General features: G+C 58.1%; 47 protein-coding genes, 2 tRNA genes and 3 pseudogenes (1 of these 52 cut by a window edge). 23 read left to right on the top strand and 29 right to left on the bottom strand.

Annotation, left to right across the window (positions count from 1 at the left end):
• Window positions 1–372 carry the 3' portion of a YkgJ family cysteine cluster protein gene (locus tag ACEPAJ_RS05195; protein ID WP_274087687.1) on the top strand. It extends 27 nt beyond the left edge of the window, so only the last 372 of its 399 coding nucleotides appear in the window; its start codon lies off the left edge, out of view; it ends in the stop codon at window positions 370–372.
• A gap of 198 nt (window positions 373–570) precedes the next feature.
• On the opposite strand, the gene cptA is transcribed toward ACEPAJ_RS05195, so the two are convergent.
• The 3 genes from cptA to thiI all read right to left on the bottom strand — a co-directional run bounded on the left by cptA (window position 571) and on the right by thiI (window position 5914).
• Complete coding sequence (gene cptA, locus ACEPAJ_RS05190) at window positions 571–2325, bottom strand: phosphoethanolamine transferase CptA (protein ID WP_425913925.1); 1755 nt, start codon at window positions 2323–2325, stop codon at window positions 571–573.
• 158 nt (window positions 2326–2483) lie between these two features.
• Window positions 2484–4304, bottom strand: coding sequence for a translational GTPase TypA (typA, locus tag ACEPAJ_RS05185; protein WP_425913924.1), 1821 nt, complete (start codon window positions 4302–4304; stop codon window positions 2484–2486).
• A 155-nt stretch (window positions 4305–4459) separates the two neighbouring features.
• Window positions 4460–5914, bottom strand: coding sequence for a tRNA uracil 4-sulfurtransferase ThiI (thiI, locus tag ACEPAJ_RS05180; RefSeq protein WP_425913923.1), 1455 nt, complete (start codon window positions 5912–5914; stop codon window positions 4460–4462).
• A 329-nt stretch (window positions 5915–6243) separates the two neighbouring features.
• Here thiI and glnA point away from each other — a divergent pair, with 329 nt between their 5' ends.
• The 5 genes and pseudogenes from glnA to ntrC all read left to right on the top strand — a co-directional run bounded on the left by glnA (window position 6244) and on the right by ntrC (window position 11748).
• Window positions 6244–7653: a type I glutamate--ammonia ligase gene (gene glnA, locus ACEPAJ_RS05175; RefSeq protein WP_322949915.1), complete on the top strand. Its 1410-nt coding sequence runs from the start codon at window positions 6244–6246 to the stop codon at window positions 7651–7653.
• A gap of 185 nt (window positions 7654–7838) precedes the next feature.
• Window positions 7839–8401 (top strand): annotated as a pseudogene (locus ACEPAJ_RS05170) (DUF4124 domain-containing protein).
• A gap of 3 nt (window positions 8402–8404) precedes the next feature.
• Window positions 8405–9025: a DUF4124 domain-containing protein gene (locus ACEPAJ_RS05165; protein ID WP_322949919.1), complete on the top strand. Its 621-nt coding sequence runs from the start codon at window positions 8405–8407 to the stop codon at window positions 9023–9025.
• Window positions 9026–9232: 207 nt separating this feature from the next.
• Window positions 9233–10318: a nitrogen regulation protein NR(II) gene (gene glnL / locus ACEPAJ_RS05160; RefSeq protein ID WP_411912072.1), complete on the top strand. Its 1086-nt coding sequence runs from the start codon at window positions 9233–9235 to the stop codon at window positions 10316–10318.
• Window positions 10315–11748, top strand: a complete 1434-nt coding sequence (ntrC, locus tag ACEPAJ_RS05155; protein WP_425913920.1) for a nitrogen regulation protein NR(I) — start codon at window positions 10315–10317, stop codon at window positions 11746–11748. The genes glnL and ntrC overlap by 4 nt, the downstream gene beginning before the upstream one ends.
• Before the next feature lie 290 nt (window positions 11749–12038).
• Here the strand turns inward: ntrC and ACEPAJ_RS05150 are convergent, their stop codons facing one another.
• Window positions 12039–12470, bottom strand: a complete 432-nt coding sequence (locus ACEPAJ_RS05150) for a hypothetical protein (protein WP_425913919.1) — start codon at window positions 12468–12470, stop codon at window positions 12039–12041.
• Between ACEPAJ_RS05150 and trmL the strand changes: the two genes are divergently transcribed.
• Entirely contained in the window at window positions 12469–12957 is a 489-nt protein-coding gene (gene trmL, locus ACEPAJ_RS05145; protein ID WP_425913918.1) for a tRNA (uridine(34)/cytosine(34)/5-carboxymethylaminomethyluridine(34)-2'-O)-methyltransferase TrmL, read from the top strand. The genes ACEPAJ_RS05150 and trmL overlap by 2 nt on opposite strands.
• 65 nt (window positions 12958–13022) lie before the next feature.
• On the opposite strand, the gene secB is transcribed toward trmL, so the two are convergent.
• The 4 genes from secB to ltrA all read right to left on the bottom strand — a co-directional run bounded on the left by secB (window position 13023) and on the right by ltrA (window position 16111).
• Window positions 13023–13508, bottom strand: coding sequence for a protein-export chaperone SecB (gene secB / locus ACEPAJ_RS05140; RefSeq protein ID WP_274087630.1), 486 nt, complete (start codon window positions 13506–13508; stop codon window positions 13023–13025).
• Between the two features lie 41 nt (window positions 13509–13549).
• Entirely contained in the window at window positions 13550–13804 is a 255-nt protein-coding gene (gene grxC, locus ACEPAJ_RS05135; RefSeq protein WP_425913916.1) for a glutaredoxin 3, read from the bottom strand.
• Between the two features lies 1 nt (window position 13805).
• Window positions 13806–14219 carry a rhodanese-like domain-containing protein gene (locus ACEPAJ_RS05130; protein WP_090244262.1) on the bottom strand — a complete coding sequence of 138 codons (414 nt, stop codon included), beginning with the start codon at window positions 14217–14219 and terminating at the stop codon, window positions 13806–13808.
• A gap of 158 nt (window positions 14220–14377) precedes the next feature.
• Entirely contained in the window at window positions 14378–16111 is a 1734-nt protein-coding gene (gene ltrA, locus ACEPAJ_RS05125; RefSeq protein WP_425913914.1) for a group II intron reverse transcriptase/maturase, read from the bottom strand.
• A 1180-nt stretch (window positions 16112–17291) separates the two neighbouring features.
• Between ltrA and gpmI the strand changes: the two genes are divergently transcribed.
• The 3 genes from gpmI (at window position 17292) to ACEPAJ_RS05110 (ending at window position 21536) form a co-directional block, all read left to right on the top strand.
• Window positions 17292–18827 (top strand): 2,3-bisphosphoglycerate-independent phosphoglycerate mutase, encoded by a 1536-nt coding sequence (gpmI, locus tag ACEPAJ_RS05120; RefSeq protein ID WP_425913913.1) that lies wholly within the window; start codon window positions 17292–17294, stop codon window positions 18825–18827.
• 125 nt (window positions 18828–18952) lie between these two features.
• Window positions 18953–20194 (top strand): murein hydrolase activator EnvC family protein, encoded by a 1242-nt coding sequence (locus ACEPAJ_RS05115; protein WP_425913912.1) that lies wholly within the window; start codon window positions 18953–18955, stop codon window positions 20192–20194.
• 40 nt (window positions 20195–20234) lie between these two features.
• Window positions 20235–21536 carry a S41 family peptidase gene (locus ACEPAJ_RS05110; protein WP_425913911.1) on the top strand — a complete coding sequence of 434 codons (1302 nt, stop codon included), beginning with the start codon at window positions 20235–20237 and terminating at the stop codon, window positions 21534–21536.
• Between the two features lie 72 nt (window positions 21537–21608).
• Here ACEPAJ_RS05110 and ACEPAJ_RS05105 read toward each other — a convergent pair whose 3' ends face one another.
• The 10 genes from ACEPAJ_RS05105 to ACEPAJ_RS05060 all read right to left on the bottom strand — a co-directional run bounded on the left by ACEPAJ_RS05105 (window position 21609) and on the right by ACEPAJ_RS05060 (window position 29592).
• Window positions 21609–22364 (bottom strand): substrate-binding periplasmic protein, encoded by a 756-nt coding sequence (locus tag ACEPAJ_RS05105; RefSeq protein WP_425913909.1) that lies wholly within the window; start codon window positions 22362–22364, stop codon window positions 21609–21611.
• Between the two features lie 137 nt (window positions 22365–22501).
• Window positions 22502–23257 (bottom strand): substrate-binding periplasmic protein, encoded by a 756-nt coding sequence (locus ACEPAJ_RS05100; RefSeq protein WP_425913907.1) that lies wholly within the window; start codon window positions 23255–23257, stop codon window positions 22502–22504.
• Window positions 23258–23799: 542 nt separating this feature from the next.
• The gene (locus tag ACEPAJ_RS05095; protein WP_425913905.1) at window positions 23800–24597 is read right to left on the bottom strand and encodes a stealth family protein; all 798 of its coding nucleotides are present in this window, start codon (window positions 24595–24597) and stop codon (window positions 23800–23802) included.
• Between the two features lie 42 nt (window positions 24598–24639).
• Window positions 24640–25410 (bottom strand): imidazole glycerol phosphate synthase subunit HisF, encoded by a 771-nt coding sequence (gene hisF, locus ACEPAJ_RS05090; protein WP_425913903.1) that lies wholly within the window; start codon window positions 25408–25410, stop codon window positions 24640–24642.
• 113 nt (window positions 25411–25523) lie between these two features.
• On the bottom strand, window positions 25524–26261 hold the full coding sequence (hisA, locus tag ACEPAJ_RS05085) for a 1-(5-phosphoribosyl)-5-[(5-phosphoribosylamino)methylideneamino]imidazole-4-carboxamide isomerase (protein ID WP_425913902.1): 738 nt from the start codon (window positions 26259–26261) through the stop codon (window positions 25524–25526).
• Window positions 26262–26297: 36 nt separating this feature from the next.
• Window positions 26298–26558 carry a DUF2164 domain-containing protein gene (locus ACEPAJ_RS05080; protein ID WP_425913900.1) on the bottom strand — a complete coding sequence of 87 codons (261 nt, stop codon included), beginning with the start codon at window positions 26556–26558 and terminating at the stop codon, window positions 26298–26300.
• Entirely contained in the window at window positions 26559–27197 is a 639-nt protein-coding gene (gene hisH / locus ACEPAJ_RS05075; RefSeq protein ID WP_425913898.1) for an imidazole glycerol phosphate synthase subunit HisH, read from the bottom strand.
• A complete protein-coding gene (hisB, locus tag ACEPAJ_RS05070) occupies window positions 27197–27790 on the bottom strand; it encodes an imidazoleglycerol-phosphate dehydratase HisB (protein ID WP_425913896.1) in 594 nt (197 codons plus the stop codon). The genes hisH and hisB overlap by 1 nt, the downstream gene beginning before the upstream one ends.
• A gap of 141 nt (window positions 27791–27931) precedes the next feature.
• Window positions 27932–28702, bottom strand: coding sequence for an MFS transporter small subunit (locus ACEPAJ_RS05065; RefSeq protein WP_425913895.1), 771 nt, complete (start codon window positions 28700–28702; stop codon window positions 27932–27934).
• Entirely contained in the window at window positions 28630–29592 is a 963-nt protein-coding gene (locus tag ACEPAJ_RS05060; RefSeq protein ID WP_425913894.1) for an MFS transporter, read from the bottom strand. Before ACEPAJ_RS05060 ends, ACEPAJ_RS05065 begins: the two co-directional genes overlap by 73 nt.
• 404 nt (window positions 29593–29996) lie before the next feature.
• On the opposite strand from ACEPAJ_RS05060, the gene ACEPAJ_RS05055 reads away from it, so the two are divergent.
• From ACEPAJ_RS05055 to ACEPAJ_RS05010, 10 genes are all read left to right on the top strand, one after another.
• A complete protein-coding gene (locus tag ACEPAJ_RS05055) occupies window positions 29997–32222 on the top strand; it encodes an AsmA family protein (protein WP_425913892.1) in 2226 nt (741 codons plus the stop codon).
• Window positions 32219–33292, top strand: coding sequence for an A/G-specific adenine glycosylase (gene mutY, locus ACEPAJ_RS05050; RefSeq protein WP_425913890.1), 1074 nt, complete (start codon window positions 32219–32221; stop codon window positions 33290–33292). Before ACEPAJ_RS05055 ends, mutY begins: the two co-directional genes overlap by 4 nt.
• On the top strand, window positions 33289–33561 hold the full coding sequence (locus ACEPAJ_RS05045) for an oxidative damage protection protein (RefSeq protein ID WP_274087647.1): 273 nt from the start codon (window positions 33289–33291) through the stop codon (window positions 33559–33561). Before mutY ends, ACEPAJ_RS05045 begins: the two co-directional genes overlap by 4 nt.
• A gap of 281 nt (window positions 33562–33842) precedes the next feature.
• Window positions 33843–33918: transfer RNA gene (locus tag ACEPAJ_RS05040), tRNA-Phe, on the top strand.
• Window positions 33919–34165: 247 nt separating this feature from the next.
• Window positions 34166–34939 carry an ABC transporter ATP-binding protein gene (locus ACEPAJ_RS05035; protein ID WP_425913889.1) on the top strand — a complete coding sequence of 258 codons (774 nt, stop codon included), beginning with the start codon at window positions 34166–34168 and terminating at the stop codon, window positions 34937–34939.
• Between the two features lie 19 nt (window positions 34940–34958).
• Complete coding sequence (locus ACEPAJ_RS05030) at window positions 34959–35711, top strand: ABC transporter substrate-binding protein (protein ID WP_425913887.1); 753 nt, start codon at window positions 34959–34961, stop codon at window positions 35709–35711.
• A gap of 54 nt (window positions 35712–35765) precedes the next feature.
• Window positions 35766–36461 carry an ABC transporter permease gene (locus tag ACEPAJ_RS05025; RefSeq protein WP_425913885.1) on the top strand — a complete coding sequence of 232 codons (696 nt, stop codon included), beginning with the start codon at window positions 35766–35768 and terminating at the stop codon, window positions 36459–36461.
• Window positions 36458–37228: an ABC transporter permease gene (locus ACEPAJ_RS05020; protein ID WP_425913883.1), complete on the top strand. Its 771-nt coding sequence runs from the start codon at window positions 36458–36460 to the stop codon at window positions 37226–37228. Before ACEPAJ_RS05025 ends, ACEPAJ_RS05020 begins: the two co-directional genes overlap by 4 nt.
• A gap of 41 nt (window positions 37229–37269) precedes the next feature.
• A complete protein-coding gene (locus ACEPAJ_RS05015; protein WP_425913881.1) occupies window positions 37270–38544 on the top strand; it encodes a methyltransferase in 1275 nt (424 codons plus the stop codon).
• 247 nt (window positions 38545–38791) lie between these two features.
• Window positions 38792–38867 (top strand) — tRNA-Thr (locus ACEPAJ_RS05010).
• A gap of 794 nt (window positions 38868–39661) precedes the next feature.
• On the opposite strand, the gene ACEPAJ_RS05005 is transcribed toward ACEPAJ_RS05010, so the two are convergent.
• Window positions 39662–39922 carry a helix-turn-helix domain-containing protein gene (locus ACEPAJ_RS05005; RefSeq protein WP_296216704.1) on the bottom strand — a complete coding sequence of 87 codons (261 nt, stop codon included), beginning with the start codon at window positions 39920–39922 and terminating at the stop codon, window positions 39662–39664.
• Window positions 39923–39998: 76 nt separating this feature from the next.
• Between ACEPAJ_RS05005 and ACEPAJ_RS05000 the strand changes: the two genes are divergently transcribed.
• The 3 genes from ACEPAJ_RS05000 to istB all read left to right on the top strand — a co-directional run bounded on the left by ACEPAJ_RS05000 (window position 39999) and on the right by istB (window position 42646).
• Complete coding sequence (locus tag ACEPAJ_RS05000) at window positions 39999–40247, top strand: hypothetical protein (RefSeq protein ID WP_425913879.1); 249 nt, start codon at window positions 39999–40001, stop codon at window positions 40245–40247.
• A 103-nt stretch (window positions 40248–40350) separates the two neighbouring features.
• Window positions 40351–41850 (top strand): IS21 family transposase, encoded by a 1500-nt coding sequence (gene istA, locus ACEPAJ_RS04995; protein ID WP_139134708.1) that lies wholly within the window; start codon window positions 40351–40353, stop codon window positions 41848–41850.
• Complete coding sequence (istB, locus tag ACEPAJ_RS04990) at window positions 41843–42646, top strand: IS21-like element ISPst3 family helper ATPase IstB (protein WP_425913877.1); 804 nt, start codon at window positions 41843–41845, stop codon at window positions 42644–42646. The genes istA and istB overlap by 8 nt, the downstream gene beginning before the upstream one ends.
• 393 nt (window positions 42647–43039) lie before the next feature.
• Here istB and ACEPAJ_RS04985 read toward each other — a convergent pair whose 3' ends face one another.
• The 10 genes and pseudogenes from ACEPAJ_RS04985 to ACEPAJ_RS04940 form a co-directional block, all read right to left on the bottom strand.
• Window positions 43040–44677, bottom strand: a complete 1638-nt coding sequence (locus ACEPAJ_RS04985) for a diguanylate cyclase (RefSeq protein ID WP_143508172.1) — start codon at window positions 44675–44677, stop codon at window positions 43040–43042.
• A gap of 13 nt (window positions 44678–44690) precedes the next feature.
• Window positions 44691–45077, bottom strand: coding sequence for a response regulator (locus ACEPAJ_RS04980; RefSeq protein WP_047302726.1), 387 nt, complete (start codon window positions 45075–45077; stop codon window positions 44691–44693).
• Window positions 45070–45390, bottom strand: coding sequence for a response regulator (locus tag ACEPAJ_RS04975; protein WP_425917946.1), 321 nt, complete (start codon window positions 45388–45390; stop codon window positions 45070–45072). The genes ACEPAJ_RS04980 and ACEPAJ_RS04975 overlap by 8 nt, the downstream gene beginning before the upstream one ends.
• Window positions 45387–47672 carry a CHASE domain-containing protein gene (locus tag ACEPAJ_RS04970; protein WP_425913875.1) on the bottom strand — a complete coding sequence of 762 codons (2286 nt, stop codon included), beginning with the start codon at window positions 47670–47672 and terminating at the stop codon, window positions 45387–45389. Before ACEPAJ_RS04970 ends, ACEPAJ_RS04975 begins: the two co-directional genes overlap by 4 nt.
• 263 nt (window positions 47673–47935) lie before the next feature.
• Window positions 47936–49894 (bottom strand): ATP-binding protein, encoded by a 1959-nt coding sequence (locus ACEPAJ_RS04965; RefSeq protein WP_425913873.1) that lies wholly within the window; start codon window positions 49892–49894, stop codon window positions 47936–47938.
• Window positions 49891–50634: pseudogene (locus tag ACEPAJ_RS04960) on the bottom strand (sensor histidine kinase); the annotation flags it as partial. The gene ACEPAJ_RS04965 and the pseudogene ACEPAJ_RS04960, both read right to left, overlap by 4 nt.
• A 66-nt stretch (window positions 50635–50700) precedes the next feature.
• Window positions 50701–51033: pseudogene (locus tag ACEPAJ_RS04955) on the bottom strand (PAS domain-containing protein); the annotation flags it as partial.
• Window positions 51034–51320: 287 nt separating this feature from the next.
• Window positions 51321–51809: a CHASE domain-containing protein gene (locus ACEPAJ_RS04950; protein WP_425913872.1), complete on the bottom strand. Its 489-nt coding sequence runs from the start codon at window positions 51807–51809 to the stop codon at window positions 51321–51323.
• Window positions 51806–56296, bottom strand: coding sequence for a PAS domain S-box protein (locus ACEPAJ_RS04945; protein WP_425913871.1), 4491 nt, complete (start codon window positions 56294–56296; stop codon window positions 51806–51808). Before ACEPAJ_RS04945 ends, ACEPAJ_RS04950 begins: the two co-directional genes overlap by 4 nt.
• A 17-nt stretch (window positions 56297–56313) precedes the next feature.
• The gene (locus ACEPAJ_RS04940; protein WP_425913870.1) at window positions 56314–57441 is read right to left on the bottom strand and encodes a response regulator; all 1128 of its coding nucleotides are present in this window, start codon (window positions 57439–57441) and stop codon (window positions 56314–56316) included.
• Window positions 57442–57671 lie beyond the last annotated feature (230 nt).

The following is a 57671-nucleotide window of genomic DNA, read 5'->3' as shown; positions in this document are numbered from 1 at the left end:
GCCGAACTCGACCGCCTGGACACCTGGGCCAAATACACTGCTGACATGTGCCACAGCTGCATGTCCAGCTGCTGCACGCTGCCGGTCGAGGTGCGCCTCAACGACCTGATCCGCATTGGCGTGGTCGACGAGTTTGAGCGCAGCGAGCCGCTGAAAAATATCGCCAAGCGCCTGCAAAAAGACGGCCTGGTCGAACGTTTCCACCAGAAGTCGGGCATCTTCACCCTGGTGCGCATGAGCAACAACGACTGCTACTACCTCGATCGTAAAACCCGCCTGTGCACCATCTACGAAAAGCGCCCGGACACCTGCCGCAACCACCCGAAGATCGGCCCGCGCCCAGGTTATTGCGCGTACAAGCCAAAGAGCTAAGTAACGGGGTTGAGCGGATGCGCGGCGCAATCGCTCGCCTGGAAAAACGTGTGCGCTAGCGCCCTGAACGCCTTAAGCACGCAGCCCGTCTGCGACTAAAAAACGCATCTGCACCATCATCAACAGTCCCTGCGGCCACTAAAAAGCCCCCATCAACATCTGCTGACGGGGGCTTTTTAGTGATCAATGTCTAGTGAATTACAGCTCAGCCGCGCGCGCCTCATCACGTTGGGCTAAGCGCCCTGCACTGGTCTTGGGCTTGATCAGGCTGAAATCGATCAGACTCTTAGGCTGCGCGGGGTTGCCGATCAGTAGCGGCATTGCTTGGAAGTCACTGCTCACCACGCTCTTGTGCGCGTCGTACTCATCAAAGCTCAGGCCGGTCAAGTCGGCCCAGGTGTGGATAAAGTGCGATGAGCTGTACGGCCGCGACAGCGTGGCGGTGAAGTCACGGGGTTGCTGCGCCTGCCACTGGGGCGAATTCCACAAGATAAACGGCACGGTGTACATCGGGCTGGTCGGCGCGGCCTCGTTACGGCCCAGCACGTCGGGCTTGGGTGCATCGAATACCGCTTCGCCGTGATCAGAGAGGTAGAGCAACATGCCATTGGCCTGCGCGCCTGCTAAATCCTTGATCAAGCTGGCCACCACATGGTCGTTATACAGCACCGCGTTGTCGTAGCTGTTATAGGTCGGCAGCTGATCATCCGTAACATTGGCCGGGACACCAGCACGGTCCGTAAAGCGTTCGAACTCAGGCGGATAGCGGTACTGGTAGCTCATGTGCGTGCCCAACAGGTGCACCACAATAAATTTGCGCGGCGCGCCATCGGCCAGCACCCTGGCAAAAGGCGCCAGCACGTCACCGTCATACTGGCGGGCGTTCTGTTCACGGTTATTGTTCAGGTAAAACTGCTCATCTGCCTGCTCAGAAAAGGTCGTGAGCATGGTGTTGCGCTTGGTCATGGTCTGCTGGTTGGTGATCCAGTAGGTCTTGTAGCCTGCCTGCTTCATCAAGTTGATCACCGATGGCGTGGTCAGGTAGCGCTCGGGGTGCTCCTGATCGGCAAAGGTCAGCACCTGCTGCAAGGCTTCGATGGTGTAAGGACGCGGGGTCACCACGTTATCGAACACCTGCAACTGATCGCGCAGTGCATCCAGTTCCGGCGTGGTCGCACGCGGGTAACCATACAGGCTCATGCGCTGACGGTTGGTCGACTCACCAATCACCAAAACCAACGTGGCGGGCTGACCCGCATGGACATCCTGCAAGTTAGCCAAGGGCGGGATGCTGGCGTTCTCAGCCAACAGCACCTGCATATTGGCCAGTTGCTCACTGTAATTCTTGTAGCCCACCGCCAACTGCCAAGGCGTGGCCGCTTCAATGCGCTGAGCAAAGTTATCAAAGCCTGCCTGCCAGCTGTCGTGTTTAGTGAACTGGCGCAGCGCCGGATAGCCCACCGAGACGAACACCGCCAAGGCAGCCGCAAACAATGCGCCAGGACGCGACAGGTAAACCGGACGCACCTTGCGCCACAGCAGCCAACCGCCCAGGCCATAGGCCGCGAAGGCTGGCAGCATCCACCAGGCGAAATACTGAATCAGGTACTCGCGGCTCTCATTCATGTTCGATTCGAACATGATAAAAATCACGCTCTGCGAGAACTCCTGACCGTAGACCAAGAAGTAGCCAAAACTGCCCAACGAGCACAGCCACAGCAGCGAGCCAATCACCGCCGCCAACTGTCGGGCGCGGGCCGGCCACAGCAACAAGGGCACCAGCCACAACGCGCTGACCAAAAATGCCTGACGAAAGCCGGAAAACCCCGCCGTACCGGTCAGCTGAATCAATAACTGGGTAACGCCGGAGAAATACCAGAAGAATAAAAAAGCCCAGCCTAACCCAGCCCAATCCACGCGCTGGCGCGGCGACGCTTGCAATGTTGCAGACATGGCGACCTCATGACATCTAAATAACTGAGGCCTTTATGCCAGATATCCTGTGAAAATTCCGTAAACCACCCCGGCTCAGTGAGCAACTTTTTGCCCACCCAAGAAAAAGCCCCCGCCGGCTCTCGCCGGCGGGGGCTTTTCAGTTAGCTAGAACTGGATCAGTTCTTGGCTTTCTTGGCAGCGCGGGTACGCTCGCCTTCGTCGAGGATCTTCTTACGCAGACGGATCGACTTCGGCGTCACTTCACACAGCTCGTCGTCCTGGATGAATTCCAGAGCCTGTTCCAGGGTGAAGCGAACAGGTGGAACCAGAGCGATGGTTTCGTCTTTACCCGAAGCACGCATGTTGTCGAGCTTCTTGCCCTTGGTAGGGTTAACGCCCATGTCGGTATCACGGCTGTTCAGACCGACGATCTGACCGTTGTAGATTTCCTGACCGTGCTCAACAAACAGCTTGCCGCGTGCTTGCAGGGTTTCCAGGGAGTAGGTCAGTGCCTTGCCGGTTTCAACCGAAACCAGTACGCCGTTCTGACGACCGGACATCTGGCCCGACTTCATGGTGTCGTAGCGATCGAAGATCGAGGTCAGGATGCCAGCACCGTTGGTCAGGGTCAGGAACTGGTTACGGAAACCGATCAGACCACGCGCAGGGATGTTGTATTCCAGACGTACACGGCCTTTGCCATCCGGCACCATGTTGGTCAGGTCGCCTTTACGCAGACCCATCTCTTCCATGACCTTGCCCTGGGACTCTTCCGGGGTGTCGATGGTGACGTTTTCGAACGGTTCCTGCTTCACGCCGTCGACCGTACGGATGATCACTTCCGGACGACCCACACCCATTTCGAAGCCTTCGCGACGCATGGTTTCGATCAGTACCGAGAGGTGCAGTTCACCACGGCCGGAGACCTTGAACTTGTCAGCGCTGTCGCCTTCTTCAACACGCAGGGCCACGTTGTACAGCAGCTCTTTGTCCAGACGCTCTTTGATGTTACGGCTGGTGACGAACTTGCCTTCTTTACCACAGAACGGCGAATCGTTGACCTGGAAGGTCATGGATACGGTCGGCTCGTCGACGGTCAGCGGCTTCATCGCCTCAACATGGTTGATGTCGCACAGGGTGTCGGAGATGAACAGCGAGTCCATACCGCTGACGCAAACGATATCGCCCGCGCCGGCTTCTTCAACGTCTACACGGTGCAGGCCATGGTGACCCATCAGCTTGAGGATACGGCCGTTACGCTTCTTGCCGTCAACGTCGATCGCCACAACTGGGGTGTTCGGCTTGACCTTGCCACGCGCAATACGGCCAACGCCGATGATGCCGAGGAAGCTGTTGTAGTCCAGTGCGGAGATTTGCATCTGGAACGGACCATCAACGTCAACGGCCGGGGCCGGTACGTTGTCGACGATGGACTGGTACAGCGGGGTCATGTCTTCAGCCATCTCGGTGTGGTCAAGACCAGCAATACCGTTCAGGGCCGAGGCGTAGACGACTTTGAAGTCCAGCTGCTCTTCGGTCGCGCCAAGGTTGTCGAACAGGTCGAAGATCTGGTCCAGAACCCAGTCAGGACGCGCGCCCGGACGGTCAATCTTGTTGATCACTACGATCGGGCGCAGGCCGGCTTCGAAGGCCTTTTTGGTCACGAAGCGGGTTTGCGGCATTGGGCCGTCTTGGGCGTCAACCACCAGCAGCACGGAGTCAACCATCGACATCACGCGCTCTACTTCACCACCGAAGTCGGCGTGACCGGGGGTGTCGACGATGTTGATGTGGTAGCCGCCCCAGTTGATCGCGGTGTTCTTGGCAAGAATGGTAATGCCGCGCTCTTTTTCCTGGTCGTTGCTGTCCATCACGCGCTCGTCGTTGAGCTCGCCGCGCTCCAGGGTGCCGGATTGACGCAGTAGGGCATCAACCAGGGTCGTCTTACCATGGTCAACGTGGGCAATGATGGCGATGTTGCGTAGTTTCTCGATCACGTGTGTATCTCAATCAGAGGATTCGGTGTGCCGCCTAGTGTAGGGGCGAGTATTAACTAAATGCGATTTCTGCTCGGCGGCGTAAAAGCCTGCTTCACGCCGCCGGTATGTCGGGAGGGCGATGGCGAATGCTACCGCCATTCAACCCGGGCGTCTTATGTCGGACGATAAACGCGCACATTGGCATGCCCCTCGCTCAACAGGTGGTGGGCATGCAAACGACTCATGACGCCCTTATCGCAATACAACAGGTATTGCCGCGCGTCATCCAGCTCTTTAAAGCGGCTGTTCAACGCATAGAAGGGCAGCGCTTGCACCTCTATACCCGGCAGTTCGAGTGGCTGCTCTTCGGTGTTATCCGGATGACGGATATCGATGATGACCTGGCCGGCCAGCGCTTCGCTGACCTCCTCAACCTTAACGTCCTTGCCCAGCTCGTCGATCACTTTGTCGATCGGCAGCAAGGTCGCGCGCTCCAGAGCGCGGTCGAGGACCGCCATGTCGAACTGGCCTTCTTCATGCTCGACACGCGGCTTCTTCGCCCGGGTGGTCGGGTTGACCGAAATCACCCCGCAGTATTCCGGCATGTGCTTGGCAAACTCGGCGGTGCCGATCTGCGTGGCGGTGTCGATGATGTCTTGTTTATGGCTGGCCAGCAGCGGACGCAGCACCAGCATATCGGTGGCCGAGTCGATTACCGCAAGGTTGGTCAAGGTCTGGCTGGAGACCTGGGAGATCGCCTCACCGGTCACCAGCGCCTCAATCTGCAGGCGCTCAGCCATGCGTGTAGCAGCGCGCAGCATCATGCGCTTGAGGATCACGCCCATGTGGCTGTTATCGACCTTGCCGAGAATCTCGCCGAGCACTTCCTCGAACGGCACGCTGATAAACAGCACGCGCTGCGAGCTGCCGTATTTTTGCCAGAGGTAGTGCGCCACTTCCATCACACCCAGCTCGTGAGCACGGCCGCCGAGGTTGAAGAAGCAGAAATGCGTGACCAGACCGCGGCGCATCATCTGGTAGGCGGCAACGGTGGAGTCGAAACCACCGCTCATCAACACCAGGCTCTGTTCCAACGAGCCCAGTGGATAACCGCCCAACCCTTGGTGCTGGTGATGAATCACGAACAGGCGCTGGTCGCGGATCTCCATGCGCACCACAACGTCAGGGTCTTTCAGCGAAATACCGGCCGCGCCGCACTGCTGACGCAGTTGGCTGCCGACATAGCGCTCGATATCCATGGAGCTGAACGCATGTTTGCCGGCGCGCTTGCAGCGTACGGCGAAGATTTTTCCAGGCAATTGATCGGCGAAGTGCTGTTTGCACTTTGCCAGCACGTCATCGAGGTCACCCAGTGGGTATTCGTCGACCTGCAAAAAATGCGTGATGCCCGGCGTGCAACTCAGGCGCTCGATCATCGCCTGCAGGGTCTTCGGCTCACTGATCAGGGTTTCGACTTCCAGGTTGTCCCATACACCGCTGACCTGCAGCTGTGGATCGAACTCACGCAAAACCGAACGAATGTTCTTCGCCAGCTGCCGGATAAAGTGCTTACGCACTGGCCGACTTTTAATGGTGATTTCTGGGAAGACTTTAACGATCAGTTTCATGAAAACTATGAGTGCCGAGGCCGCGAAAAAACAGGGGCGCGGATTATAGCGGAAATTGCTCACGCTTTGATCAAAAATCCTCACACCACCCATCAGCGCACTATTTGTGTGCATTACGCAAATACAGCGAACCATAAAGGTGCGCATATTACCTAAACAGCACCTAGCAACCGCCGCGAGCCCTGACTTTCAGGGCGCCCACCCAATTCCGTGCACTGGCATGCAATTTGCTCCCTTGTGAGGCAAGGTACGCCGACGGACTATGCCGGCGCGCCGTACCATATTATTGAGGGGCTCAGCATTCGAGCCTTAGCCACCTGGAGGACAGCATGTCGAAGTCGATTCAACTTATTAAAGAACACGACGTGAAGTGGGTTGACCTGCGCTTCACTGACATTCGCGGCAAGCAGCACCACATCAGCATGCCAGCACGCGACGCACTGGACGAAGACTTCTTCGAAGTCGGCAAGATGTTCGACGGCTCCTCCATCGAAGGCTGGAAAGGCATCGAAGCCTCCGACATGATTCTGCTGCCGGATGACAGCTCTGCGGTACTGGACCCATTCACCGAAGAGCCCACTCTGATTCTGGTGTGCGATGTGATTGAGCCGTCTACCATGCAGGGCTACGAGCGCGACCCACGCGCCATTGCCAAGCGTGCCGAAGAGTTCCTGAAGACCACCGGCATCGGCGACACCGTATTTGTTGGTCCAGAGCCTGAGTTCTTCATCTTCGACTCCGTTAAGTTCAAGTCGGACATGTCTGGCTCGATGTTCAAGATTTTCTCCGAACAGGCCTCGTGGAACAGCGACGCTGATACCGAAGGCCGCCAGGGCAACAATGGCCACCGCATCGGCGTGAAAGGCGGCTACCTGCCGACTCCACCAGCCGACTCGGATCACGAAATCCGTACCGCCATGTGCAACGCTCTGGAAGAAATGGGCCAGATCGTTGAAGTGCACCACCATGAAGTAGCCCCTGGCCAGAACGAAATCGGGGTGAAATTCAACACTTTGGTTGCCAAAGCTGACGAAGTGCAGACCCTCAAGTACTGCGTACACAACGTCGCCGAAGCTTACGGCCGCACTGCCACCTTTATGCCGAAGCCGCTGTATGGCGACAACGGTTCAGGCATGCACGTACACATGTCCATCGCCAAAGATGGCAAGAACACCTTCGCCGGTGAAGGCTATGCGGGCCTGTCCGACACTGCCCTGTACTTCGTTGGCGGCATCATCAAGCATGGCAAGGCGCTGAACGCGCTGACCAACCCGTCCACCAACTCCTACAAGCGCCTGGTGCCAGGCTTCGAAGCGCCAGTGATGCTGGCTTACTCGGCACGCAATCGCTCGGCATCGATCCGTATTCCTTACGTCGCCAGCCCGCGCGGCCGTCGTATCGAAGCACGCTTCCCAGACCCGGCAGCCAACCCGTATCTGGCATTCGCTGCTCTGCTGATGGCAGGTATCGACGGTATCCAGAATAAGATTCACCCTGGCGATGCTGCCGACAAGAACCTCTACGACCTGCCACCGGAAGAGTCCAAGCTGATTCCGCAAGTGTGCGGCAGCCTGAAAGAAGCACTGGAAGCACTGGAAGCCGACCACGACTTCCTGCTCAAGGGAAACGTCTTCACCAAGGACTTCTTGGAATCCTTCACCGAGCTGAAATCGGAAGAAGAAGTTAAGGTTCGCACCTTCGTACACCCGCTGGAATATGACCTGTACTACAGCGTCTAACACCGCACGCAACACAAGAGGCCACCTTCGGGTGGCCTTTTTGCATCTGTATTCTGCCCACTGCCAAGCACCCAGCGCCTTTAAGCCCGATGTTTTCTGCGCCGGTATACGCCACACCATCTGCGCGCTTGCCAGGGCGCCTAAGCAGTGCAACGCTTAGGGCACATTAACTGGGAGAGTCCGGCATGCGCCCTCTACTCATCTGCCTACTGCTGAGCCTGGCATTGCCGGCCAGTGCACAGATCTACAAATACACCGACGCCAATGGCAACACGGTATTCACCGACCAGCCGCCAGAAGGCCAAGCGACAGAAAGTATCGCGCTACCCGCCACCAATAGCGTATCGATGCCAGTGCCCAGCGCTCCAGCTGCACCGCCAACCGACAACACCCTTGAAAAGGCGGCGCCTTACAGCACCTTGCAGCTGACGGGCCTACCCACGGATGAGGCCATGCGCGCCAACAATGGCACCTTCAGCGTCGGGTGACGATAGAGCCGCGCCTGGCCAATAATCACCGTCTGCGCCTGCTGCTCGATGGCAAGCCCTATGGCCAGCCGAGCAACGTGCCGCGCCTGCAAGTCAGTAATGCCGACCGCGGCGAGCACAGCCTGGCCGTGGAAGTGCTAAGCGGCGAGCAGTCGATCCAGCAAAGCGCCACCACCACCTTTACCGTGCAACGGGTCAACACCAGCAGCCCGGCCCTGCGACCGCCAGCACCTACGCCAAAACCCAAACCGGCGCCCTAACCTATGCGCAACCTGTTGTTCTGCGGCCTGATGCTGCTGGCCCTGCCCTCCCTGGCGCAGGTCTATACCTATGTAGACGCCGAAGGGAATCGCGTTTTCACTGACAAACCCAAGTCGGGCAATGCCGAGCGCGTCGAGCTGGCGCCGAGCAACTCAATGCCGGCGATCCAGACACCCACCGCCACCCAGGTTGTAAGCACCCCACCAGAACCGGCGCAGCGTTACAGCCTGCTGCGTATTCTGGTACCGCAGCCCGACGCCACCATCCGCGACAGCGCCGGCAACCTGATTGTCAGCATCAACAGCGAGCCCGGCCTGTTTACGCAGCACAGCTATCGCCTGCTACTGGACGGCAAACCCGTGGGCGAAGTGGGCAGCAGCCCAGTGTTCCCGCTGGAGAATATCGACCGCGGCACTCATCAACTGGCGGTGGAAGTTATTGACCAGGCAGGTCGCATCATCGAGCGCACGCCCACTCAACCCTTCCATATGCAGCGCATTTCCCTGGCGCAGAAGCGTAAGGCCAATCCCTGCAAAAAAGCGGATTACGGCGTACGCCCGGAATGCCCGCTGAAGGACAAGCCACCGGAAAAGAAAGACATCCCTTTCGTTCCGTTCATCTAACAGACCAGGGCGCACCAAACCAGTGCGCATATTGCCCGGCATTTCTATACTCTCCCTGTTTTGGGTCGCGTCATACGGCCCCGCTGCGCTGAAAAGCAGCTAATTTCCGGCATCCCACGGCCAAACACGCTTCTTTTCGGGGCTTTGGTTTGCTTCTTGCATTTTCCAGCTGCATTGCTGGAACCCAAGGGTCTGCTGACATCCACTATGATCATCAACGACGCACTGCATCGCCTGCTACTGGACAACCTGACCACTGCCACGCTGCTGCTCAACGACGACCTGCGCCTTGAGTACATGAACCCGGCAGCGGAGATGCTCCTCGCCGTCAGCGGCCAGCGCAGCCATGGCCAGTTCATCAGTGAGCTGTTTACCGAGTCCAGCGAAGCGCTGAGTGCGCTGCGCCAGTCCGTACAGAACGCTCATCCGTTCAACAAACGCGAAGCCGTGCTGACCTCGGTTAACGGCCAGACGCTGACCGTCGACTACGCCGTGACCCCGGTCCTCAGCTGTGGGGAAACCCTGCTGCTGCTTGAAGTGCACCCGCGCGACCGCCTGCTGCGCATCACCAAGGAAGAGGCGCAGCTGTCCAAGCAGGAAACCACCAAAATGCTGGTGCGCGGCTTGGCCCATGAAATCAAGAACCCCCTCGGTGGCATCCGCGGCGCCGCGCAGTTACTGGCCCGCCAACTGCCCGAAGAGAGCCTCAAGGATTACACCAATGTGATCATCGAGGAGGCCGACCGCCTGCGTAATCTGGTGGACCGCATGCTCGGCTCGAACAAGCTGCCATCGCTGGCCATGACCAATGTGCATGAAGTACTAGAGCGCGTATGCAGCCTGGTAGAGGCCGAAAGCCAAGGCAGCATCATTTTGGTGCGTGACTACGACCCGAGCATTCCGGATGTGCTGATCGACCGCGAGCAGATGATCCAGGCGGTGCTGAACATCGTACGCAATGCCATGCAGGCACTCGCCGCGCAAAGCGACCTGCGCCTGGGGCGCATCACCTTGCGTACCCGCACATTGCGCCAGTTCACCATTGGCCATTGTCGCCATCGCCTGGTAACCAAGATCGAGATCATCGATAACGGCCCCGGCATCCCCGCCGAACTGCAAGAAACCATCTTCTACCCCATGGTCAGCGGGCGTGCCGACGGCACCGGGCTGGGCCTGGCCATTACCCAGAACATCATTAGCCAGCACCAAGGCCTGATCGAGTGCGAGAGCCATCCTGGCCATACCGTGTTCTCGATCTTCCTGCCACTGGAACAAGGAGTAACGCCTTCATGAGCAGCAGTGAAACCGTCTGGATTGTCGATGACGACCGCTCTATCCGCTGGGTCCTGGAAAAGGCTCTGCAACAGGAAGGCATGACCACCCAGAGTTTTGACAGCGCCGACGGCGTCCTCAGCCGCCTGGCGCGGCAGCAGCCCGATGTCATCCTCTCCGACATCCGCATGCCCGGCGCCAGCGGCCTAGAGCTACTGGCGCGCATTCGTGAGATGCACCCGCGCCTGCCCGTGATCATTATGACCGCGCACTCCGACCTCGACAGCGCAGTGGCCTCCTATCAGGGCGGTGCGTTTGAATACCTGCCCAAGCCATTCGACGTTGACGAAGCCGTCGCCCTGGTCAAGCGCGCCAACCAGCACGCCCAGGAGCAGCAAGGCCTTAGCGTACCGGTCGAGCAGCCCCCCACGCCGGAGATCATCGGTGAAGCACCGGCAATGCAGGAGGTGTTCCGCGCCATCGGCCGCCTCTCACACTCCAACATCACCGTGCTGATTAACGGCGAGTCCGGCACGGGTAAGGAGCTGGTCGCTCACGCCCTGCACCGCCACAGCCCGCGGGCAGCCTCACCGTTTATCGCCCTGAACATGGCGGCGATTCCCAAAGACCTGATGGAGTCCGAGCTGTTCGGCCATGAAAAAGGCGCCTTTACCGGCGCGGCCAATCAACGTCGCGGGCGCTTCGAGCAGGCCGACGGCGGCACCCTGTTTCTCGACGAAATCGGCGACATGCCGGCCGACACGCAAACCCGCCTGCTGCGCGTACTGGCAGATGGCGAGTTCTACCGGGTCGGTGGTCACACCCCGGTCAAAGTAGATGTGCGCATCATCGCCGCCACCCACCAGAACCTGGAAATACTGGTGCAGGCCGGCAAGTTCCGCGAAGACCTGTTCCACCGCCTCAACGTGATTCGCATCCACATCCCACGCCTGTCTGATCGCCGTGAAGACATCCCCACCCTGGCGCGGCACTTCCTTAGCCGCGCTGCGTTGGAGCTGGCAGTTGAACCAAAACTGCTGAAAAGTGAAACCGAAAACTACCTGGCGCAGCTGCCTTGGCCAGGCAATGTGCGCCAACTGGAAAACACCTGCCGCTGGATTACCGTCATGGCCTCAGGCCGTGAGGTGCATGTCGGCGACCTACCGCCCGAGCTGCTCAGCCAGCCACAGGAAAACGCCCCTGCCAGCAGCTGGGAACAGGGCTTGCGGCAGTGGGCCGAGCAGGCACTGGGCCGCGGCCAATCCAACCTGCTGGATACGGCAGTGCCGGCCTTTGAGCGGATCATGATCGAAACCGCCCTCAAGCACACCGCCGGCCGCCGCCGCGACGCGGCCGTTCTGCTCGGCTGGGGGCGCAACACCCTGACGCGTAAGATCAAAGAGCTGGGCATGAACGTCGACAGCAGTGATGACGAGGATGGCGACGACTGAATCGCCGCCACGCCGCGCAACATACAAACGGGCCCACTAACAGGGCCCGTTTTCATTACGGCGGCAATTACACCCAGCGTGCATCAAAGCAATGCATGCGCACCGCTGCGCTGCACAGCAGCGGTTCAAACACCACCGCTCACGCGCCGCACAAACCGCCCTATACCGCCTTAAACCCAGTATTTACAAGGCCTGCAGCCAACGTAATAAAACTGGCACACAGTCTGCATATACTCATGCAATCCCAGTTTCGGGGACCTTGGTACAGGCAGGCCGGGGAATCCCCTCTTTTATTGCTCCACCAGGCTGACCAGCAGCCGCCAGCGCCCGCCCACCTCTTCAGCGCGCCACTCGCCGCGCAAAGGACGGGCCGCCAGCACTCGCAACACCAAATCCTTTCTTTCGCGCTGCAACCGCCAATTAGCCAAGCGCCCCTGCACCTGTAATTGGCCTTGTTGTTCGCGGCCAAAACTCTCTAGCCGCAGGATAAAAACGCCCCCCGTATGCTCTTCGCGCGGCACCGGTTCGACGTTGAACCACAGTTCAAGACCCTGCTCACGCACCTCAACGCGCTCCAGCCAGAGCGGGTCTGGCTGAAAAAGCCGACCGATCATCAACCCGATCAAAAAACCAAATAACGCCAACGAACCAATCACCCGCACCCACGGACGTGGCCGCGGGTCTGTAGAATACTGCTCGCCTTCAAGCTCGGAGCCGCGCATGTTTCACGTCATCCTTTTTCAACCGGAAATTCCACCGAATACCGGCAACATTATCAGGCTCTGCGCCAACAGCGGCTGCCACCTGCACCTGATCGAGCCTCTGGGCTTCGACCTGGATGACAAACGCCTGCGCCGCGCCGGCCTGGACTATCACGAATACGCCACGTTGCAGCGCCACGCCGACCTCGACAGCTGCCTGGAAAGCCTCGGTCAGCCGCGTGTATTCGCGTTCACTACCAAGGGCTCACAGCCGTTCCATCAGGTCAGCTATCAACCCGGCGATGCCTTCCTGTTCGGCCCGGAAAGCCGCGGCCTGCCCCAGGAGGTGCGCGACAACCTGCCGCCCGAGCAACGCGTGCGCCTGCCAATGCGCGACGGCTGCCGCAGCCTCAACCTCTCCAATACCGTTGCTGTGGCAGTTTATGAGGCCTGGCGCCAGCATGAGTTCGCCATGCCCGAGGTGACTACCGTAGCGCCGCAGGAATAGGCCGCCTTATTTTGACTGCCAATAAAAAAGCGCCCTAAGGCGCTTTTTTATTGCATGGCAGCGGCTCAGTGAGCAACGGCTGGCGCAGCGGCCTGCTGCATGCGCTGCAGTTCTTGTGCGTACAGCGCATCGAAGTTCACCGGGGCCAGCATCAGCGCCGGAAAAGAACCCCGCACCACCAGGCTGTCCAACGTCTCGCGGGCATACGGGAAGAGGATGTTCGGGCAGAACGCACCGAGGGTATGGCTCATCGACGCGGCGTCCAAACCCTGGATCAGGAAGATCCCGGCCTGCTGCACTTCGGCAATAAACGCCGTCTCTTCACCGTTTTTCACGGTAACCGAGAGCGTCAGCACCACTTCGTGGAAGTCACCGTCCAAGGACTTCTGGCGAGTGTTGAGGTCCATGGCGACACTCGGCGTCCACTCTTGGCGGAAAATCTCCGGGCTCTTCGGCGCTTCAAAGGACAGGTCACGCACGTAGATGCGCTGCAGGGAGAATTGCGGGTTCTGTTCGCCCTGAGCGGCGCCGTTGCTAGCTTGTTCTGTCATGGCAAAGCCTTCTTGTCGTTAGGTACGGATAAACAGGGGAGTTAAACCTTGAGCAGCGCGTCGAGCTTGCCGGCGCGCTCCAGGGCATACAGGTCATCGCAGCCGCCCACATGGGTGGTGCCAATCCAAATTTGCGGCACCGAGGTCTGCCGTGCCTTGCGGGTCATTTCCGCACGCACGTCCGGCTGACCATCAACCTTGATTTCTTCGAACGCCACGCCCTTCTTCGCCAACAGTTGCTTGGCGCGGGTGCAATACGGGCACCAATCGCTGGAGTAGATGACGACAGGCTTCATCTCACTTCACCAGCGGCAGGTTGTCGCCACGCCAGCTGGCAATGCCACCCGACAGTTTGGCGGCAGTGAAACCGGCCTTTTTCAGATCACGGCAAACCGTGCCGGCATGCTGACCCATGGCGTCGACCACGATCAGTGTCTTGGCCTTGTGCTTGTCCAGCTCAACCATACGGCCAACCAGCTTTTCGTAGGGGATATTCAGCGCGCCGACGATATGCCCGGCAGAAAAATCCTTCTGCCCGCGAATATCCAGCACCACGCCCTGATCGCTGTTAACCAGCGCAGTCAGCTCGCGGCTGCTCAGGCTCTGCCCGCCCTTACGCGCTTCAGTGAAGATCAGCAGTGCAAGCACGGTCACAAACAACCCGCTCAGTACGTAGTGAGTAGTGGCAAATTCAATCAAGTTGGCGAGCATTGTGAGGTTCCGGGGCGGTAAGTCGGGTAGGGATAGGCCATTGCTGGCCCATCCCCCCTAAGAACCGTACGTGCGGCTTTCACCGCATACGGCTCAAGCTTACGAAAAACCAAGTAGCTTGGCCGGCAACGCACGGAGTGTTGCGTCGGATTCTACAGCTATAAGCCGCTGAATCGTAGAGTTACCTCTTGGCGCTGGCTGTGAACCAGCGCATGGCAGTTGGGATGAAGCAGGGTGCGATTACGTAAAGTATCCGAGCCGCCGTCCACACGCCGTATGACGTGGTGATCGTGCCAGCCCGTTTCCTTACTCACCGCTTGCCCGCAAAGGGCACAAAGCCCCTTTTGTCTGCGGAAGATACTGAGTATTTGCCCCCGATAACGCAGCTTGTGCTGCATCCGTTGAACCCTCAGCGCCTCCCACTTCAGCTCGTGCGCCACATCATAGGGGTTGTAAGCCCCGGGTAGACGCTTGTGACGCACGATTGCGGTTCCCGCCAACAGGTATAGCCGGCGGTACTGCTTTTCTCCCTTACCATTCTTGTAGGGGTACGCGAACACCCAGCTCTGCCCGACTATGGATCGGAAGTATTTATTCCTGATCCAATCAGCCGACTTCCTTGGATGCCTACGTTTCGCCCACCTCCAGATTCGCCAAAAGATCAGATGATCCAGCCTGCTGAAGGTTTGTTTTGCCACGACCGGGGAGTGGTATTGTGCCCACCCCTTCAGTACCGGGTTCAGTTGGCCGATCAACGCTTCCTGCGTCAGTGCCCCACTACTTTTGATGATCTCGCGCACCTTCCGATACAACGCCGAGGCGTTCTTCTTCGAGGGCTTGATCAGCAGCTTGGCCTTCCTGCGTGGTGACTTCGGCACGTACTTCCTGAAATTCCACCCCAAGAAATCGAATCCCTGGTGAATGTGCGTGATGCGCGTTTTCTCCCGAGATAACTCAACCCCTCGTACTGACAGGAATTGCTCTACCCAGGGCTTGACCTCTTCCTCCAGCAGCTCTTTCGAGGCCGCCAGGATCACGAAGTCGTCCGCATACCGTACACACTGCACCTTGGTCTTCTCGGCCTTCTTGATGCCTAGCTTCTTCGCCAGATGACGTTTCAGCTGAGTTTCCAGACCGTTCAGAGTGGCATTGGCCAGACAGGGCGAAATAATTCCACCCTGCGGCGTCCCGGCTTCCGTTGCCATGAGTTGTCGCCGGTCGATAACCCCGGCTTTTAACCACTTGCGCAGTACCTTCGTGTCCATCGGGACATTCCGACACAGCCATTCGTGGTTGATGTTGTCGAAGAAGCCCTTGATGTCGCCTTCCAGAATCCAGACCGGTGCCGTTTGCGGCGACAGCAGGTGGAAAAGCTCAACCATTGCGTCAGCAGTCGAACGATCCGGGCGAAATCCATAGGACTTCGGATCGCTGGTGCTTTCGATTACAGGCTCCAACGCTTGCAGATGCAGCGCCTGCATGGCCCGATCCAACATCGTCGGGATACCCAGCGGGCGCCTCTCATGCTTACCGGGTTTCGGTATCCAGACCCGCCGTAGCGGTTTGGGTCGATAACCCCGTTGTTTCGACAGACTTCCCACAGCACGGAGCTTGGCCTGGGGCGATCCCCAGGTTTCTCCATCGACGCCCGGAGTCTTACGACCCCGATTCTCCGTGACTCGTCGTACAGCCAAACAGCGGCCGTAAAACGAATAGGTCAGCATCCGTTGCAGGCGTTTAACCCTGCGCCAGTTACCTTCCTGTGTTGCCTGCGCAATCTTTAGCTGCGTTTTCCGAACGGCTTGCTGAATGGTGGCCCAATCAAGATCGTGCCAGTTCATCACTCCGCCGGAGGGCGCAGACGCGACCGGTGTTGCTGGTTGCGTTTTCATACAGTCCTCCTGAGATGAACGACATTCAGGACGGACTACTCCCCTATGGGCAGTAGTCGCCCATAGGGTCGTTTGGTTATCGCTGGAATCAGCGGCTCTTCTTGCGCTCGTAAACCAGATGCACGTCAGCCAGGGTTGCCCCTGCCGGTGATGTTTCAACCGGTATGCTACCCATTACAGGCAGCCATTCGCTTCTTGCATCCTCCCATTCCCCACACCCATCAGCGCCCCTTGCGGTTTGCCTGCCTGACCATGTTGTTGCTGGTCAGGCGAGTGGTCGGGATTGCCACGTTCCCCGAGTCGCATCTATTCCCCGTTTAGGCTTCGTCTTTCCCCCGGCAGCGGTGTGGTACCGCACCGCATAACATCACTGCGATGACCGGCTGCATTGCCATTTTGGCTAGGGCCAATAATTGCCGTAGGCCCATCACTGGTTACGAGGGTTCAGGCGACGATTCACATGCGTTAGCCATGCGGGTTGGGTCATTAGCCTCGTTACGTCCGTGCAATTCGGACGTAAAGCGTTCTCCGTCACCGGATAACACCCTCATAAGAGCGAGACATTGTTAATCGGGCTTCACACCCCAGGGTTGGCCCCTGACGCATGCCGATCTAATGAACTGGCAGGTACATGCCAGGCTCGGTACTTCCTGTGCCAGCGAAGTTGAGCAATGCGATTCGGAGCTTTTCGCTCCGTGCTTGGTTCAACATCCCCCCAACGTCTCACGACGGTGAATTGGCTCACTGCCAGACGTGCGAGGATGTGTTCTGCCCGGAGGGCAAATTCACCCTCGGGTCAGACATTTTTAGTAACAATTCGATGAGGTCTGAACGTTACTATCCTGTTTCTGTAACCGCTCATTGACCCATTTTAGGGTTTGAACAGATACAGCTTTTGTTATCCATCCCCGCCAAAACGAAGCGTTTCCAGGGTGTGGATTAACCAGGCTGAGCCGGTTTGTTGAATGCTTTTTCTGGCTTCAAACCCCCTGATAGCAAGGGATTAAGGTGCCTAGGCGCATTAACCAAACCAAGCACGACCCGTTCAACGTGTCGCACAATGTCGGCCAGTATACACAGCCACACAGGCCGGCCAAACCCCGCCCGACGGTGACGTTTGCGCCACTTGGCCGTAAAATGCCGAGTCTTTTTCGCCCCTCACGCAGAGCGAGCCAGCTTTATGAGCGCCACGCCCAAACCCCTGGTACTGATCATCCTTGATGGCTTCGGCCACAGTGACAGCCCCGAATCCAACGCCATCATGGCGGCCAACACGCCGGTCTACGACCACCTGCGCGCCACCCAGCCCAATGGTTTGATCTCAGGCAGCGGCATGGATGTCGGCCTGCCGGACGGCCAGATGGGCAATTCCGAGGTCGGTCATATGAACCTCGGCGCGGGCCGCGTGGTGTACCAAGACTTCACCCGGGTGACCAAAGCCATTCGTGATGGCGACTTCTTCACCAACCCAACCATCACCACGGCGGTGGACAAGGCCGTTAGCGCCGGTAAGGCCGTGCACATCCTCGGCTTACTCTCAGAAGGCGGCGTACACAGCCATCAGGACCACCTTGTGGCCATGGCTGAGCTGGCCGCCCAGCGCGGCGCAGAGAAAATCTACCTGCATGCGTTTCTCGATGGTCGCGACACCCCGCCACGCAGTGCGCAACCGTCCATCGAGCTGCTCGATGCGGCTTTCGCCAAACTGGGCAAGGGCCGCATCGCCAGCCTGATCGGCCGCTACTTTGCCATGGACCGCGACAATCGCTGGGACCGTGTCGAGCAAGCCTATCAACTGCTCGTCGACGGCAACGGCCAGTTCAACGCGGCCACTGCAGTCGAGGGCCTGAGCGCGGCCTACGCCCGCGACGAAAGCGACGAGTTCGTCAAAGCCACCACCATCGGCGAGCCGGTGCAGATGGAAGACGGCGATGCCGTGGTGTTTATGAACTTCCGCGCTGACCGCGCCCGTGAACTGACCCGCGCCTTTGTCGAGCCCGGCTTCAAGGAGTTCGAACGCCCGCGCGTCCCGCAACTGGCCGACTTCGTCATGCTCACCCAATACGCCGCCAGCATCCCGACGCCCAGCGCCTACAAGCCAGAAGCGCTAACCAACGTGCTCGGCGAATACCTGGCGAATAACGGCAAAACCCAGCTGCGCATCGCCGAAACCGAGAAGTATGCCCACGTCACCTTCTTCTTCTCAGGCGGCCGTGAAGAACCCTTTGCCGGCGAAGAACGCATTCTGATTCCCTCGCCGAACGTCGCCACCTACGACCTGCAGCCGCAAATGAGCGCACCGGAGGTCACCGACAAAATCGTCGATGCCATCGAACACCAGCGTTATGACGTGATCATCGTCAACTATGCCAACGGCGACATGGTCGGCCACACCGGCGTGTTCGCCGCCGCCGTAGCCGCCGTGGAATGCCTGGACAGCTGTGTCGGCCGCATCGTCGCCGCGCTGGACAAGGTCGGTGGCGAAGCGCTGATCACCGCCGACCATGGCAACGTCGAGCAAATGGCCGACGAGAGCACTGGCCAGGCCCACACCGCGCACACCTGCGAGCCGGTACCGTTCATCTATGTCGGCAAACGCCCAGCGACTATCCGCCCGGGCGGCGTGCTGGCAGACGTGGCGCCGACCCTACTGACCCTGATGGGCCTGCCAGTACCCGCGGAAATGACCGGCACCAGCATTGTCGAACTGAAATAACCCTGTACTCCGCAGGTCAGGCGCAACGCCTGGCCTGCGAGCTGTAGCAACGTGACGTTGACCATGGCTCCAAGCCATTTTTTAGGCATACTAGGCACGTCCTTCATTCAGGTGCTGCCAGCCCCATGTTTCGTGCCCTCGCTCTTATTTTCCTGACCCTCCTGCTGACGCCTGCCATTGCCGACGAGAAGAGCGATGCGCAGAAGAAACTGGACGCCGCCCGCGCCGATATCAGCGAGCTCAAGCAACTGCTGGAGAAGCTGCAGCTGGAGAAATCTGGCGTGCAGAAAAACCTGAAAAAAACCGAAAGCGAAATGGGCCAGCTAGAAAAGCAGGTCAACGGTTTGCAGCAGGACCTGAAAAAGAGCGAAGAGGAAATCCAGCGCCTCGATAGCGAGAAAAAAAAACTCGAGGGCGCGCGCCTTGAGCAACAACGCCTGATCGGTATCCAGGCTCGCGCCGCTTACCAGAGCGGCCGCCAGGAATACGTCAAGCTGCTGCTCAATCAGCAAAACCCGGAAAAATTCTCGCGCACCCTGACCTACTACGATTACCTCAGCGAAGCGCGCATGGAACAACTCACCGCCTTCAATGAAACCCTGCGCCAGCTCGCCAATGTCGAGTTGGACATCGTCAACCAGCAAACCCAGCTGCTCGAACAGAAGAGCGCCCTGGATGGACGCCGCGAACAACTCGCCAGCGTACGCAAAGAACGTCAGCTGGCCCTGGCCAAACTGAGCAAGGAATTCTCTGCCCGCGACCAGAAGCTCAAAGCCCGCCAGCAGGAACAAGCCAACTTGGCGCGGGTGCTGAAAACCATCGAAGCCACCCTCGCCCGCCAGGCTCGCGAAGCTGAAGCCGCGCGCCAGCAAGCCCTGCTCGCCGAACGCGAAGCACCGCGCAGTAGCACTAATCCCGCGCCGACGGGTCCATTGGTGAGTTCCGGCGCCAGCTTCGGCGGGCCATTCGCCAAAGCCCGCGGCAAGCTGCCCTGGCCGGTCAATGGCCGCCTTGTGGCCCGCTACGGCACGCCTCGCGGCGGTGATGCGCGCACCAAATGGGACGGCGTACTGATCGGCGCCACTGCCGGCAGCCAGGTGCATGCGGTGCATGGCGGGCGCGTAGTCTTTGCCGACTGGTTGCGCGGGGCCGGGCTTCTGGTCATTCTCGACCATGGCAACGGTTACTTGAGCCTCTATGGGCATAACCAAAGCCTGCTCAAAGACGCCGGTGACGTGGTCAAAGCCGGCGAAGCCATCTCCACCGTAGGCAACAGCGGCGGCCAAGATAGCTCGGCGCTGTATTTCGCAATTCGCCAGCAGGGCCGCCCGATTGACCCCGCACAATGGTGCCGCGCACAAGGATAAGTGCCGCGTTTATCGATTCTGGACCAGGAGTACGTTCAACATGCCGCATCTGTTCCGCCTCACCGCCCTCGCACTGGCTTTTACCCTGCTGGGCAGTACTGCCGCCTTCGCCGCACCGGCCGCAGCCCCAGCAACCGCCAATGACAGCGCGCCATTGCCGCTGGACGAGCTGCGCACCTTTGCCGAGGTAATGGACCGCATCAAATCGGCCTATGTCGAGCCCGTCAGCGACAAGACCCTGCTGGAAAACGCCATCAAGGGCATGCTCAGCAACCTTGACCCGCACTCGGCGTACCTGGAGCCTGAGGCCTTCCGCGATCTGCAGGAAAGCACCAGCGGCGAATTCGGTGGCCTGGGCATCGAGCTCGGCAGCGAAGACGGCTTTCTCAAGGTGGTGTCGCCCATTGATGACACCCCCGCGTCTGCCGCTGGCATCCAACCCGGCGACCTGATCGTGAAAATTAACGGCCAGCCGACCAAAGGCCTGTCGCTGATGGAAGCGGTCGAGAAAATGCGCGGTAAAGCCGGCACAGATATCGAGCTGACCCTGCTACGCGAGGGAGGCAAACCCTTTGATGTCGAGCTGACGCGCGCGGTGATCAAGGTCAAGAGCGTGAAAAGCCAGCTGCTTGACGACGGTTATGGCTACATCCGCATCACCCAATTCCAAGTCAACAGCGGTGAAGAAGTCGGCAAGGCGCTGGCCAAGCTGCGCAAGGACAACGGCAAGAAGCTGCGCGGCCTGGTACTCGACTTGCGTAACAACCCCGGCGGCGTGCTGCAGGCCGCCGTGGAGGTTACCGACCACTTCCTCAAGAAAGGCCTGATCGTCTATACCGAAGGCCGCATCGCCAACTCCGAGCTGCGCTTCAACGCCGACCCGGCCGACGCCAGCGAAGGCGTACCGCTGGTGGTGCTGATCAATGGCGGCAGCGCCTCCGCCTCGGAAATTGTTGCCGGCGCCCTGCAGGATCACAAACGCGCCGTACTGATGGGCACCGACAGCTTCGGTAAAGGCTCAGTGCAAACCGTGCTCCCGCTGAACAATGACCGCGCCCTGAAGCTCACCACAGCGCTGTATTTCACCCCCAACGGCCGCTCGATTCAGGCCCAGGGCATCATCCCCGACATCGAGGTGGCACGTGCCAAGCTGACCCGCGAGCAGGCGGAGAGCGGCATCAAAGAAGCCGACCTGCAAGGCCACCTAGGCAACGGCAACGGCGGCGCAGACAAACCGAGCAAGAGCAAAGCGCCGGCCAAAGCCAACCCGCAGGATGACGATTACCAACTGAGCCAGGCATTGAATTTGCTCAAAGGCCTGAACGTCACCCGCGGCGACTAAAGCCGCCAGGCAAGCACTAAAAAGCCCGGACTTGAGCCATCAAGTCCGGGCTTTTTTAATAGCGATCAGGCACTACAGGTAGTTATTCGTCATCTCGTCGACAAAGCCCTCAGCCCGCAGCTCGTCCAAGGCCTTTTGCAGGCGCTGCACCACTTCATCGGGGGTGTCTTTGTTCAGCGCCAGATAGAGCTCCGCTTCGTTGAAGCGCAGCGCCGTATTCAAACCACTGACGCCTTCCTGCTTGGCCAGGTAGCGCCCAACCGGGTCAGTGGTGGCCCACAGGTCGATCTTACCGCTGAGTAGCTTTTTGATATTTTCCTGATCGCGCAGGGCGTTGTTCGGCGCCAAACCCTGGCTTTCCAAGTGCTGGCTGACGGCATCGTTCTTGTATGCGCCAATCTGGTACTGCGCGGCGTCCTTGAGGTTGGCAACGCTGAGGTTATTCCCCGGCGCCGCTAACAGCACCCAACCGGTCTTGGCCAGCGGCCCGACCCACTTGAACAGCGGCTGGCGCTCAGGCGTGAAGGTGGTGGAGAACAGGCCATAGTTGGGCTTATCCAGGGTCAGGCGATAGAGGCGATCCCAGGGAAAGCGCAAGGTCAGGGTGTAGTTGATGCCGGCACGCTTGAACATCGCCCGGACGATCTCGGCGCTGATACCGTCAATGCCATCATCGCGGGCAAAGTTCTTGTCATCCACGGCCATGTTGAACGGCGGGAAGTTCTCGGTCAGCAGCACCACTTTGTAATCATCTGGCAGCTCTGCGCGGGCTGCGCATGCGCTCAGCGCCAGGCCTAACAACAGGCCGGTTTTCAGGGTTCTCAACATAGGTCATTCCGCTCGCATGAATTGTGATTATGGCTAGCGGCATCCCTGCTCGGGCGCGGGCCCGGCGACGTAGGGTACTTGGCGTCAACCATCCTTGGTCGCGGACCGGCTTGTGACCGGCCCGCTGATTTTGCGCATTACAGGTAGTTGTTCAGAATATCGTCGACAAAGCCTTCGCTGCGCATCTTGTCCAGCTCGGCTTGCAGTTTCTGCACCACTTCATCCGGCACTTCTTTGTTTAGCGCCAAATACAACTCGGCGCTGTCGAAGCGCAGAATAGTTTTCAACCCGGAAATACCTTCCTGCTTGGCCAAGTAACGGCCGGCAGGGTCGCCCGTGGCCCACAGGTCAATCTGACCGGCCATCAGCTTCTTAGCATTTTCTGTGTCGCGCAAGGCCGTGACCGGCTCCAGGCCTTTTTCCGCTAGGTGTTGCGCAATGGCGTCGCCCTTGTAGGCACCGATCTGGTACTGCTTGGCGTCCTCCAGGCTGTTTAGGGTGATGGGGCTATCGGCCTTGCCGAGCAGCACCCAGTCATCGGGGCCAATCGGCCCGACCCATTTGAACAGCGCCTCGCGGTCAGGCAGACGCGCCGTAACGAACACACCATAGCCGGGCTTTTCCAGCGCCAGCTTGTAGATGCGGTCCCAAGGGAAACGCAGGGTCATGTTGTAGTGAATGCCGGCACGCTTGAACATCTCACGGACAATATCCACCGCGATGCCATCAATATTGTCTTCTTGGGCGAAGTTCTTGCCGTTGATCGCCATGTTGTACGGCGGGAAGTTCTCGGTCAGCAGGACCATGCGGTAATTCGGGTCGATTTCCGCCCGAGCACTGCCCGCGAGCACCATAACAGTGCCGGCAAGAGCAGCGAGTAGTTGCTTCAACATGACGTCTCACTTCGTTAGTAGGCCGGAGCTGCAAACATACTCGGCCAAGTTGGCTTAACCCCGCCTGCGGTAAACCCAGACACGGGTACATATTCGCTTTGCGTTGATGGCGTCTAGCTCGCCTTGAGTACTCATTTCATCGAGGCGATTAGCATTGCTGCCGCCCATCGCCAGAAGCCTGCGGCCAGGGCAATAGGCAAAGAACTACAGCGAACCGCACGCAAACAGGCCGATTTTAGCGAGACAGTCGACATTTAGCTGTCGACTACCCCGCAGCAGTGGCCAGCAGGCCTGCTAACCACGCGCCTAATGCACTTGAGCAGACGGCGACTGCCTGGCCGCCATAGCGGTCCGGAGCCGAACGCAGCAATCGGTTCGCGACTTAGGCATGAGCCGAAGCAAGACCACCTGAAGACTCAAAGTAACTTGGCCGAGGGAAAAGCTCTGAGCGGATTCGGTCTAGCTTGTCGCGCATTTTTGCGATGTCTGAGCGGTCGTCCGTCGTGTCGTTGATGCAGATGCACAGGTGACGCCCGAGCGAGTCAAGCAGCGACGCGACCCGCGTCATGCTCCACATCATCGGTGAACAGGTAACGGCACTGCTCCCAGCCAATATCCGCTCGGCCATGAGTCGCACACCAGTCGAGGTAGACGTTGGCCAGAATGCTCTGACCTGTGCGGCGCCTGAATTTTTCCTGACGGACTTCGTCAAAAATATCGGGGTGCGCCGCTTCAAGCTCCATCATCCAGCTCTTACGAATGCCTTTGGGCGCGTGTTCAGGGATGAACGCGATGCTCGATGCGCCATAGGTTTTTTGCATCCAATGCCGCGCGTTACTGGCATCGTTATGGCCCGACAGCTGCAGATCGGCATCACAGGTTGGGATGGGCTCTCGGGTTAAAAAAACCATAGCGCCAACCGCGCTGAAAAAGTCTGTGGGCTGAACATGCCGGGTTAGCATTTGATCGTCGTTGAATGAAACGAAATGCTCAGCCAAGTCGGGAATGTGGTGCAGAGCCGACTCGATCGCCCGGGATGAGAATGTCGGCAGGTAGCGCGCATCCAGAATCTGCGAATGATCAACGATGCGCAGCCGAGGGTGCTCCGCGATAAAGCTTGGCACTTGCTGATCGGTGACAATAAAGATGTTGCCGTCTATGCCCCAGAACTGTTCCATCGAGCGAAGCAAAAACAATAAATCGTCGTTATCTCGATAGCGGCCCTCGCCGTTGGCAAAGGGCAGAAGGTCCTGCTGAGGCTCGCCTGAGTGATATTCACGCTTGGCCCGCCAATTAGCGTCACCTCCATCAACCCACGTGATAACGGCATCAACTTGCATGTCTAATCCAGCTCTGATTCAGGGCAGCCCGCCAGCGGCGGTTTAACGTACGACGATGCCGCGGCTGGCCATATAGGCCTTGGCTTCCGGCACGGTGTATTCGCCGAAATGGAAAATGCTCGCGGCCAGTACCGCAGCAGCCTTGCCTTCGATAATGCCGTCGGCCAGGTGCTGCAGGTTGCCGACGCCGCCGGAGGCGATTACCGGGATGCCCACCATTTCGCTGATGGCGCGGGTCACACCAAGGTCGTAGCCGCTTTTTACGCCGTCCTGATCCATGCTAGTCAGGAGAATCTCACCGGCGCCGAGGTCTTCCATTTTCTTCGCCCAGAGCACCGCATCCAAACCGGTCGGTTTGCGCCCGCCGTGGGTGAAGATCTCCCAGCGCGGGGTTTCGCCCGGCTTGGAGACCCGCTTGGCATCAATCGCCACGACGATGCACTGCGAGCCAAAGCGCGAAGCGGCTTCGCCAACAAACTCCGGGGTGAAGACCGCCGCCGTGTTGATCGACACTTTGTCGGCACCGGCATTCAGCAGGTTGCGAATGTCCATCACGGTGCGCACACCGCCACCGACAGTCAGCGGGATAAACACCTGGCTGGCCATACGCTCGACGGTGTGCAGGGTGGTGTCACGGCCGTCACTGCTGGCGGTGATGTCGAGGAAGGTAATCTCGTCGGCACCTTGCTCGTCATAGCGCCGGGCGATTTCCACCGGGTCGCCAGCATCGCGAATATTCTCGAACTGCACGCCCTTGACCACGCGACCGTTGTCGACGTCGAGGCAGGGGATGATGCGTTTAGCCAAAGCCATAAAAACACTCTCGTAGGGTGGGTTAGCCGCGAAGCGGCGTAACCCACCGCAGCCGTCATACCCGAATAAACAATGGTGGGTTACGCCTACGGCTAACCCACCCTACGTTCAGATCAGCCCTTGAAGGCGTCGCAGAAGGCCTGCGCCTCAGCCACATCGAGGGTGCCTTCGTAAATCGCCCGACCAGTGATCGCGCCGATGATGCCAGGCGAACGCGCCAGCAGCAGCTTCTCGATATCACTCAGGTTGTGGATGCCGCCCGAGGCGATCACCGGAATCCGGCTCGCCGCAGCCAGGGCCGCGGTGGCCTCGACGTTGCAACCCTGCATCATGCCGTCTTTGGCGATGTCGGTATAAACGATGGCACTGACGCCGTCGGCTTCGAAGCGTTTGGCCAAATCAGTGGCCTGCACGGTGGACACTTCGGCCCAACCGTCAGTGGCGACAAAGCCGTCTTTCGCGTCCAGGCCAACAATGACCTTACCCGGGAAGGCTTTGCAGGCATCGGTGACGAACTGCGGGTCTTTCACCGCCTTGGTGCCGATGATCACGTAGCTGACCCCCGCGCGCACGTAGTGCTCGATGGTGTCGAGGGTACGGATACCGCCGCCAATCTGGATCGGCAGGTGCGGGTAGCGTTTGGCGATGGCCGTCACCACCTCACCATTAACCGGCTGACCTTCAAAGGCACCGTTGAGGTCGACCAGGTGCAGACGGCGGCAGCCGCCCTCAACCCACTTGGCGGCCATGCTCACCGGGTCATCGGAGAACACCGTGGAGTCTTCCATGCGGCCCTGGCGCAGACGCACGCAGGCGCCGTCCTTCAAATCGATCGCGGGGATAATCAGCATCGGTTGAACCTGCTCAAGTCGTGTGAATTCGGTGGGTCAGCTCTTTTCGAGCGCCCAGAGGTCGCTTTCGATGCTCTCGAACCGTTCTTTCAGGTGAGTCTGCACATCGAAAATCGCTCGATTGTAATAGTGCGGCGCAATTTCTTGGCTAAACAGCTCAAGGATTTCAGCCACCTCGAAACTGCCCAGCTCCAGCTCAAAACGCTCAGCCATAAAGCGCTTGAGTACCTGACAGGCGTCACGCTCCTGCTCGGTGCTCAAGGTCATGATTGGCGGTTTAAGCTTGGCCCTGGCCATTTACCAGCGACCATCCCAGGCGGCGAAGTTCTGCAGCAACTGCAGGCCGTGGGTGTGGCTCTTCTCTGGGTGAAACTGCACGGCAAAACGCGAGCCGTCGGCCAGCGCCGCGGCGAAATCCTTGCCGTAATGCCCACGCCCGACCACCTGCTTGGGGTTGCCGGCTTCGATGTAGTAGCTGTGCACGAAGTAGAAGCGCGCCAAGTCAGGAATGTTGTGCCACAGCGGGTGTTTGACCGCCTGCGCCACTTCATTCCAGCCCATGTGCGGGACCTTCAGCGGCTCGCCCTCCTCAACCATGTCCTTGCCGAAGAAACGCACCTTGCCGGGAAACAGGCCGATGCAATCAACGCCAGCGTTCTCCTCGCTGTGCTCCAGCAAGGCCTGCATGCCTACGCAGATGCCGAGAAACGGCCGGTCGACGCTGACTTCACGCACCAGGCTGTCGAAGCCCAGCCGCTTGATCTCGGCCATGCAGTCGCGGATGGCGCCCACGCCGGGAAACACCACGCGATCCGCTTCACGAATCACGGTGGCATCACTGGTGACCAGCACCTTGCCGGCACCGACGTGCTCCAGCGCCTTGGCCACCGAGTGCAAATTGCCCATGCCGTAGTCGATGACGGCAACCGTTTGCATCAGAGCACGCCCTTGGTCGACGGCATTTGCCCGGCCATGCGTGGGTCCAGCTCAACGGCCATGCGCAGCGCGCGACCGAAGGCTTTGAACACTGTCTCGATCTGGTGGTGGGTGTTGGTGCCACGCAGGTTATCGATGTGCACGCTGACCAGGGCGTGGTTCACAAAGCCCTGGAAAAACTCTTGGAACAAGTCGACATCGAAGCCGCCCACCACTGCACGGGTGAACGGTACGTGCATCTGCAGACCCGGACGACCGGAGAAGTCGATCACTACGCGTGACAGCGCTTCATCCAGCGGCACGTAGGAATGGCCGTAGCGGGTCATACCCTTCTTGTCGCCGATGGCTTTGCTGAAGGCTTGGCCGAGGGTGATACCGACGTCTTCCACGGTGTGGTGGTCATCGATATGCAGGTCACCCTTGCACTGGATATCCAGGTCGATCAGGCCATGACGGGCAATCTGATCAAGCATGTGCTCAAGGAACGGCACGCCAATATCAAACTTGGCTTTGCCCGTACCATCCAGGTTGATCGAGACCTTGATTTGGGTCTCCAGGGTATTGCGCTCGACAGATGCCGTACGCTCGATCATCACCAGCTCCACAAAGTCGTTGTGCCAAAGGGCGGCCATTATAGGCCGATAAGCACACAACCTTGAAGCAAGGCCCGCAGATAGCAAAAATCCCGCTGGCGAACAGGGCCGCCAGCGGGATTTTTGGGGGCTACGTGCGACTTACTGGAACAGCGTCGCGGTCTTTTGCAGGGTGATCCAGATGCCCCATGCCAGCGGCAGCCCGACGACCAGCCAGGCGGCAATGGCCAGCGGCTTGGACGCCGGATCGGCCGACCATTCCAGCACAGCCACTTCACCGCGCTTGGCGTCATGGCTCAGCGCACGCTCGGCAGCCAGCTCGGCCTCGGTCATGAAGTACTTGTCCGCCACCGGGCGCACCAGCATGTTGCAAATAAAGCCCAGCACCAGCAGGCCAGCGAGGATGTACAGCGTGATGTCATAGGCCGCAGCGCGCTCGACGCCAATGCTCAACTGATACTCACGCAGGTAGTTGACCAGCACCGGGCCCAGCACGCCAGCTGCCGCCCAAGCGGTGAGCAAGCGGCCGTGAATAGCACCGACCATCTGCGTGCCGAACAAGTCGGCCAGGTAGGCCGGCACCGTGGCAAAGCCACCGCCATACATCGACAGGATGATGCCGAACGCCAGCACGAACAGCGCCAGACTGCCCAACTGCCCCAGCAGCGGCACGGCGGCATAGAGCGCAAAGCCCAGGCCGAAGAACACGAAGTAGGTGGCTTTACGGCCGATAAAGTCCGAGCAAGAGGCCCAGAAGAAGCGGCCACCGATGTTAAACAGGCTGAGCAGGCCGGTAAAGCCGGCTGCAATGGCAGCAATCTGACCCAGCTGCACGGCGTTCAATTCGTTGAAAGACAGGTCGTTACCCAGCAGCTGCCCGGCAAATACCTCCTGCAACAGCGGTGACGCCATGCCGATAATGCCGATGCCCGCCGAGACGTTAAGGCACAGCACCGCCAGACCAGACGGAACTGCGGGGTTTTCCAGGCAACACTGACATGCACGTGGCGATTGGTGATCATGCTATTGCCCGCCTTAGCCGCAGGCGCCGTCCAACCGGCCGGTTTCCAGCCGGTTGGCGGCACGCGGTAGGCCAGCGCGCCACCGACCATAAAAACGAAATAGATGATCGCCATGACCACGAAGCTCTGCCATACGCCGACACCCGTATCGCTAGCGAAGTGGCTCATCAGCTCAGCCGCCAACGGTGCACCCACCATCGCCCCGCCGCCGAAACCCATGATCGCCATGCCGGTGGCCATGCCGCGCTTGTCCGGGAACCACTTGATCAGCGTCGACACCGGCGAGATATACCCCAGACCAAGGCCAATACCGCCAATGACCCCGGACCCCAACCACAGCAACCAGATTTGGTGGTGGTAGATACCCAGCGCGGAAATCAGCAGGCCACCGCACCAGCACACAGCCGATACCAGGCCGGCCTTACGCGGGCCGGCATGCTCCAGCCAGCCCCCCCAAACGGCCGCAGAACAGCCGAGAAAAACGAAGAACAGCGTGTAGATCCAGCCCAGCATGGAAATCTGCCAGTCGCAGTTGCTGGCGAATATCTGCTCAAAGAAGCCGATATCGGCCGCGCAAGCCAGAGGCGCATCGATACCGACGGCCTTTGACAGCGGCAACCAGAAGACCGAAAAACCATAGGCCATACCAATACACAAATGAATGGCCAGAGCGGCTGGCGGCACCAGCCAGCGGTTGAAACCAGGCGTCGCGATAATGCGTTCCTTAGACAGGAAGGCAGGCGCAGCCGAAGCGCCGTCTAGGACGAGAGCGTCAGTCATAGCAATGTTCTCTTCTTATGTTGTGCAGGCAAGGCACTGGGCTTTAACGCGGGCAGAATAGCTCGCGCAGCGGCGAGACTAGCATTGCTGCCATACGCCTCGGACACATGGCGCATTATTCATTAGTCGTATAGCAACCGCCAAGCAATGGCGACCCGCTCGCCAGTGCGCACGGCATAGGGAACCGGCCGCCAACCTACCTATCCAACTGCCCACAGTAGAACGCCCAGCAATGCGCCACCGCCTGCTTGCTCACGCCCAGCGCCTTGGTGCAGCGGTAAAAGCCGCTTGCAAAAACACCACGCAAACGGGAGTGTCGGCGGCCCGGACAAAAACACTGCCGCTATACTGACTGGCTTAAATTGCTGCTCTTCACTCTTCAGTTTCGAAACAAGGATTCGCACATGAAAGCGCTCGGCAAAATTATCGGCCTGTTTTTTTTAGGGCTCTTGCTGATCATCGTGGCGCTGGGCTTCGCCCTCACCCACCTGTTCGATCCCAACGATTACAAAGACGAAATCCGCCAGCTGGCCCGCGACAAGGCCAATCTGGAGCTGACGCTCAAGGGCGATATCGGCTGGAGCCTGTTCCCCTGGCTCGGCCTGGAGCTGACCGACGCCAGCCTCGCCAGCCTCAGCACCCCAGAACAACCCTTTGCCGACCTGCGCCTGCTTGGCCTGTCGGTGCGCGTGCTACCGCTACTGCGCAAAGAAGTGCAGATGAGCGATATCCGCATCGATGGCCTCAACCTCAACCTGCAGCGCGACGAAAAAGGCCGCAGCAACTGGGAAGACGTCGGCAAACCGGCCAGCACGGCAACCGACGCAGCACCCACTGGCGGTGACAACGCCGCCACAACCAGCGCAGCGGCTGAGCCAGAAAGCAACAGCCAGCCACTGAAACTGGATATCGACAGCCTGATCGTCAACAGCGCCCGCATCGACTACCGCGACGCGCAGAAAGGACAGCAATTCAGCGCCGAAAGCATCCAGCTGACCACCGGCGCCATCCGCGAGGGTGCCGGCATACCCGTCAAGCTCAGCGCCTTCTTCGGCCTCAACAAACCGGTGCTGCGCGCCCGCAGCGAACTGCAGGGTGAACTGCGCTTCGACCGTGCGCTCAAACGCTACCAACTAGAAGATGCCAAGTTTTCCGGCGAAGTCTCCGGCGAACCCTTCGATGGCCAGACGCTGACCTACTCCGCCCAGGGCCAGCTGCTGGTTGACCTGGCCGCCCAAGTTGCCGAGTGGAATGGCCTGAAACTGTCCGCCAATCAGCTGCGCGCCCTCGGCGAGCTGAAAGTGCGCGACCTCGACACCCAGCCAAAACTCAGCGGCGGGCTGTCCATCGCCCCGCTCAACCTGCGTGAGTTCCTCACCACCATCGGCCAGAAACTACCGCCCATGAATGATGAGAAAACCCTCAGCCAATTCGAACTGGTTACCCGCCTCAGCGGCACCGCCAACAGCCTGACTTTCGAAGACCTCAAGCTAACCCTCGACGACAGCCATTTCAGTGGCCAACTGGCGATTGCAGACTTCGCCAAGCAAGCCCTGCGTGTGCAACTCAAGGGCGACCAACTGAACCTCGACCGCTACCTGCCAGCACCGGTCAAAGACGCCAAAGATGCCGGCGCTGCGCGCCAGGCCGAAGTTAAAGCCAGTGTCGCCAGTGCCGGCGAAAGCGGCAGCACACCACTGCCCGACGCGCCGACACAACATGCCTGGAGCAGCAACGAAATCCTGCCGATCGCCACCTTGCGCAAGCTCGATGCACAGCTCGATCTCGGCCTAGACCAGCTCACCGTGCAGCAACAGGCCATTAGCAACTTCAGTACCAAAGCGCAGGCCAAAGCCGGCCTGCTGACCCTTCAGAACGCACGCGGCAGCATCGGCACCGGCAGTTTCGACGCCAAAGCCAGCATCGACGTAAGACCCGCCACACCGCTGCTCAGCGTGCAAAAGAACCTGCGCGGCATTCAGATCGAACCCTTCCTGAAAAAGCCCGACCAGCCCGCCCCCGTCAAAGGCCTGCTCGACCTCAATGCCACCCTGAGCACCAGCGGCAACAGCCAGCGCGCCTGGGTGGACGGGCTCAACGGCGACGCCAGCTTCCTGCTCAATGACGGCGTGCTGGTCGGCGCCAACCTGGAGCAACAGCTGTGCCGTGGCATCGCCACGCTCAACCGCAAAGCTCTAAGCGGTGACCCACGCGGTAAAGACACGCCCTTCGAAACTCTGCAAGGCAGCCTGACCGTGCGCAACGGCGTGGCCTACAATCCAGACCTCAAGGCGCGCATTCCAGGCTTAGCAGTTAACGGCAATGGTGATGTGGACCTGCGCATCCTCGGCCTCGATTACCGCGTCGGCATTACCATTACCGGTGATCAGCGCGAGATGCCCGATCCGGCCTGCCAGGTCAACGAGCGCTATGTCGGTATCGAATGGCCCGTGCGCTGCCGCGGCCCACTGGAAATGGGCGGCAAGGCCTGTCGCCTGGACCAGGACGGCCTGGGTAAGGTCGCCGCGAAACTGGCCGGCAACAAGCTCAACGAAAAGATCGAAGAAAAGCTTGGTGACAAGGTCAGCCCCGAGCTGAAAGACGCACTCAAGGGCCTGTTCAACCGATGAGCCCTGCACAATTTTCTACCGCTGTACTCGACTGGTATGACAGCCACGGACGTAAGGACCTGCCCTGGCAACAGGGCATCACACCGTATCGCGTGTGGGTATCAGAGATCATGCTGCAGCAGACCCAGGTCAGCACCGTACTCGGCTACTTCGACCGCTTTATGGCCGCATTACCGACGGTGAACGACCTGGCTACAGCGCCGGAAGACGAAGTACTGCACCTGTGGACCGGCCTCGGTTACTACACCCGCGCGCGCAACCTGCAAAAGACCGCACAAATCGTTATGCGCGAACATGCCGGTGAATTCCCCCGCGATGTCGACCAGCTCACCGAACTCCCTGGCATCGGCCGCTCCACCGCAGGCGCCATCGCCAGCCTCAGCATGGGCCTGCGCGCGCCGATTCTCGACGGCAACGTCAAGCGCGTGCTGGCGCGCTACGTGGCTCAGGAAGGCTACCCAGGCGAACCGAAAGTAGCCAAACAACTATGGGATGTGGCCGAGCGCTTTACCCCGCAGACGCGGGTGAACAACTACACCCAGGCGATGATGGACCTCGGCGCGACCCTCTGCACACGCAGCAAACCCAGCTGCCTGCTCTGCCCGCTAAGAAGCGGCTGCCAGGCGCACCTGCTCGGACTGGAGATTCGTTACCCCATCCCCAAGCCACGCAAGACGCTGCCGCAGAGGCGCACACTGATGCCGATCCTCGCCAACCACCAGGGCGAGGTGCTGCTCTACCGCCGCCCTTCCAGCGGCCTCTGGGGCGGCCTATGGAGCCTGCCAGAGCTTGACGACCTGCAAGGCTTGGACGACCTGGCCAGCCGTCACGGCTTACAGCTAGGCACACGCCAGATGCAAGCCGAACTGACTCACACCTTTAGCCACTTCCAGCTGGCTATCGAACCCTGGCTGATCAAAGTCGACGCCGCGCCGGCCGCCGTGGCCGAGGCCGACTGGCTCTGGTATAACCTCGCCACCCCGCCGCGCCTGGGCCTTGCCGCCCCGGTGAAGAAACTGCTGAAACGCGCGGCCGATGCACTCGCAGCAAATACTGGAGAGACACCATGACCCGCACCGTACAGTGCCGCAAACACAAGCAAGAACTCCCCGGCCTGGAGCGCCCGCCATACCCCGGCGCCAAAGGTGAAGACATCTTCAACAACGTCTCCAAGCAAGCCTGGGAAGAATGGCAAAAACACCAGACCCTGCTGATCAACGAACGTCGCCTGAACATGATGAACGCCGAAGACCGCAAGTTCCTCCAGACCGAGATGGATAAATTCCTCTCCGGCGAGGAGTACGCCCAGGCCGAAGGCTACGTACCGCCGAGCGCATAACCCGGCATACCGTGGGCGGCACTTTAGCGGCGACCTCACCCGCAATACGCGCGACTAAAGCCCCGCCCACGACCCACACCCTGCAACCGCAGGGTTGATGCCGCTTCACCCTCCCTGCAAACCGCACATCCCCACCTGCAAACATCCTCCCGAGCTGCATCCAAACCACCTCGCTTCACCCATCATTTCCCGCCATCCGAACCTAACCGCCCGTATTAATTAAATATTTTTTAAACTCACGCTTGACACACACCCTTCAAATCCGTCTAATACGCCCCGTTGCCCGGGTAGCTCAGTCGGTAGAGCAGGGGATTGAAAATCCCCGTGTCGGCGGTTCGATTCCGTCCCCGGGCACCAAATACCGAAAAACCCCAAGCGAAGTTAAATTCCTTGGGGTTTTTTATTGCCTGCGATTTTTAACGGCCTGCTCAGCGCCACAATTGTGTGCGAGCGACAGTCAACTGCAGCAAGGCGACAGGCTGACCAGCTAAGCACCCCGCGACAGGCAAACGGCTTGGCGGTCAGCGAAACGCTATGCTAGCTTGGCGCCTCGCCAGGAACGCTACGAAAGGCCTGAGCGCCCCGAATAACAAGAGGACACCCCATGGCCGAGGCCACGCCTGCGCTGGAAATCCGCGATCTGCATAAACGCTACGGCGACCTTGAGGTGCTCAAGGGCATTTCCCTCACCGCCCGCGACGGCGATGTGATTTCCATCCTCGGCTCTTCGGGCTCCGGTAAGTCGACCTTTCTGCGCTGCATCAACCTGCTGGAAAACCCGCACAAGGGGCAGATCATTCTCGCCGGCGAAGAGCTCAAGCTCAAAGCGGCGAAGAACGGCGACCTGGTCGCCGCCGACAACCGCCAGATCAATCGCCTGCGCAGCGAGATCGGCTTTGTCTTTCAGAATTTCAATCTGTGGCCGCACATGAGCGTGCTCGATAACATCATCGAGGCTCCGCGCCGCGTATTGGGGCAGAGCAAGGCTGAAGCCATTGAAGTGGCCGAGGCGCTACTGGCCAAGGTCGGGATTGCCGACAAGCGCCACGTTTACCCGAATCAACTGTCTGGCGGTCAGCAACAGCGCGCGGCGATTGCCCGCACCCTGGCCATGCAGCCGAAAGTCATCCTGTTCGATGAGCCGACGTCGGCTCTTGATCCGGAGATGGTACAAGAAGTGCTTAATGTGATCCGCGCGCTCGCCGAGGAAGGCCGCACCATGCTGCTGGTGACTCATGAAATGGGCTTTGCCCGCCAGGTGTCCAGCGAGGTGGTGTTCCTGCATCAAGGCCTAGTTGAAGAACAGGGCTCCCCGGAGCAGGTGTTCGACAACCCGAACTCGGCGCGCTGCAAACAATTCATGTCCAGCAATCACTAAACACACGGAGCAACTACGCATGCAGAACTACAAGAAAATCCTGCTGGCCGCTGCCGCCACCCTGGCTTTCGGCACCAGCGCCATCGCTGCTGACAAACTGAAGCTCGGCACTGAAGGCGCCTACCCGCCGTTCAACCTGATTGACGCCAGCGGCCAGGTCGGCGGCTTTGACGTAGAAATCGGCCAGGCCCTGTGCGCCAAGATGAAGACCGAATGCGAAGTGGTCACCTCCGACTGGGACGGCATCATCCCCGCCCTGAACGCGAAGAAGTTCGACTTCCTGATCGCCTCCATGTCGATCACTGACGAACGCAAAGTGGCGGTCGATTTCACCGACCCCTACTACACCAACAAACTGCAGTTCATCGCCCCAAAAGGCGGCGATTTCAAAACCGACAAAGCCAGCCTGAAAAACAAAGTGATCGGCGCTCAGCGCGCCACCATCGCCGGCACCTGGCTAGAAGACAACCTCGATGGCGTCGTCGATATCAAGCTGTACGACACCCAGGAAAACGCCTACCTCGACCTGTCCTCAGGCCGCCTCGACGGCGTACTGGCCGACACCTTCGTTAACTGGGAATGGCTGAAGAGCGACGCGGGCAAAAGCTTCGAATTCAAAGGCGAGCCAGTATTCGATAACGACAAGATCGGCATTGCCGTACGCAAGGGCGACGCCCTGCGCGAGAAGCTGAACGCCGCACTCGCCGAGATCGTCGCTGACGGCACTTACAAGAAGATCAACGACAAGTACTTCCCGTTCAGCATCTACTAAGCTGACGGCACTGCGTCGCCCGCCCGGGCGGCGCAGGCTTCTGAGCCTCCCCCTATGAATTTTGATCTTTACGGATTCGGTCCAGCCCTGGCTGCCGGCACCCTGATGACTATCAAGCTGGCGCTCAGCGCGCTGTGCCTGGGTCTGGTGCTCGGTTTGCTCGGTGCCCTGGCCAAGACTTCCCCGTACAAGCCACTGCAATGGCTTGGCGGTACTTACTCGACCATCGTGCGCGGCATTCCAGAGCTGCTTTGGGTGTTGCTGATCTATTTCGGCACCGTGCAGCTGATGCGCAATCTGGCGGACCTGCTCGGCATTGAAAGCCTTGAGCTGAACGCCTTCGCTGCCGGCACCATCGCCCTCGGCATCTGCTTCGGCGCTTACGCCACCGAGGTGTTTCGTGGCGCCATCCTGGCCATCCCCAAAGGTCATCGCGAAGCCGGCCAAGCCTTGGGCATGTCCAAGCCGCGGATCTTCTGGCGGTTGATCCTGCCGCAGATGTGGCGCATCGCCCTACCCGGCCTCGGCAACCTGTTTATGATTTTGATGAAGGACACCGCACTGGTGTCGGTGATCGGCCTGGAAGAAATCATGCGCCGCTCACAAATCGCCGTAACCGCCAGCAAGGAACCTTTCACCTTCTACCTAGTGGCCGCCTTTATCTACCTAGGCCTTACAGTCCTGGCTATGACAGGCATGCACTTCCTGGAAAAACGCTCCAGCCGCGGCTTTGTCAGGAGCGCATCATGAGAAAGACCTCTGAAATCGCCGCCTGGTCGATTGCCCTCGCGCTTATTGCCTACGCACTGTGGGGCGGCCTAACCACCCTCAACTGGGACGTAATCATCAAATGGCTGCCACGCCTATCCAAAGGTGCCTTGCTGACGCTTGAGCTGGTGGCTATAGCGGTTCTCGCCGGGCTGATCCTGGCGCTACCAATGGGCATCGCTCGCGCCTCGCGCCACTGGTATGTGCGCGCCCTGCCCTACGGCTACATCTTCTTCTTCCGTGGCACGCCGCTGCTGGTGCAGCTATTTCTGGTCTATTACGGCCTGGCGCAGTTCGACGCCGTGCGTGAAGGCCCGCTGTGGCCCTATCTGCGCTCCCCTTACTGGTGCGCGGTGCTGACCATGACCATGCACACCGCTGCCTATATCGCCGAGATCCTACGCGGCGCAATTCAGGCCGTGCCACCAGGTGAAATCGAAGCCGCCCGCGCTCTCGGTATGTCGCGGGCCAAGACCATGTTCTATATCGTCCTGCCACGCGCCGCGCGGATCGGCCTACCGGCCTACAGCAACGAAGTGATCCTGATGCTCAAGGCCAGCGCCCTGGCCAGCACCGTGACGCTGCTGGAACTGACTGGCATGGCGCGCACCATCATCGCCCGCACCTACCTGCCTGTAGAGATCTTCTTCGCCGCAGGGATGTTCTACCTGTTGATCGCTTTCATCCTGGTCCGCGGCTTTAAGCTGCTGGAGCGCTGGCTGCGCGTCGACGCCTGCCAGGGCCGCTGATTGCCTGAGGGCCAGCGCCCTCAGGCAACACGCCACTCCATATGCCAACGACCACACCCGCCCAGCCTCTCGAAAACACTGACCTCCTGCAGCGGTTTAACGCACTCGACGGCTTCCTCAGCGAACATCAGGCGCTGTGGCGCCCACGACCCTTTGTGCATTACCCGGCAATCCCCTGGGAGGCCGAACACCCGCAGCTGGCAGCCTGGCTAAGAGCACAAAGCCTGGAACACGCTGAAGCGGCGCATAACCAGCCGCACCTGCTACAAGCGCCCGCACCGTTCCCGCAACTAGCCGCACAGGCTCACCAATTGAGCCAAGTTGGCGAATTAGCGCCGCTATCAACACCCGCTTTGCCGGCACGTTTCAGCACGGACGTACCCGGCCGGAAGTGGCAGCAAATAGACGCCTTCGCCCACCGCCTGAACTTCGCCGACAAGCCACAGCACTGGCTGGACTGGTGCGCTGGCAAGGGCCACCTCGGCCGGCGACTGGCGCATAACGGCGCAGCGCTGACCTGCCTGGAATACAACCCAGAGCTGGTCAAGAGCGGGCAACAACTCAGCAATAAGCTTGGTATCGACGCCGCGCATATCGAGCAGAATGTGCTGGCGGACAGTGCTGCGGCGCAGCTACACGCCCACCACACCCCCGTGGCACTGCATGCCTGCGGCGACTTGCACACACGCCTGCTGCAACTGGCCAGCCAAATCGGCTGCCAGCAACTGGCCGTCGCGCCGTGCTGCTACAACCGCATCCGCACAGCGCTCTATCAGCCTTTGTCGACAACCGCCCAAGCCTCGTCACTGCAACTGTCCATCGACGATCTCGGCCTGCCGCTAAGCGAAACCGTTACCGCCGGCGCACGGGTACGCCGCCAGCGCGATCATTCAATGGCCAGGCGCCTGGCCTTCGACCTCCTGCAGCGCCAGTTGCGCGGCATTGACGCTTACCTGTCGACCCCTTCACTGCCAGCAGCCTGGCTGGACAAGCCCTTTGCCGATTACTGCCAAGACCTTGCCGCACTCAAGCAACTGCCTGCGCCAACCACAGAGGATTGGCAACAGCTTGAACAAAAGGGCTGGCAACGCCTGGCCGAGGTACGCAACTTGGAGCTGCTGCGTGGCCTTTTCCGCCGCCCATTGGAACTCTGGCTGCTACTCGACCGCGCCCTATTCCTGCAAGAGCAGGGTTACAGCGTGCGCCTTGGCACCTTCTGCTCACCCCAACAGAGCCCGCGCAACTTGTTGCTACTCGCAGAACGCCAGCCCAAGTTGCCCACAACATCTGTGGATAACTCTGTTGACAGATTCTGAGCAAACCACGCAAAAGCCCACCACAGCATACTACTGCCGAACTGTACATTTTTTAACCTGAAAATATTTCTTGTGAAAACATGCACTTATCAAATACCGAGAGGCAGCTCACAAAGCCTGCGTACGCACGTACCAAAAACACCCTGCATGTGCATAAGCATTTCGCTGCTGATAGCCGGTCCTGAATAAAACCCTGCTCAGAGCGCTTTACACGCGCAAATGAATCGATATAATGCGCCCCACAAATGCCGGTATAGCTCAGCTGGTAGAGCAACTGACTTGTAATCAGTAGGTCCCGGGTTCGACTCCTGGTGCCGGCACCATACAAAACAAAGGGTTACGTGAAAACGTAGCCCTTTTTGTGCCTGAAATTCGGCTGGGGTAGGATTGGGGTAGGGATTTGCCACCTCATGAACTCTTCGTTAGAAAAATACCGGGGCAGCCACATACCGCTCGTCGGAAAACAGACACAGGCCCGCCCAAATATCGGCGAGCTTTCTTTCCCTCCAAAAATTGCCACAAGCGATTTTCGTCATCTTGAAAGCCATTCATGACGGCGGCCTTTTTCACCCAGATGACGTAAAGTGGGGACTTGCACAGCCCCTGAGAGCTGAATAGTGTGACTGGGCGGGCCATCAGACCTGACTCAAGGATCACTAGCACCATGAAGCAACTTGTTATGGTGGCTGTATGCGGGGCGCTTCGGCGCGCCGAGTTCCTAGAGTCTCGGTCTTCCACACCCGCATACAGCCGCCACCCATCATGTGGAAGTGATGCAGGCGGTCTCTAAAACTCTAGAGGTCACCCTATGCACCCGAGCGACTCATCCCCAAGCTTTACCCCACTACACTCCAGCGAGCACAACTGCCTGCTCGGCTTTCGCAGCGACGCCAAAGCCATCGAACTCTACGACGCGGCCACGCTCCGCCAAAACGCAGTGCTGGATTTGCTCTGTGCTCTCAGCGGGTCCGATTTAAACTCGCTTGCCTACGAGCCAATGAATGGATGTATTCAAGCGATCCGATTGCTGTGCAACGATGCTGCTGCTCTGTATTCGGCAGCATGGGACGGCGTACAGCGAGAAGCGACTGACGCCACTTGAACGGAGGGTGCGCAGTTACTCCCTCGCACCTTTCGAGGAAAGCTCGGTTTCGTAGCGCTGAACAAAATCGACCAGGTTGAGACCTAGTACGTGGCAAATGTCTCGCAGCTGAACTAGGTCAAGTCTTCTAAGGCCACGTTCAATGTCACTGGTGAAGGATTGCGGGCGGCCTAATGCTTCAGCGAACTGCGCCTGCGTCAGGCCTGACTCAGTACGACACTGCTTAATCATACGAAGCAGCACTAAGTTCTCATCTCGATAAATCGACTTTTCCACAGAGACGCATTCCAGCTGTTGACAAAGCCAGAATGTATATCTAAATTACAGATATCTGAATTACAGGTATGCAGATATGAACGTCGTGCACATCTCCACAATCATCCCTCTCGATCCAGAGCGATCCGCACTTCTCGATGTCAAAAACCGCGTTTTGCTTTTAACCCTTGAGCGCCTGGTAAGTCGATTCGACATCGAACTACCGGTTGTACTGAGCCTTTTGTCTGGATCAGACATCCACATCCGTCTCGACCCGGTGAGTGGCAATCCATGCTTGCTATTCGATGACATTCCAACGCTTTTGGACCTTATCTGTTGCCGCTGACCGAAAACTGACCCAGTAGAGGCTGTTCTGCCGACTGAAAACTGACCCAGGTGTTCAACTGCTTCTGCTCAATTTTTGAGCAGGAGAACACAGGGTGATCAGTATGGAAATGATGGGCAAAATTCGCCGGATGTATTTCCGCGACAAGCTGTCGCTGCATGAGATAGCCAAGCGCACCGGGTTGGCGCGCAACACGATTCGCAAGTGGGTCAGGGCACCTGAGGCCAAGCCGCCGGTCTACCAACGCCGCGCGATCTTCAACAAACTCAGCCCTTTTCACGCCACGCTGGAGCAGGCGCTAAAAGCCGATTCGCTGCGGCCCAAGCAACAGCGGCGCAGTGCCAAGGCGCTGTTGGCGCAAATCAAAGCCGAAGGTTATGACGGTGGCTACAGCCAGCTCACCGCGTTTATCCGTGCCTGGCGAGGGGGACAGGGCAAGGCGTCGCAGGCCTTTGTGCCGCTGACCTTTGCTCTTGGCGAGGCGTTTCAGTTTGACTGGAGCGAGGAAGGCTTGCTGGTCGGCGGCATTTACCGGCGTATGCAGGTGGCACATCTGAAGCTGTGTGCCAGCCGTGCGTTCTGGCTTGTGGCGTATCCGAGCCAGGGCCATGAGATGTTATTTGACGCCCATACACGCTCGTTCGGCTCCTTGGGCGGCGTGCCGCGCCGGGGCATCTACGACAACATGAAGACCGCCGTCGACAAGGTCAATAAGGGCAAAGGCCGGGCGGTGAATGCGCGCTTTGCGGTGATGTGCGCGCATTACCTGTTCGATCCGGACTTCTGCAACGTCGCCGCTGGTTGGGAAAAGGGCATCGTTGAAAAGAACGTGCAAGACAGCCGCAGGCGTATCTGGCTAGACGCCCAGGACTGCCAGTTTCACTCCTTCGAGGAACTCAATGCCTGGCTGGGCCAGCGCTGCCGCGCGCTTTGGAACGAGCTGACGCACCCTCAATACAGCGGGCTCAGTGTGGCCGAGGTACTGGAGTTGGAGCGCGCCGAACTGATGCCTATGCCCGCGGCCTTCGACGGTTACGTCGAGCGGCCTGCGCGGGTCTCCAGCACCTGCCTGGTCAGCGTCGGGCGCAACCGTTACTCGGTGCCGTGTGAGTACGCGGGTAAGTGGGTCAGCAGCCGTTTGTATCCGACCCGCATCGAGGTGGTGGCCGATGATGCGCTGATTGCCAGCCATGCGCGCTTGCTGGATCGCGAACAGGTCAGCTACGACTGGCAGCACTACATCCCGCTGATTGAGCGCAAGCCCGGCGCGCTGCGCAACGGAGCGCCCTTTACTGATCTGCCAGCGCCGCTGCGTCAGCTTAAGCACGGTCTGGGGCGTCATGCCGGCGGTGACCGGATCATGGCGCAAGTCCTGGCTGCCGTACCGGTCGCCGGACTCGATGCCGTGCTGGTAGCCGTTGAGCTGGTACTGGAGAGCGGCAGCCTGAGCGCCGAACACATCCTCAATGTCGTGGCACGGCTGACAGCATCCGAACCACCACCCAGCGTCGAAACCCACTTGTCGCTCAAGGAAGCCCCCGTCGCTAACACGGCGCGCTACGACCGCCTGCGTGGCCAGGCCGAGGAGGTCGGTCATGCGTGATTTGATGGCGGAACTCAAGGAGCTGCGCCTGCACGGCATGGCCACGGCCTGGGCGGAGTTAACTGCACAGGGTGAGTCGAACACAGCCTCGTCCAAGTGGCTGCTCGAACACCTGCTGGAACAAGAGCACACAGATCGCGCCATGCGCTCGGTGAGCCACCAGATGAACATGGCCAAGCTGCCGATGCACCGCGATCTGGCCAGCTTCGATTTCAACGCCTCTAGCGCCGACGCACGCCTGATCAGCGAGCTGGCCAGCCTGGCCTTTACCGACACCGCGCAGAACGTGGTGCTGATCGGTGGGCCAGGCACCGGTAAAACCCACCTAGCCACCGCGCTGGCCGTGTCCGGCATCACCCGGCACGGTAAGCGCGTGCGCTTCTACTCCACGGTCGATCTGGTCAATCTGCTGGAGCGCGAAAAACACGACGGCAAAGCCGGGCGGATCGCCCAGGCACTGCTGCGCATGGATCTGGTCATCCTCGACGAACTGGGTTATCTGCCGTTCAGCCAGGCTGGCGGTGCGTTGCTGTTTCACCTGCTGTCCAAGCTGTACGAACACACCAGCGTGGTGATCACCACCAACCTGAGCTTCGCCGAATGGTCGAGCGTGTTCGGCGACGCCAAGATGACCACCGCCCTGCTGGATCGGCTGACCCACCACTGCCACATCGTCGAAACCGGTAACGAGTACTATCGCCTGCAACACAGTAGCTTGGCGGCCCAGGCCAAGATCAAATCACGGGAGCGAAAGCGTAAGGGCGGCCAAGAACCGGAGGACGATGAGCCGTTCTGATTTCATGGCGACGACGGCCTGCTACATGGCTGCGTGTGGCAGGTCTTAAACAACTGAACTGGGCTAGCGAAGGAGTGGGGGCAACAGCAGCTGCGCTGGTAGACTTATCCACAGTTGCTGGTAACAAAATCAGCAATCCGCCCTGGGTCAAATTTCAATCGGCAGGGTGGGTCAATTTTCCATCAGCGCCAACAGGTATAGACCTGTCCAAGGTGCGAAAACCCAAGAATCCACCGCGATACGGTGCTGGAAGAGTTATTGGTCGGATTGAGTTTCCAGCATCCACTCGTGGCTGGCTTCCAGGCAAGTCCACCGCACCTAACTCCAGGGGTACCTAGCATCTGGATAGGCCCCCTGCTCATCGGCACATGAAAAAGTCCATCGCCGCCCCCCTCAGTCATCTGCGAGGCGAACTTGATTGCGACCATTGTTCTTTGCTGCGTACAGGGCCCGATCAGCCATTTCCATAAGCTCATCCGCAGTACATTCGTGGCTAGAAGCAACGCCAGCGCTTAGGCTCACATGAAAATCCGATAGTTCACCGGCAAAACTGATGCTTAAGAATTGCTGGCGGATTCCGTCAAGAATGCTTACGGCCTGCTCACCAGTACAATCAGGTAGTACAGCCATAAACTCTTCACCGCCGTAACGTCCGAGACTGTCTACTCGGCGCAAGCGCTGGCGAAGCAGGTTGGCTAGTGCGCGAATGACATTGTCACCAACAGCATGCCCATGGGTGTCGTTCACTTTCTTGAAATGATCAATATCCAACATGACTACGCTGAACGGTTTACCACTTCGTAAGGCACGCTCTTGCTCAATAGCCACTTGCTCCTTGATATCGGCATGTTTTAGCAACCCGGTCAGGCTATCGCGGGAGAGTGCGTTACTGAGCAGTCGAGCGCGTTGGGCTCGGGCAAAAACTGTGGCTATCAGGCTGTTATCTGAAATCGGTTTGGTGACGAAATCGTCCCCCGCTCTGATTAGAACGCTCATCTGCAGCGCGATATCGGTTTCAGCGGATAGATAAATAATAGGGACTCGCAGCCAGTCATCATTGAAGCGAACCATCTGTGCAAGTTCAGGCCCAGAGCAACCAGGCATGTTGACGTCCAGCACCAACACTTCAGGATGGAATCGGGCCATTGCATCAAATAACTGCAAAGGATCGTTAGCGACTTCAACCAGCATGTTGGCCCCACTCAACACCAAACGGTATCGATCAGATAACTCGCGGTCATCGTCAACAATCAAAACTCGATAGGGGTCGCCATTCTGCTGGTTGAAACAGCGTTCCAGACGATTTTCCAGCTTGGCCACGTCAACTGGTTTGCTAAAGAACCCCATTGCACCAATGCGCGCAGCTTGTAATTGGGTGTGAAAATCGTTCTGGGTGGTGAGTACCAGAAGCGGTAATGAGTGCTCTAAGCGTTGCTGCAAAGCAGCAGCGTAATCCAGTCCAGTCTGTTGGCTGTCGCCTAAATTAACATCAATGATTAGGGCGTCCGGCAGCTGTTCAGCCAAAGCCTCATCGAGGGCTGCGGTGGTCAGGAAATGTGATGCCTGATAGCCGAATGTATTAAGTGTTAAGCGGATAACATCGCCAACCTTCTGCTCATCTTCGAGAATAAAAACCCTCTTAGCACCGTCACGATTGAACCCAGCACTGGGCGTTTTTAGCACTGGTGCGGCTGAAACTTGAGAGACCTGCTCAACACTAGCCAGTTGTTGTAGTTCGTTTACCAACCCGTGCAAACCTTGTCGCTGAAGCTCCAAACTGCTCAGCCATTGTTGCGTCTGCTGCTCCAGCAACCTGGCACGGGCACCCAGCTCACTGAAACCGAAAGTCCCAGCACTGCCCGCCAGTTTGTGTAACTGATCGCGCAGCTCAGATAAACGTTGCAGTTGCTCGCTCGGGTCAGCGCATGCCTGTAGCTGCAAGGCTTTATCAGCCAATTGTGGCAGCTCTTCGCGTAATCGCTGTGAGAACTGCTCACCCAGCTGTTGCAGATGCGTCTGCAAATCAGCCATTTGCTGTTGTCGTTTATCCACGAGACTGGCTCCAAATTGCACGAATTTGAGTCGCCAGTTGCATGGGATCAAAAGGCTTAATGATGACGTCACGCGCACCCAAACTGCGATAGTGCTCTATCTCATTTGGCTGAACTTTGGCCGTCATAAAAGCAACAGGGATCTGCGTGATGTCGACCATCCTGCCAAGTTCCTGAAGTGTTTGCGGGCCATCCATGCCCGGCATCATGACATCCAGCAGAATGAAATCAGGAGCAAATCCTTGAACTTGGTCGAGGGCATCCTGACCGCAACTACAGCTCAACACCGTAAAGCCACCGACCGCTTCCAGTGCCACCTTGGCGACTGCCTGGATTGATGGGTCATCTTCGACATGAAGAATTCGCTTGAGGTCAGGCATATCCATTCTCCTTGGTCGGCAACAGTCGAGCCAGAATATCGAGGAAGTCTTGAGTCTCCGTTCTGGACTTTGCGAGCGCTGCTTCAACGCGGCTTAGTTGTTCCGTTGACAGTTCTGTCGAGGACAGAACCACTATCGGTAGTCCAGGGCAAAGTTGGTGAATCTCCTCTATAAGCTCAAGACCACTTCCATCAGGCAAATTCAAATCCAGTAACACCAAATCCAGACTGCCAGCTATTAAATGCTGACGGGCTTCGTTCAAAGTGGCTACGCCAATAAATTCCGCCAGGTGGCGGCCCTGCTCGGCAATCACCGTACGCAAGTCGGCATCATCCTCAACATGCAGAATGCGTGGCTTTTCATGCATACCACTAAGCGCCCTACGCAAGCCGCCCAATAGCCGCGCGGGATCAATCGGCTTATCCAGCCAGTCAACCACATGCAGCCCCCCTGCAAGCTCAGCTGGCCTTGTTCGTTGGCAGCCGAGATCACTAAGATAGGCAGATCACGAGCGCTAGAATTGCGATGTAACTCCTGGATGAACTCCACGCCATTGCCATCTGGCATACGTAAATCCAAGGTAATCGCGGCTACCGGTTCGCGCTCAAGTAGCTCCCGGGCTACGGCCAGACTATGTGCCAGCAATACACGGTAGCCAGCCCCCTGTAGCAGCATTTGCAGTAGCCGTGCAATATCGGCCTCATCCTCTACAACCAAAATAGTTGGGCGTTGTAGATCGGGGGCTGGCGTATGGGTCATTAAAACTGGCAGCTCAAACCAAAAGGTGCTGCCATGCCCCTCCTGTGAGTCAAAGCCGATGTGACCACCCATGCGCTCAATCAGTTCTTTGCTGATGGCGAGCCCCAGCCCAGTACCGCCTTTCTGCCGTTGATCGCCACTTTCGGCCTGAGAGAACTTATGGAAGATATGGCTGCGGAAATGCTCGGGAATACCACTGCCTTGGTCCGTCACGCTGACCCGCACACGGCCATCACGCAACGTCGTATGCAAGCGGACCTGACCACCGAACGGGGAAAACTTGATGGCATTTGAAAGAAAGTTGGATAACACCTGCTGCAAGCGCAGGGCATCAGCCCGGACCTGGAGCATCGGTATAGGGTCCAGGTGCAGTTCTACCTGATGCTGGCTGGCATAGGACTGATTGCAACTCACGGCCTCTTCTAGCTCTGCGGCGAGTGCCAAGTTACTCAGTTCGAAACTGAGCTTGCCTGCAGCAAGCTTGTCCATGTCCAACAGGTCGTTAATCAGATGGCTAAGGCGCTGACTGTTCTGCTGAGCGATTTCCAACATCGGCCTCATGGAGTCTGGAACAACCCCTAACGCACCGCCATTAACCAAGCCCAGCGAGCCTGAAATAGATGTCAACGGTGTCCGCAGTTCGTGGCTGACTGTAGAAACAAAATCGTTCTTCAGTTGTTCAATGCGTTTCTGTTCACTGAGATCCATGGCTGTGCCACTGGCACGCATCATCTGCCCGTCACTTGAATACTGGATCAGCGCCCGTATCAGTACCGGTAAGCTGTGACCATCGTGCGTCAATAAGCGACACTCATGATTCAGGTATTTCTCGGCCTCACCTTCCGAGGGTTGCAGCAGATCTTGCAGCACAGGCAAATCTTCGGGGTGAACCAGTTGCGCCCAATCGTTGAACGGCGGCTGAGGGCCATCATCAGAATAACCGAGCATCTGCCACGTGCGGGGGGATGCATAAAAGCTTGCACTCTGCATATCCAAATCCCACCAGCCATCATGACCGCCCTGAAGCACACGTTGCAGTCGCACCTCGCTGTTGCGTAACTGAACGGTCATGTCGCCAGCAAGTTTGAGTGCGTTCTGCTGGCCCTGGGCAAGGGTGCGCGTGAGGAAAAACAGCAGCACACTGATGATGCCGCCCAGAAGAAGGAGAAGGTCCTGCCCCTGATGGAAGCGCTTGAAAAAGCCTGGCTGGGCGTAGAAGGAAAAGGTCCAGTTCTGACCGAACAATTGAAGTGATGCCTGCCTTATTGCCACCTGGCCTGAGGCAACACGCGGATCACTCACGAAAAGCTGTTGCTCGGGATCGGCTTTGGCCCCGGAGAACAAGGCAAAATCAATCTGCAACTTGCGCCCGTCAAGAATCCCGCTCATCAGATCGGTGACACGGTATGGGCTGTAAACAAAACCACGTAAGGCGTCGAAGCGTTCTTTAGCGTTAGTTAGCGGCGCACCTGAACGGTAAACAGGTACGTACATCAACAACCCTGCCTGCGCCGGGCCTGCCGTTTCTTGCATCAGCGTCACTTTACCGCTGAGTTGTGCCTTACCCGTTTCTGCAGCTTGGCGCATGGCCGCTCTGCGCATGGGTTCGGAATACATATCAAAACCGAAAGCCGAAAGATTACGCCCGCTGAATGGCTCCAGAAACAGGATGGAGGTGTATAAATCACGAGATCCTGGCGGGCGCACAGAGAAATCAGCAAACCCTTCACTGCGCACAACTGCCTCAAATTCTGCCAACTGGCCAGGCCGGATTACCTGACTAAACCCCACGCCCTGAATGCCGGGATAGTTGGTATCCAGGTCAAGACGCTGCACGTAGTGGCGCCAGTCTTCACGGCTGACCGACTCACTCGCCTCAAACAAGCCAGCCCCACCCAGCAAAATTTGCCGATGATTACTCATGCGCTTTTCAACAGCTTCTACCACCTCGCCAGTGAGCTGCTGAAAGTGCAGTTCAGCTGCTGCTTGCTGGCTGGCGCGCAAGCCATACCAGGCCCCCGCCGTTGCGAGCAAACCGCAGAGCAGCACCACAAGCGGCATCATGCGCGGGCTCTGGGATAGGAGCTTTTCAAGTGGACTCATAATTCGTCTTCCTGATGGTGCAGTGGCAGTTCAATCCAGAACGTGCTGCCCCGTTGCGGCCCACTGACAAAGCCAATAGTGCCACCCATGCGCTCTATCAGCTCTTTACTGATGGCCAAGCCAAGACCGGTACCGCCTTTTTGACGGCTGTCGCTCGCGTCGGCCTGGGAAAATTTCTTGAAAATGCGCGCGGTGAAATCCGCGGGTATTCCAAGCCCCTGGTCACTCACCAGAATGCGTACAGACTGCCCCGCAAGCTCGCTGTAAAGGCGAACCTCCCCTTGTGCTGGAGAAAATTTCAGCGCATTGGACAGCAGATTGCTCAGCACCTGTTGCAGACGCTGAGCGTCAGCCAGCACCTGCAGGTCTGGGCAATTGGAATGCAGTAGGCGAACGCCAAGATGCTGAGCGAAGCCCTGATGGCTTGCGTCGCACTCTGCCAACAACTCATCCAGCTTGATCGGTTGCAGATCAAAGCTCATTTTCCCAGCAATCAGCTTGTCCATATCCAACAGATCATCAATCAACTGACGTAAGCGGCGACTGTTGCCCTCCGCAATCGCCAGCATGTCTTTGATGGCATCAGGCACTGCGCCGAGGGCACCACCGTTGATAAGACCAAGTGAGCCGGTAATAGAAGTCAGCGGTGTACGCAGCTCGTGACTGACAGTGGACACAAACTCATCCTTTAACCGCTCAAGATGCTTGCGCTCGGTGATGTCGCTGATAAAGCCATGCCACATGACGCTGCCATCGGCGCCGCGCTGTGGTGCGGCACGCCCTTCAACCCAGATAAGCCCTTTAGTGGGGTGTAGCACCCGGTACTCCTGATGCCATAGCTCAAGATTGGCGGCAGAGGTGGCAATGCTGTCACTTACCCCCTGCAAATCATCGGGGTCAATCAAGGCGTATACGGCAGTAGCATCCTTCGCAACTGCCTCTGGCGTAAGCCCATAAATACTTTCAATGCCTTGACTCGCGTAGGGGAAGCAACTGCGGCCATCTTCTAGCAGCTGGAACTGATAGACCACGCCCGGCAATTGAGCACTAAGCCGTTGTAAGCGCTGCAGCGCTTCTTCGCGATAACTCAGATCATGAACAATGCACAGATAGCCTAGATCGAACTTGTCCTCCAGACTGACGGGGGAAAGGTTCAACAACACCGGCACCGTATGGCCGGAGGCATGTCGCATCTGCACTTCATGCAGCTGGCCCTGGCTGCTGCCTTGAGCAGGTATTGAACTCAGTGCATCACGGGTCAACTGGCGACCATTACGCGGCAGGAGCAACTCAAGTTCTCGCCCGAGCAGGCCATCTGCGTTATAGCCCAGCAAGGTTGCAACACCTGGGCTGGCTTGTTGAATCAAGCCAGCAGGATCGACCACCAGCACCGCCGTACCCGCGCTGCCCAGAATGGCTTTGTGTACGGCAGCTTGCTCGCGCTGATGACGTGACTGCAGCCGCAACTCGAAGAGTTGCACCGTTTGTTGCGCAAGCAGCTTCAAGCTCTGTCGCTGCTGCTCATTGAGCTGACGCGGCTGCCGGTCAATCACACACAAAGTGCCAAGATTATGCCCATGCCCATCGCTGAGCGGCATACCGGCATAGAAGCGAATATCAGGGTCGCTGGTGACCAGTGGGTTATCGCAAAAGCGTGGATCGAGTAGCGCATTTTCGATTTCAAAAAGCTCGTCACGATTGATCGCATGGGCACAAAAAGCCAGCTCCCGTGGTGTCTCACTTACCCCCAACCCGACACGGCTCTTGAACCACTGGCGCTCGGCATCAATCAGTGAAATCAGCGCAATCGGGGTATTACAGATCTGCGCCGCCAATGTAGTGATGTTGTCGAACATGGCTTCGGCAGGTGTGTCCAGCAGCTCGAATGCAAGCAAAGCTGCAAGTCGACTGGGCTCATTAAGCGGGGCCTGAGGGTGCCCTGGATGCTTGCTCATAAATTGGCCCGCTGCGTCGAGGTTGTATGGAGGGGGAGTTCAAACCAGAAGGTACTGCCCTGACCTTTGACGGAGTCAAAACCGATACGTCCGTGCATGCGTTCTAGCAACTCCTTGCTAATCGCCAAGCCAAGACCTGTGCCACCTTTCTGTCGGCGGTCACTGGCATCTGCCTGGGAAAATTTGCTGAAAATTCGGGCCTTAAAATCATCATCAATACCCGCCCCTTGATCCTGGACACTGACCCTGACCTGATCGGCATGCTCCTCGACCAACAGCCTTACCTGAGTACCCGGCGGAGAGAACTTGGCTGCATTGGATAGCAGATTAGCCAGCACCTGGGCCAGGCGCTGCTCATCCACCACAACGCGCAAACTGCAGGGAGGCCCCACCAGATGCAGCAAGACCTGATATTGATCTGCATAGGGCTGATTATGCGCCACGGCCTCTTCGAGCAACGGCCATAGCCACTGATCGCGCAGCTCAACGCGAATTTTGCCGGCCATGAGCTTTTCCATGTCCAGTAAATCATCAATCAACGCCTGCAAACGCAGGCTGTTGGCATGGGCGATTTGCAGAAATTGCTGCATAGCGTGAGGCACCTCACCCAGCACCCCACCGTTAATCAAACTCAGTGCACCGGCGATGGCAGTCAGTGGCGTGCGTAATTCATGGCTGACACTGGCCGTAAACTCGCTCTGCAGGCGTTGTAAACGCAACCGCTCACGCATGTCCTGCACATGCAGAATGCACACCTCATCAGCACCACCCAAAGAGCCAAGAATCGCAGCACTGCACTCAACTGGAATCTGCAGATACTGCGCATCAACCAAGGTCAAAAACCAGCTGTTGTTATGACCTGGGCGAATAGCCGAGACATGTACAGAGAGCGACTCATGCTCAGTAGGCAGGCAATATGAGTGGAGTGGGCGATGCAGCAGTTGCTCTGCGGGCAATTGCAATAACCGACTAAACGCCTGGTTCACGGCAAGCAGCACACCTTCAGCCGACATCAGCACCATACCTTGCGGAGCTAATTCAAACGCCTGAAGAAAATCTCGTTGGCTTTGATTGAGCGCCAACAACAGGTTGGCTCGGCGTTGCTGCGTGTGCAGGGCAAAACCAATTAACCCGGCCACGGTAAAAGCTAATCCCCAACCGAGTATTCGCAACCCGATAAAGGTTTTCCTCGCAGGGTTCAGGGACGCAGCCTGAAGTTGCCACTGGGCGCCAGCCAAGGAAACAGGTAGCCCCACAGCGTCTTGATTGGCAGCCTTAGCCGCCTGATCTGCTGGCGTAAACGTCACAGCTATACCGCGCTTGCGGGCTATAGACTCGACTTCAGCGGCCAGTTGTTCGAAATCGATAACGGTACTGATCAGCCCCCAGTAGCTTTGGTCATTTAGAAAAACCGGTACTCGGTAGATCAACCCTTGCCCCCCTGAAGCAGAGGCAGCGGCCCTACCAGATGTGGCTTACGGCTGGCGATGACACGTTGAATGGCCGGCCATTGCGCAGCCAGATCCGGGTAATAAAGCCCCAGTGCAGACTCATTACCTGCCAGCGGGTAGAGAAAATCAATGCGGTTACTTGGTGCCAAGCCTATGTTGCGAATATGCCGCCCCTGCTCAAAGAGACCGCGCAGCCAGGGCTGTAATTCAGCTTCATCGATGCGCCCCTGCTTGGCGGGAATGTAGCTGGCAAGACCGGTAGCCAGATGCAGGGTGGCGTTTAGTTCAGCCAGTAGTACTGCCCGGACTTCATAGGCATGGGCCAGCAGGCGTTGCTGCTCAAGTTCGTGCTGACGCAGGCTGTACTGCCGTAACAGCAGTTCCACACCCAGGCCAAGAATCAGCAGAATGGCCAGGCTGCTCAACATACCCGTGATCAACCTGCGCGGGCTGTGATCACTCATAGGGAAGGCTCCACGGGCAGTTCAATCCAGAACGTGCTGCCCTGACCTTCTACCGAGTCGAAACCGATCTGCCCACCCATTTGTTCAATCAGTTGCTTGCTGATGGCCAGCCCCAACCCGGTACCACCCTTCTGCCTCGTATCGGTTGCATCCGCCTGAGAAAACTTGCTGAAGATTCGCTGACGAAACGCTTGAGGTATACCAGGGCCCTGGTCGCTTACGCTGACCTGTACATAACCATTCTTGCTTGCAACAGCGACCTCAACGGCGCTGCCCTCTGGAGAAAACTTGGCCGCATTGGACAACAGATTGGCCAACACCTGCCCCAACCGCTGACGGTCTACCCGAACCTGTAGATCACCTGCTGGCTGAAGTAACTGCAACTGGACACGATACTGCTCAGCATAGGGCTGGTTCTGTTCAATAGCCGCTTCGAGTAGCTTTTGCAGAGGCTGTAGGCGTATATCGAAGGTCATTTTGCCGGCTATGAGCTTGTCCATATCCAGCAGGTCATTGATCAATTCGCCAAGACGCTGGCTATTACCCTGAGCGATACGCAGCATGTCCTGCATCACAACAGGCACCTCACCCAAAGCGCCACCGTTTATCAGGCCCAGGGCACCTGCGATGGCGGTCAGTGGCGTGCGCAGCTCATGGCTGACTGTAGAAACAAACTCATTTTTCATTTGCTCGATGCGCTTGCGCTCGCTGATGTCGCGGATTACGGCAATAAAACGAAGCCCGCCCTGATAGGTAATCTGCGACACCGCCAGCTCCATAACGAACTGTTCGCCACTCTGGCGCTGGGCCGGTAGCTCTTTGGGTCTACCCAGAATGCCCGCGACACCACTCTGCAGATAGGTCGCTAGGTCGTCATACTTGGTTCGGTAATAAGCAGGCGTGAGTAAGTTGGCGCTCTGCCCTCTTACATCCTCCAGGCGATAACCGAAAATGCGCTCAGCGGCTGGGTTAAAGGTCTCTATTAACCCCTGCTCGTTAATCGTGATGATTGCATCAATAACGTTATCAAGCAGAGTGCCCAGGTATTCCTCACGCTCGCGAAGTGCTTTTTCGGCCTCGACCCGCTCACTGAAGTTCTGAATTTGCGATACGAAATGCAAAGGCTGACCTAGGGCGTCGCGCACCAGTGACACGCTCAGCAAAATCCAAATTACCCGACCTTGTCTATCCAGGTAGCGTTTTTCCAGTTGGTAGTCGTTGATCTCGCCATTGAGCAGCCGCTGCAAAAGCTGCAGGTCAGTCTCAAGGTCATCGGGATGGGTGATGTGCTGGTAGTCCAGCTGAAGAAGCTCACTGCGGCTGTAACCCAGCATTGCGCAGAGTGCATCGTTGACCTCAAGCCAACGGCCATCCAAGCCCACCATGGCCATACCCTGAGGCGCGGTATTGAATGCCCCGCTGAAACGCTGCTGGCTAACGCACAAAGCATCCTCTGCCTGCTTGCGGTCACTGATATCCCAGACGAATCCGGACACCCAGAGCAACGCCCCCCCTTGGTCGTACTCACCGCGCCCTTTCTCTCGCACCCATACGCTGTGGCCATCCGCGTGCTGCAACCTATAGGTCAATTCGAACGTCTCTTTTCGTTCGATAGCGCCGACGGCCTGATAGGTAATATGCAGGTCATCCGGGTGGATCACACTCGCATACGTTCTAACTCGATTATCGATAAAGTCGCTGGCCGGAAAGCCGGACAGTTCAGCAACCTCGTCACTCATAAAGCGCATGGTCCACTCGGAATCATTCTCACACCGGTAAACCATGCCAGGCAGGTTGGCAACCAAGCCACGAAAGCGGCTTTCACTTTTCTGCAGCGAACGTGTTGCGGCTTGAAGCTCACTGATATCACTGGCAATACCCAAAAATCCGGTGATTTGACCGTGCTGATCGAACATGGCACTGACGGTCAGGTTAACTTGGCGCTGACTGTCATCCTTGCACTGGTAAGTCCACTGCCGGGTTTCGGGTTCGCCGCTGCGGGCCTGGTGGACAAACACCTCAAACCCGCTGATCGCCATCCCAAGTTGCTCGCTTAACTGCAGGCCACGCTGCTCAACCTCACCAGCAAGGTGAAACAGTGCTGGCGTATGCAAACCAACAACCTCGTCAGCGCTGTAGCCGAGCAGACGTTCGGCACCACGATTGAACAGGGTAATCCGGCCAGCCGGATTAGTAGCGATCACGCTGACCCCTGTAGCTGAATCGAGTACTGCTTGCAGGAAGGCGCGCGCCTGATAAATCGCCTCTTGCTGTTCACGCACTTCCGTGATGTCAGCATGCGTGCCATACATCATCAGCGGTTCGCCATCGGCACTCCAACTGACGACGCAACCGCGATCATGCACCCAGACCCAATGTCCGTCCTTATGGCGCATTCGGCACTGGCAGTCGTAATAGGGTGTTTCACCGCGAAAATGAGCTTGAAGCAGCTCACCTGACTGCTCCAGATCATCTGGGTGGGCATGGCTCAACCAGGTGTTAATGTCGATGGGGGCGAGCTCATCCAAGCGATAGCCGATGATCTCCGCCCAGCGTTCGTTGAATACGGTCGCACCGGATTGCACGTTCCATTCCCAGGTGCCGATATTGGTACCTGCAATGATGCTCTGCAAACGCTCGCCTTGGCTCTTTAGGGTGAACTCAGCCATAGCTTGCTCGGTAACATCTTGTACGGTACCGACCAGGCGCACCAAACGCCCCTCAGCGTCGGGTTGCAGCCGCGCTAATTCCTGCACCCAACGCACCTCGCCATTTGGGCGAATAATGCGGTGGCGAACATTATGCTCACCTCCCGCATTTACCCGAGCCTCTGATGCTTCGACGATGGCTACATCCTCAGGATGCACACAGCGTTTAAAGCCCTCAACGCTAGGGGTGAAATGCTCAATGTCATAACCGAAAATCTCATAGATAGGCGCTGACCAATACAGACTGCCATCATCAAGATTGGCCTCCCAATGCCCGAGGCGAGCGATACGCTGCGACTCATCCAAGCGTTGCAGCAAGACCTGACGGGCATGCTCCTGCTGTTGACGCTCCAGCACGGCACCAACCCAGCGAGCAAAAAGGCGGAGAAACTCCAACTCCGCGTCGTCGAATGGCACTTTACGAGGCTCAGTTGAGCAAAACGCCAGCGTACCGAAGACACGATCACTGACTACAACTGCAATTCCGATATAGGTTTCCAAACTAAACGCGGGGTAACAGGGATGGTGCGCATACTCGCTGTTGCCCATATGGTCGATAGCCAATACATCACGGCCAGCTAGGGTGAGGCTGCAGTATGTTTCGCCCAGACTGAAGTGCTGGCCATCTTGTAGCGTGCCCGGCGGAGAAAACTGCGCCAGGACATGATAGTCCTCGCCTTCAATCTGACTGATGAGTCCCAGCGGGGTACCATAAAAATCAGCGCCCAGCTGCAAAGCAGCGCGCAGTTGCTGCTGATTATCCAAATGAGCCAGTGCAGCAATTTGGTTAAGTGCGCTTAACGCATATTGTTGCCGCTGCAGACTTTGCTGGGTTTGCTGACGCTGAATATCGCGACGCAACGCCTCAATCAGCTGACCCAGCGTTGCCAGAAGAGGCTTGAGCTGTTCAGCGAATTCATCAACATAACCACCTGGACGGTTTGCAATACCCAGCATCCCAACCATCTGACCGTTAGCGAACAACGGAAACCCCGCGAAAGCCTCCAAAGGCGGATGACCAGGCGGCAACCCACCACGCCGGGGATCTTCGCTGGGGGTATTTGTGATCAGTGCCATGGCATCACGAATTACACGACCGAATAACGTGTCGAGGTTATGAAACTCCATTCCCTGATCTGCACGCTCAGAATAAAAATCAGCGCTGGCCTGATCCCAGGCGATATTGCTGATGGCATAAGTGCGCAGGTACGGCAGGCCTTGCAGATCTTGGAGTACCTCACCGATAAATCCGAACTGACTTTCAGTGACGGCCAAGACGCGATTAAGCAATGTATTAAAACTGTCGCGCTGATTATCCGTCTGGATATATTCAGCCTGAGCCCAGGTAATCAACCCTAACAACTCACGGGCTTGCTCACTTTCTCGGTGACGTTCCTCTAGGTCAGCCTGATGAATGAGCGACTGTTGCCGGGTGTTATAGCGAGCGGCACAGAACATCAACAGCAAAAGGCCAAGAGCTGCCAACCATGCAACTGACCATCTAATGAACAGCTGCCTTTTATCACTGAGGTGCTGCTCGTAGGACTGGGCTACGCGCAAGCTCGCGGGCTCGTTCTCAGAGTGCTGCACCGATAACTCAGACTCAAGGCTGTTGGGCTGATCACTCTGAATGATCAGGCGCTGCTCGGCCTGCTTGGAATGCTGCCAGAGGGCATCCCATTCACTTATGGTCTGCCAATACAAGCCCACAAACAACAGTGTCAGGCAAAGGCTGCCGCCTAGCACAATAAAAAAAGTAAGCGACTTGGGTTTGCTCATTATGTGCCACGCACCTATCAATTCAGGCCAACAAGCCGACGTAAACGAGCTAGTTTGGATGGATCTGCCTGACCGATAAGCTCGGTAGCGGCAAGATGCATGAGTATGGCTTCACGCCGCGTATTGATCGCCGGTAGCGCATAGCAAGCGCCAATAAGGTCCCGCAAAGGGATAGGTAATCGCCAGTGTGCCTTCAGGCGCCCCGCCAACTCGCTGCTGCTATTGGCCAGAGCGTGGCTTAAGTCTTCCAGAGATAAGCTGTGCCCTTTATCACGCCAGAGTTGGGCCTGCCCCAACACACAAAGCTCACCCATACGATGCAACAGCGCCGCACTGTGCAGCGACGCAGGATCAATACGACAGGCCGCAGCCAAATCCGCTACGCGCTTGCACAAAGACTGGGTCTGTCCGAACTGCTCCTGGGCAATCAAAACCAGCTCGGGGTCCTGTAGCTCAGCCTCAGGCCGAAGGGTTAGCCCAAGCGCAATATTCAAGCTGGTGGCGACACCGAGTGTCTGCAAAGCCTCGTGCACACTCATACAGGCTGAGCCGCCATTGCTGTACTGAGCACCATTGGCGGCAGCCAAAAGACGCGCGGTGATGGCAGGCTCCTCACGCGCAATTTCGTACAGTCCGCGCAACTCTGCCGGCTGCTTGCCAAGCGCGACGAGCCTGGCAAAGCTGCCCGCTTGCAACGGCATATCAAGTTTTTCGCTTGTTTGCTCAGCCAGAAAATCCGTAAAACGCTCAACCGCAGGTGCGACAGCGGGGCTCAACGAACTGGTGGCAGGTAATAAACGATCCAAGCAAGCCAGAACCTTGGGTACCTGAAAGGGCTTGCTGATAAACGCGCTCACCCGTAGCGACCGCACCTCCAGCACACTGTCACGATCTGCACGCCCGGTAATCATGACAAGAGGCACCTGAGTATCCTGCCTGCGGATTCGCTCAAGCAAACGAGTGCCAGGCCCGTCAGGGAGGTTCCAGTCGCAAATCACCAGATCCGCAGGGTTGCTCTGCCACTCATCCAAAGCAGCGTTTACGCTTGTTTTGCAGCTAATTTGCGCCTGCGGGCGGAGGCTGTGAACGATTTGCCGCAAGAGGTCAGCAATCCAGACATCGTCTTCGAGAATCATTACGTGCATCTGTCACTCCTACAGCCTTCATCCAATAAGGCTAGCGCAGCATTTTTTGTTATGTCTGTAGCTATGTATAGCCCCCGGCACCTGATTAGGCTAATAAAACTTTACTTGAATGCTCGCTCTAACATTAAACCCGGAGCCATCAGAGCTAGCTCATGACAAAAAACATGAGTACGTTTAGTAAAAATCAAAAAACACATCAACGGCTTTTATAAATCCAACCCCGCTTGAAC

It is taken from the genome of Pseudomonas sp. GWSMS-1 (assembly GCF_049847425.1).
Lineage (GTDB): Bacteria > Pseudomonadota > Gammaproteobacteria > Pseudomonadales > Pseudomonadaceae > Aquipseudomonas.
The sequence above is the reverse complement of the archived record's forward strand: the minus strand, read 5'-3'. Positions and strand labels throughout refer to the sequence as shown.

What these genes read in the sequence shown, in the direction of transcription:
- cptA (WP_425913925.1), bottom strand. Translation starts at nt 2,325, where the DNA reads ATGTCTGCAACATTGCAAGCGTCGCCGCGCCAGCGCGTGGATTGGGCT.
- thiI (WP_425913923.1), bottom strand. Translation starts at nt 5,914, where the DNA reads ATGAAACTGATCGTTAAAGTCTTCCCAGAAATCACCATTAAAAGTCGG.
- glnA (WP_322949915.1), top strand. Translation starts at nt 6,244, where the DNA reads ATGTCGAAGTCGATTCAACTTATTAAAGAACACGACGTGAAGTGGGTT.
- ACEPAJ_RS05165 (WP_322949919.1), top strand. Translation starts at nt 8,405, where the DNA reads ATGCGCAACCTGTTGTTCTGCGGCCTGATGCTGCTGGCCCTGCCCTCC.
- glnL (WP_411912072.1), top strand. Translation starts at nt 9,233, where the DNA reads ATGATCATCAACGACGCACTGCATCGCCTGCTACTGGACAACCTGACC.
- ntrC (WP_425913920.1), top strand. Translation starts at nt 10,315, where the DNA reads ATGAGCAGCAGTGAAACCGTCTGGATTGTCGATGACGACCGCTCTATC.
- trmL (WP_425913918.1), top strand. Translation starts at nt 12,469, where the DNA reads ATGTTTCACGTCATCCTTTTTCAACCGGAAATTCCACCGAATACCGGC.
- ACEPAJ_RS05150 (WP_425913919.1), bottom strand. Translation starts at nt 12,470, where the DNA reads ATGCGCGGCTCCGAGCTTGAAGGCGAGCAGTATTCTACAGACCCGCGG.
- secB (WP_274087630.1), bottom strand. Translation starts at nt 13,508, where the DNA reads ATGACAGAACAAGCTAGCAACGGCGCCGCTCAGGGCGAACAGAACCCG.
- grxC (WP_425913916.1), bottom strand. Translation starts at nt 13,804, where the DNA reads ATGAAGCCTGTCGTCATCTACTCCAGCGATTGGTGCCCGTATTGCACC.
- ACEPAJ_RS05130 (WP_090244262.1), bottom strand. Translation starts at nt 14,219, where the DNA reads ATGCTCGCCAACTTGATTGAATTTGCCACTACTCACTACGTACTGAGC.
- ltrA (WP_425913914.1), bottom strand. Translation starts at nt 16,111, where the DNA reads ATGAAAACGCAACCAGCAACACCGGTCGCGTCTGCGCCCTCCGGCGGA.
- gpmI (WP_425913913.1), top strand. Translation starts at nt 17,292, where the DNA reads ATGAGCGCCACGCCCAAACCCCTGGTACTGATCATCCTTGATGGCTTC.
- ACEPAJ_RS05115 (WP_425913912.1), top strand. Translation starts at nt 18,953, where the DNA reads ATGTTTCGTGCCCTCGCTCTTATTTTCCTGACCCTCCTGCTGACGCCT.
- ACEPAJ_RS05110 (WP_425913911.1), top strand. Translation starts at nt 20,235, where the DNA reads ATGCCGCATCTGTTCCGCCTCACCGCCCTCGCACTGGCTTTTACCCTG.
- ACEPAJ_RS05105 (WP_425913909.1), bottom strand. Translation starts at nt 22,364, where the DNA reads ATGTTGAGAACCCTGAAAACCGGCCTGTTGTTAGGCCTGGCGCTGAGC.
- ACEPAJ_RS05100 (WP_425913907.1), bottom strand. Translation starts at nt 23,257, where the DNA reads ATGTTGAAGCAACTACTCGCTGCTCTTGCCGGCACTGTTATGGTGCTC.
- ACEPAJ_RS05095 (WP_425913905.1), bottom strand. Translation starts at nt 24,597, where the DNA reads ATGCAAGTTGATGCCGTTATCACGTGGGTTGATGGAGGTGACGCTAAT.
- hisF (WP_425913903.1), bottom strand. Translation starts at nt 25,410, where the DNA reads ATGGCTTTGGCTAAACGCATCATCCCCTGCCTCGACGTCGACAACGGT.
- hisA (WP_425913902.1), bottom strand. Translation starts at nt 26,261, where the DNA reads ATGCTGATTATCCCCGCGATCGATTTGAAGGACGGCGCCTGCGTGCGT.
- ACEPAJ_RS05080 (WP_425913900.1), bottom strand. Translation starts at nt 26,558, where the DNA reads ATGGCCAGGGCCAAGCTTAAACCGCCAATCATGACCTTGAGCACCGAG.
- hisH (WP_425913898.1), bottom strand. Translation starts at nt 27,197, where the DNA reads ATGCAAACGGTTGCCGTCATCGACTACGGCATGGGCAATTTGCACTCG.
- hisB (WP_425913896.1), bottom strand. Translation starts at nt 27,790, where the DNA reads ATGATCGAGCGTACGGCATCTGTCGAGCGCAATACCCTGGAGACCCAA.
- ACEPAJ_RS05065 (WP_425913895.1), bottom strand. Translation starts at nt 28,702, where the DNA reads ATGGCGTCACCGCTGTTGCAGGAGGTATTTGCCGGGCAGCTGCTGGGT.
- ACEPAJ_RS05060 (WP_425913894.1), bottom strand. Translation starts at nt 29,592, where the DNA reads ATGACTGACGCTCTCGTCCTAGACGGCGCTTCGGCTGCGCCTGCCTTC.
- ACEPAJ_RS05055 (WP_425913892.1), top strand. Translation starts at nt 29,997, where the DNA reads ATGAAAGCGCTCGGCAAAATTATCGGCCTGTTTTTTTTAGGGCTCTTG.
- mutY (WP_425913890.1), top strand. Translation starts at nt 32,219, where the DNA reads ATGAGCCCTGCACAATTTTCTACCGCTGTACTCGACTGGTATGACAGC.
- ACEPAJ_RS05045 (WP_274087647.1), top strand. Translation starts at nt 33,289, where the DNA reads ATGACCCGCACCGTACAGTGCCGCAAACACAAGCAAGAACTCCCCGGC.
- ACEPAJ_RS05035 (WP_425913889.1), top strand. Translation starts at nt 34,166, where the DNA reads ATGGCCGAGGCCACGCCTGCGCTGGAAATCCGCGATCTGCATAAACGC.
- ACEPAJ_RS05030 (WP_425913887.1), top strand. Translation starts at nt 34,959, where the DNA reads ATGCAGAACTACAAGAAAATCCTGCTGGCCGCTGCCGCCACCCTGGCT.
- ACEPAJ_RS05025 (WP_425913885.1), top strand. Translation starts at nt 35,766, where the DNA reads ATGAATTTTGATCTTTACGGATTCGGTCCAGCCCTGGCTGCCGGCACC.
- ACEPAJ_RS05020 (WP_425913883.1), top strand. Translation starts at nt 36,458, where the DNA reads ATGAGAAAGACCTCTGAAATCGCCGCCTGGTCGATTGCCCTCGCGCTT.
- ACEPAJ_RS05015 (WP_425913881.1), top strand. Translation starts at nt 37,270, where the DNA reads ATGCCAACGACCACACCCGCCCAGCCTCTCGAAAACACTGACCTCCTG.
- ACEPAJ_RS05000 (WP_425913879.1), top strand. Translation starts at nt 39,999, where the DNA reads ATGAACGTCGTGCACATCTCCACAATCATCCCTCTCGATCCAGAGCGA.
- istA (WP_139134708.1), top strand. Translation starts at nt 40,351, where the DNA reads ATGGAAATGATGGGCAAAATTCGCCGGATGTATTTCCGCGACAAGCTG.
- istB (WP_425913877.1), top strand. Translation starts at nt 41,843, where the DNA reads ATGCGTGATTTGATGGCGGAACTCAAGGAGCTGCGCCTGCACGGCATG.
- ACEPAJ_RS04985 (WP_143508172.1), bottom strand. Translation starts at nt 44,677, where the DNA reads ATGGCTGATTTGCAGACGCATCTGCAACAGCTGGGTGAGCAGTTCTCA.
- ACEPAJ_RS04980 (WP_047302726.1), bottom strand. Translation starts at nt 45,077, where the DNA reads ATGCCTGACCTCAAGCGAATTCTTCATGTCGAAGATGACCCATCAATC.
- ACEPAJ_RS04965 (WP_425913873.1), bottom strand. Translation starts at nt 49,894, where the DNA reads ATGAGCAAGCATCCAGGGCACCCTCAGGCCCCGCTTAATGAGCCCAGT.
- ACEPAJ_RS04950 (WP_425913872.1), bottom strand. Translation starts at nt 51,809, where the DNA reads ATGAGTGATCACAGCCCGCGCAGGTTGATCACGGGTATGTTGAGCAGC.
- ACEPAJ_RS04945 (WP_425913871.1), bottom strand. Translation starts at nt 56,296, where the DNA reads ATGAGCAAACCCAAGTCGCTTACTTTTTTTATTGTGCTAGGCGGCAGC.
- ACEPAJ_RS04940 (WP_425913870.1), bottom strand. Translation starts at nt 57,441, where the DNA reads ATGCACGTAATGATTCTCGAAGACGATGTCTGGATTGCTGACCTCTTG.